Origin of the sequence: Rhizobium sp. BK456 (assembly GCF_014194045.1) — a bacterium.
Taxonomy (GTDB): domain Bacteria; phylum Pseudomonadota; class Alphaproteobacteria; order Rhizobiales; family Rhizobiaceae; genus Rhizobium; species Rhizobium redzepovicii.
In genome coordinates, this window is record NZ_JACIAO010000020.1 from 1 (window position 1) to 49505 (window position 49505).

At 61.9% G+C, this 49505-nt stretch carries 43 protein-coding genes and 2 pseudogenes; 22 read left to right on the plus strand and 23 right to left on the minus strand.

Annotated elements, in window-relative coordinates; all coding sequences use genetic code 11:
- The 13 genes and pseudogenes from FHX03_RS33175 to FHX03_RS33235 all read left to right on the plus strand — a co-directional run.
- Positions 1-141 (plus strand): annotated as a pseudogene (locus FHX03_RS33175) (S-(hydroxymethyl)glutathione dehydrogenase); the annotation flags it as partial.
- 3 nt (positions 142-144) lie between these two features.
- Positions 145-981, plus strand: coding sequence for an S-formylglutathione hydrolase (gene fghA / locus FHX03_RS33180; RefSeq protein WP_097629744.1), 837 nt, complete (start codon positions 145-147; stop codon positions 979-981).
- A 55-nt stretch (positions 982-1036) separates the two neighbouring features.
- Positions 1037-1609 carry an S-(hydroxymethyl)glutathione synthase gene (gene gfa / locus FHX03_RS33185; RefSeq protein ID WP_131711812.1) on the plus strand — a complete coding sequence of 191 codons (573 nt, stop codon included), beginning with the start codon at positions 1037-1039 and terminating at the stop codon, positions 1607-1609.
- Between the two features lie 414 nt (positions 1610-2023).
- A complete protein-coding gene (locus tag FHX03_RS33190; RefSeq protein ID WP_131711813.1) occupies positions 2024-2740 on the plus strand; it encodes a GntR family transcriptional regulator in 717 nt (238 codons plus the stop codon).
- Positions 2737-3648: a dihydrodipicolinate synthase family protein gene (locus tag FHX03_RS33195; RefSeq protein WP_131711814.1), complete on the plus strand. Its 912-nt coding sequence runs from the start codon at positions 2737-2739 to the stop codon at positions 3646-3648. The genes FHX03_RS33190 and FHX03_RS33195 overlap by 4 nt, the downstream gene beginning before the upstream one ends.
- On the plus strand, positions 3641-5158 hold the full coding sequence (locus FHX03_RS33200) for an aldehyde dehydrogenase (RefSeq protein ID WP_183857452.1): 1518 nt from the start codon (positions 3641-3643) through the stop codon (positions 5156-5158). Before FHX03_RS33195 ends, FHX03_RS33200 begins: the two co-directional genes overlap by 8 nt.
- Complete coding sequence (locus tag FHX03_RS33205; protein ID WP_183857454.1) at positions 5155-6501, plus strand: NAD(P)/FAD-dependent oxidoreductase; 1347 nt, start codon at positions 5155-5157, stop codon at positions 6499-6501. Before FHX03_RS33200 ends, FHX03_RS33205 begins: the two co-directional genes overlap by 4 nt.
- A gap of 77 nt (positions 6502-6578) precedes the next feature.
- Positions 6579-7430 carry a glycine betaine ABC transporter substrate-binding protein gene (locus FHX03_RS33210; RefSeq protein ID WP_097629750.1) on the plus strand — a complete coding sequence of 284 codons (852 nt, stop codon included), beginning with the start codon at positions 6579-6581 and terminating at the stop codon, positions 7428-7430.
- An 84-nt stretch (positions 7431-7514) separates the two neighbouring features.
- Entirely contained in the window at positions 7515-8606 is a 1092-nt protein-coding gene (locus tag FHX03_RS33215; protein ID WP_097629751.1) for a glycine betaine/L-proline ABC transporter ATP-binding protein, read from the plus strand.
- A gap of 21 nt (positions 8607-8627) precedes the next feature.
- Positions 8628-9476, plus strand: coding sequence for an ABC transporter permease (locus tag FHX03_RS33220; protein ID WP_183857456.1), 849 nt, complete (start codon positions 8628-8630; stop codon positions 9474-9476).
- A complete protein-coding gene (locus FHX03_RS33225; RefSeq protein WP_183857458.1) occupies positions 9473-10324 on the plus strand; it encodes an ABC transporter permease in 852 nt (283 codons plus the stop codon). Before FHX03_RS33220 ends, FHX03_RS33225 begins: the two co-directional genes overlap by 4 nt.
- Before the next feature lie 13 nt (positions 10325-10337).
- Positions 10338-11336 carry a 4-hydroxyproline epimerase gene (locus FHX03_RS33230; protein ID WP_131711818.1) on the plus strand — a complete coding sequence of 333 codons (999 nt, stop codon included), beginning with the start codon at positions 10338-10340 and terminating at the stop codon, positions 11334-11336.
- Positions 11337-11376: 40 nt separating this feature from the next.
- Positions 11377-12390, plus strand: coding sequence for a GlxA family transcriptional regulator (locus FHX03_RS33235; RefSeq protein WP_097629755.1), 1014 nt, complete (start codon positions 11377-11379; stop codon positions 12388-12390).
- Between the two features lie 7 nt (positions 12391-12397).
- Here FHX03_RS33235 and FHX03_RS33240 read toward each other — a convergent pair whose 3' ends face one another.
- The 3 genes from FHX03_RS33240 to FHX03_RS33250 are packed head-to-tail and all read right to left on the minus strand — an operon-like array spanning position 12398 to position 16053.
- Positions 12398-13678: a M24 family metallopeptidase gene (locus FHX03_RS33240; RefSeq protein WP_131711819.1), complete on the minus strand. Its 1281-nt coding sequence runs from the start codon at positions 13676-13678 to the stop codon at positions 12398-12400.
- 40 nt (positions 13679-13718) lie between these two features.
- On the minus strand, positions 13719-14810 hold the full coding sequence (locus tag FHX03_RS33245; RefSeq protein WP_183782313.1) for a hybrid-cluster NAD(P)-dependent oxidoreductase: 1092 nt from the start codon (positions 14808-14810) through the stop codon (positions 13719-13721).
- Positions 14800-16053: an aromatic ring-hydroxylating oxygenase subunit alpha gene (locus tag FHX03_RS33250; RefSeq protein ID WP_131711821.1), complete on the minus strand. Its 1254-nt coding sequence runs from the start codon at positions 16051-16053 to the stop codon at positions 14800-14802. Before FHX03_RS33250 ends, FHX03_RS33245 begins: the two co-directional genes overlap by 11 nt.
- A gap of 110 nt (positions 16054-16163) precedes the next feature.
- On the opposite strand from FHX03_RS33250, the gene FHX03_RS33255 reads away from it, so the two are divergent.
- Positions 16164-17051, plus strand: a complete 888-nt coding sequence (locus FHX03_RS33255) for a LysR substrate-binding domain-containing protein (protein WP_097629759.1) — start codon at positions 16164-16166, stop codon at positions 17049-17051.
- A 15-nt stretch (positions 17052-17066) separates the two neighbouring features.
- On the opposite strand, the gene FHX03_RS33260 is transcribed toward FHX03_RS33255, so the two are convergent.
- Both FHX03_RS33260 and FHX03_RS33265 read right to left on the minus strand, forming a co-directional pair.
- Positions 17067-18719 (minus strand): acyltransferase, encoded by a 1653-nt coding sequence (locus tag FHX03_RS33260; protein ID WP_183857460.1) that lies wholly within the window; start codon positions 18717-18719, stop codon positions 17067-17069.
- A gap of 68 nt (positions 18720-18787) precedes the next feature.
- Entirely contained in the window at positions 18788-19282 is a 495-nt protein-coding gene (locus tag FHX03_RS33265) for an Lrp/AsnC family transcriptional regulator (protein ID WP_088685734.1), read from the minus strand.
- Between the two features lie 173 nt (positions 19283-19455).
- Here FHX03_RS33265 and FHX03_RS33270 point away from each other — a divergent pair, with 173 nt between their 5' ends.
- The 3 genes from FHX03_RS33270 to FHX03_RS33280 all read left to right on the plus strand — a co-directional run bounded on the left by FHX03_RS33270 (position 19456) and on the right by FHX03_RS33280 (position 26149).
- Entirely contained in the window at positions 19456-19662 is a 207-nt protein-coding gene (locus FHX03_RS33270; protein ID WP_131711823.1) for a hypothetical protein, read from the plus strand.
- Positions 19663-19690: 28 nt separating this feature from the next.
- Entirely contained in the window at positions 19691-23398 is a 3708-nt protein-coding gene (gene putA, locus FHX03_RS33275; RefSeq protein WP_183857462.1) for a trifunctional transcriptional regulator/proline dehydrogenase/L-glutamate gamma-semialdehyde dehydrogenase, read from the plus strand.
- A 219-nt stretch (positions 23399-23617) separates the two neighbouring features.
- A complete protein-coding gene (locus FHX03_RS33280) occupies positions 23618-26149 on the plus strand; it encodes a methyl-accepting chemotaxis protein (protein ID WP_183857464.1) in 2532 nt (843 codons plus the stop codon).
- A gap of 92 nt (positions 26150-26241) precedes the next feature.
- Here FHX03_RS33280 and FHX03_RS33285 read toward each other — a convergent pair whose 3' ends face one another.
- From FHX03_RS33285 to FHX03_RS33350, 14 genes are all read right to left on the minus strand, one after another.
- Positions 26242-26940, minus strand: a complete 699-nt coding sequence (locus FHX03_RS33285; protein WP_183782331.1) for an aspartate/glutamate racemase family protein — start codon at positions 26938-26940, stop codon at positions 26242-26244.
- 177 nt (positions 26941-27117) lie between these two features.
- Positions 27118-28443, minus strand: a complete 1326-nt coding sequence (locus tag FHX03_RS33290; protein ID WP_097629766.1) for an NAD(P)/FAD-dependent oxidoreductase — start codon at positions 28441-28443, stop codon at positions 27118-27120.
- A gap of 149 nt (positions 28444-28592) precedes the next feature.
- Complete coding sequence (locus FHX03_RS33295; RefSeq protein WP_131711827.1) at positions 28593-30017, minus strand: aldehyde dehydrogenase family protein; 1425 nt, start codon at positions 30015-30017, stop codon at positions 28593-28595.
- 26 nt (positions 30018-30043) lie between these two features.
- Entirely contained in the window at positions 30044-31369 is a 1326-nt protein-coding gene (locus FHX03_RS33300) for an NAD(P)/FAD-dependent oxidoreductase (protein WP_183857466.1), read from the minus strand.
- Between the two features lie 127 nt (positions 31370-31496).
- Positions 31497-33152: an ABC transporter ATP-binding protein gene (locus FHX03_RS33305; RefSeq protein WP_183857468.1), complete on the minus strand. Its 1656-nt coding sequence runs from the start codon at positions 33150-33152 to the stop codon at positions 31497-31499.
- A complete protein-coding gene (locus tag FHX03_RS33310; protein WP_097629770.1) occupies positions 33149-34015 on the minus strand; it encodes an ABC transporter permease in 867 nt (288 codons plus the stop codon). Before FHX03_RS33310 ends, FHX03_RS33305 begins: the two co-directional genes overlap by 4 nt.
- Entirely contained in the window at positions 34012-34962 is a 951-nt protein-coding gene (locus tag FHX03_RS33315) for an ABC transporter permease (protein ID WP_183857470.1), read from the minus strand. Before FHX03_RS33315 ends, FHX03_RS33310 begins: the two co-directional genes overlap by 4 nt.
- An 89-nt stretch (positions 34963-35051) precedes the next feature.
- Positions 35052-36662 (minus strand): ABC transporter substrate-binding protein, encoded by a 1611-nt coding sequence (locus tag FHX03_RS33320; RefSeq protein ID WP_183857472.1) that lies wholly within the window; start codon positions 36660-36662, stop codon positions 35052-35054.
- 63 nt (positions 36663-36725) lie between these two features.
- Positions 36726-37439: an HAD-IA family hydrolase gene (locus FHX03_RS33325; RefSeq protein ID WP_183857474.1), complete on the minus strand. Its 714-nt coding sequence runs from the start codon at positions 37437-37439 to the stop codon at positions 36726-36728.
- Between the two features lie 145 nt (positions 37440-37584).
- On the minus strand, positions 37585-37833 hold the full coding sequence (locus FHX03_RS33330; protein ID WP_183857476.1) for a hypothetical protein: 249 nt from the start codon (positions 37831-37833) through the stop codon (positions 37585-37587).
- A 76-nt stretch (positions 37834-37909) separates the two neighbouring features.
- Complete coding sequence (otnK, locus tag FHX03_RS33335) at positions 37910-39190, minus strand: 3-oxo-tetronate kinase (RefSeq protein ID WP_097629775.1); 1281 nt, start codon at positions 39188-39190, stop codon at positions 37910-37912.
- A gap of 3 nt (positions 39191-39193) precedes the next feature.
- Entirely contained in the window at positions 39194-39970 is a 777-nt protein-coding gene (gene otnI, locus FHX03_RS33340) for a 2-oxo-tetronate isomerase (protein ID WP_097629776.1), read from the minus strand.
- A gap of 2 nt (positions 39971-39972) precedes the next feature.
- Positions 39973-40911 carry an L-threonate dehydrogenase gene (gene ltnD / locus FHX03_RS33345; protein WP_097629777.1) on the minus strand — a complete coding sequence of 313 codons (939 nt, stop codon included), beginning with the start codon at positions 40909-40911 and terminating at the stop codon, positions 39973-39975.
- Positions 40912-41080: 169 nt separating this feature from the next.
- Positions 41081-42397 (minus strand): MFS transporter, encoded by a 1317-nt coding sequence (locus tag FHX03_RS33350; protein ID WP_097629778.1) that lies wholly within the window; start codon positions 42395-42397, stop codon positions 41081-41083.
- A gap of 240 nt (positions 42398-42637) precedes the next feature.
- On the opposite strand from FHX03_RS33350, the gene FHX03_RS33355 reads away from it, so the two are divergent.
- Positions 42638-43636 (plus strand): LacI family DNA-binding transcriptional regulator, encoded by a 999-nt coding sequence (locus FHX03_RS33355; protein ID WP_097629779.1) that lies wholly within the window; start codon positions 42638-42640, stop codon positions 43634-43636.
- A 16-nt stretch (positions 43637-43652) separates the two neighbouring features.
- Positions 43653-44321: an aldolase gene (locus tag FHX03_RS33360; RefSeq protein ID WP_183782351.1), complete on the plus strand. Its 669-nt coding sequence runs from the start codon at positions 43653-43655 to the stop codon at positions 44319-44321.
- 60 nt (positions 44322-44381) lie between these two features.
- Here the strand turns inward: FHX03_RS33360 and FHX03_RS33365 are convergent, their stop codons facing one another.
- The 3 genes from FHX03_RS33365 to FHX03_RS33375 all read right to left on the minus strand — a co-directional run bounded on the left by FHX03_RS33365 (position 44382) and on the right by FHX03_RS33375 (position 46699).
- Positions 44382-45425 carry a tartrate dehydrogenase gene (locus FHX03_RS33365; RefSeq protein WP_183782353.1) on the minus strand — a complete coding sequence of 348 codons (1044 nt, stop codon included), beginning with the start codon at positions 45423-45425 and terminating at the stop codon, positions 44382-44384.
- Positions 45426-45637: 212 nt separating this feature from the next.
- Complete coding sequence (locus FHX03_RS33370) at positions 45638-45838, minus strand: hypothetical protein (protein WP_097629788.1); 201 nt, start codon at positions 45836-45838, stop codon at positions 45638-45640.
- 549 nt (positions 45839-46387) lie between these two features.
- Positions 46388-46699, minus strand: coding sequence for a hypothetical protein (locus tag FHX03_RS33375; protein ID WP_131711836.1), 312 nt, complete (start codon positions 46697-46699; stop codon positions 46388-46390).
- Positions 46700-46954: 255 nt separating this feature from the next.
- On the opposite strand from FHX03_RS33375, the gene FHX03_RS33380 reads away from it, so the two are divergent.
- From FHX03_RS33380 to FHX03_RS33390, 3 genes are read left to right on the plus strand one after another with little or no spacing between them, the layout of a single operon-like run.
- Complete coding sequence (locus tag FHX03_RS33380) at positions 46955-47860, plus strand: LysR substrate-binding domain-containing protein (RefSeq protein ID WP_183782356.1); 906 nt, start codon at positions 46955-46957, stop codon at positions 47858-47860.
- Positions 47861-47915: 55 nt separating this feature from the next.
- The gene (locus FHX03_RS33385) at positions 47916-49046 is read left to right on the plus strand and encodes an HPP family protein (RefSeq protein WP_183782359.1); all 1131 of its coding nucleotides are present in this window, start codon (positions 47916-47918) and stop codon (positions 49044-49046) included.
- A 41-nt stretch (positions 49047-49087) separates the two neighbouring features.
- Positions 49088-49366, plus strand: coding sequence for a DUF6522 family protein (locus FHX03_RS33390; RefSeq protein WP_183782361.1), 279 nt, complete (start codon positions 49088-49090; stop codon positions 49364-49366).
- 42 nt (positions 49367-49408) lie between these two features.
- Here the strand turns inward: FHX03_RS33390 and FHX03_RS33395 are convergent.
- Positions 49409-49505: pseudogene (locus FHX03_RS33395) on the minus strand (electron transfer flavoprotein subunit alpha/FixB family protein); the annotation flags it as partial.

A 49505-nucleotide genomic window follows, 5' to 3' on the forward strand; every position in this document is an offset into this window, starting at 1 on the left:
CCGAAGATCGTCGACTGGTACATGCAGGGCAAGATCCAGATCGACCCGATGATCACCCACACCATGCCGCTCGACGACATCAACAAGGGCTTCGAGATGATGCACAAGGGCGAAAGCATTCGCGGCGTGGTGGTCTACTGAGCCATGAAAACCATCTCGACCGAGAAATCTCATGGCGGCACTCAAGGGGTCTATGTCAGTCGCTCCGAGGCCTGCGACTGCGACATGACCTTTGCGGTATACGTGCCGCCGCAGGCGGCCAAGGGCAATTGCCCGGTGCTGTGGTATCTGTCCGGCCTGACCTGCACGCATGCCAATGTCATGGACAAGGGCGAATATCGGCGGCTTGCGGCCGAGCTCGGACTGATCGTCGTCTGCCCGGATACCAGTCCCCGCGGTGACCACGTTCCGGATGAATCGGACAATTGGCAGTTCGGCAAGGGCGCCGGCTTTTACGTTGACGCCACCGAGCCGCCGTTTTCGGCGAATTATCGCATGTACAGCTACATCACCGACGAGCTGCCGCGCCTCCTTGCCGCAGAATTTCCCGTCGATATGGACCGCCAGGGGATATTCGGCCACTCAATGGGCGGACATGGCGCAATCACCATCGCGCTCAAGAACCCGGACCGCTTCCGCAGCTGCTCGGCCTTTGCGCCGATCAGCCATCCCTCGGTGTCCGGCTGGTCGAAACCGGCATTGCGGAAATATCTTGGGCCCGATGAAAAGACCTGGCGGGCTTATGACGCTTTCTCGTTGATCGAAGACGGGCACCGGTTCCCGGAACTCTTCGTCGACCAGGGGACGGCGGACAGCTTCCTGGAGGACGGCTTGCGTCCCGATGAACTCAGGCAAGCCTGCGAGGCGGCGGGCATTCCGCTCAGGCTTCGCATGCAGGAAGGCTACGGCCACTCCTACTTTTTCATTTCGACATTCATGGAGGGGCATCTGCGCTGGCACGCGCAGAGGCTGGCGAATTGATTGCAGAGCTCGGCCGGGCATAACGCAAACGGCCAGGGAGGAAGGGAGAAAAGCAATGAGCAGCATAGCCATTCATCCGGCAGTGGATTCAGGCTTTCGAGCGACTGACGCTGCCTTTTCAGGCGGGACGCTGGTGTGCAAATGCACCAGTAATCCCGTGAAGGTCAGGATCAAGGGCGATATCGCCCACAATCACGCCTGCGGCTGTACGAAGTGCTGGAAGCCCGAGGGTGCGGCCTTTTCGGTCGTGGCGGTCGCGCCGACCGAAAACGTCGAAGTGCTGGAGAACGGCGACAAGCTCGCCGTCGTCGATCCTGCTGCCCTGATCCAGCGGCATGCCTGCAAGGAATGCGGCGTGCATATGTATGGGCCGGTCGAGCGTGAACATCCGTTCCAGGGATTGTCGTTCGTCCATCCCGAACGCTTCCAAGAAACCGGCTGGGCAAAGCCCGGCTTTGCGGCCTTCGTCTCGTCGATCATCGAAAGTGGCTTCGATCCTTCGAAGATGGACGCCGTCAGAGCGCAGTTGAAGGCATCCGGTATCGAGCCGTATGATTGCCTCAACCCCGGCCTGATGGACTATATCGCCACCTGGACCGCCAAGAAGAACGGCGTTCTGGCCTCGTGATTTCATCGGGGGCGCCGACCCCGGCGCCCCCGACATGCCGCCGCTATCGAGAGATAATCCCAGATGGCCGCGCGCCGCCGGTTTGCCGGCGCCCGGGCTTCCGATGCCCGGCCGCAGAGAACTCTCGCGCCCTATTATACGATAACCCGTTTGGCAAGAAGCTCCGCGGTGGCTACCGCCGCGGAGCTGTTCTCACTTGATCTCTGTCATCTCGATTAGTGGCGCCAATTTTCTACCCCTAAACCGTTTTCTCTCCACGCAGGGATCATGCGCTTCGAGAGGCCGTCGGACCGGCCTGTAGGATTGTGTACCCTCCGAATAATAATTGTGTACGCAAAGTACACAATCGTTTGACTCCGTTAAAAAGGCGTGCCATCTTCAGGGCGTAGAGCAACGAATGGCCGGAGATCGACGATGGCGAAGACACCGAAGAGCAATCTCTACGAGGACCTGAAACGCCAGATTCTGACGATGGAACTGGACCCGGACGCCGATCTGGACGAGGCCAGTTTGAGTGAAAAATACGGGCTTTCCCGGACACCGGTGCGCGACATATTCCGCCGCCTTGCCGGCGAGGGCTATATCGACATTCGTGAGAACAGGGGTGCGCGGGTCATCCCGATGAACCACTCCACGCTTCGGAATTTCTTTCTCGTTGCGCCGATGATCTATGCGGCGATCGGCCGTCTTGCCGTCCAGAACTTCAAGCCCGCCCAGCTGTCGGACCTGAAGCAGACGCAGGAGCGGTTCCGCGCCGCCAGCCAGAGCATGGATGCCATGGCGATGGTTCTCGAGAACAATCGCTTTCATGAGATCTTCGGCGAGATGTCGGGCAACGTCTACATGCAGCCGAGCCTCGGCCGGTTGCTCATCGACCATGCGCGCATCGGTCATACGTTTTTCCGGCCGAGAAACGAGGATATGCGGCGGCGGCTGCAATTGGCCGTCGACCATCATGACGGCTTCATCGTGGCGCTCGGCGCTCACGACGAGGATGCCGTCGTCGATCTCGTTTTCGAACACTGGGAATTGTCTCGCGAGAACATGGAGATGTTCATCGCCCCGCAAGGCCTCAAGGCTGATGCCTTCGTGGGCGGTCCAGCCACGCAATTATTGGAGAAGTCGTCGTGAAATTTGAGGGGATCTATACGCCGGCAGTGACGCCGCTCGATAAGAACGGACAGATCGACCGGGCCGGATTTGCCGCCGTGCTCGAGTCGCTGATCGAGGCGGGCGTCCACGGCATCATCGTCGGCGGCTCGACGGGCGAATACTACGCCCAGAGCGGCCAGGAACGTCACGAACTCGCGGCCTATGCGAAGGACGTTATCGGCACGCGGCTACCGCTGATCATCGGCACCGGCGCCACGCGCACCGAAGATTCGGTCGAATATGCCAAGGCGGCGAAAGAAATCGGCGCGGATGCGATCCTGGTGTCGTCGCCGCCATACGCCCTGCCGACCGAACGCGAGAATGCGGTCCATGCGCTGACGGTCGATCGCGCCGCCAATCTGCCGATCATGCTCTACAACTATCCTGCCCGTATGGGTGTGGTGATGGGCGAGGAGTATTTCTCCCGCGTCGGCAAGTCGAAGAACGTGATCGCCATCAAGGAAAGCTCCGGCGACATGGGCAATCTTCACCGGCTCGCCCGGAAGTTTCCGCATATTGCCCTGTCCTGCGGCTGGGATGACCAGGCGCTCGAATTCTTCGCCTGGGGCGCGAAAAGCTGGGTCTGCGCCGGCTCCAATTTCCTGCCGCGCGAGCATGTCGCTCTCTACGAGGCCTGCGTCCTCGAGAAGAACTTCGACAAGGGCCGCGCGATCATGAGCGCGATGCTGCCGCTGATGGATTTCCTCGAATGCGGCAAATTCGTCCAATCGATCAAGCACGGCTGCGAGATCATCGGCCTCAAAGCCGGCCCGGTGCGGGCGCCGCTGCGCGGACTGAACTCCGAAGAGAAAAGAACCCTTGAGACCGTCGTTTCCACGTTGAAGCGCACGGTCGCCCAGATCACGTCGGGAGCCAATCATGCATGAACCCTTGACCGCCGCAGAATATAAGGCGATCGCCGCCGAACTGCAGTTTCCGACGAACGCCTTCATTGACGGCGCATTTCGTCCGGCAAATTCCGGCAAGACTTTCACCACCACGAACCCTGCGACAGGTGAGATCCTTGCCGAAATCGCAGCCTGCGATTCCAGCGACGTCGACTTCGCGGTGCAGAAGGCGAAGGACGCGTTCGACGACGGACGCTGGCGGCTGCGCTCGCCGGGCGAGCGCAAGGAAGTGCTGCTGAAGCTCGCCAAGCTCCTGGAGCGGAACAGACACGAGCTCGCCGTCCTGGAAAGCCTCGACAGCGGCAAGCCGGTGCGCGAATGCCAGACGGTCGATGTTCCCGATACCATTCATACGATCCGCTGGCATGCCGAGCTCATCGACAAAATCTACGACAACACCAACAATGTCGGCGCCAATGCGTTGGCCATGGTGGTGCGCGAGCCGATCGGCGTCGTTGGCTGTGTTTTGCCGTGGAACTTCCCGCTGCTGATGCTGGCCTGGAAGATCGGCCCGGCGCTTGCCGCCGGCTGCTCGGTCATCGTCAAGCCGGCGCAGGAAACGACGCTCACCACGCTGCGCGTCGCCGAGCTTGCCCATGAAGCGGGTATTCCGGCCGGCGTGTTCAACGTCGTCACCGGCTCCGGCCGGGAAGTCGGCGAACCGATCGGCCTGCATAATGATGTCGACATGGTGGCCTTCACCGGATCGACGCCGACCGGCCGTCGCTTCCTGCGTTACGCCGCGGACTCGAACCTCAAGAAGGTCGTGCTCGAATGCGGCGGCAAGAATCCCGCCGTCGTTCTCGACGATGCCGAAGACCTCGATCTCGTCGCCGAGCAGGTCGTCAACGGCGCTTTCTGGAACATGGGCGAGAATTGCTCGGCCACGTCGCGTCTCATCGTTCATTCCAAGATCAAGGATGAACTGATGAAGCGCATCGGCGCCTATATGCGCGAATGGAAGACCGGCGACCCGCTCGATCCCGAAAACCGCATCGGCGCGCTCGTCAGCAAGTCGCATTTCGAGAAGGTGAAATCCTTCCTCGACGACGCCAAGACGGAGAAGCTGTCCGTCACCCAGGGCGGCGAAACCTATAAGGGCATCTTCATCGAGCCGACGTTGGTCGAGGGCGTAACACCAGCTAGCCGCCTGTTCCAGGAGGAGATCTTCGGCCCGATCCTGTCGGTTACGACATTCAACACGCTCGCCGAGGCGACCGCTTTGGCCAACGACACCAATTACGGCCTCACGGCATCCGTCTATACCGGCAGTCTGCGCAACGCGATCCGGCTCTCCCGCGACATCCGCGCCGGCCTCGTCACCGTCAATTGCTTCGGCGAGGGCGATGCCTCGACCCCCTTCGGCGGCTACAAGGAGTCCGGTTTCGGCGGCCGCGACAAGTCGGTCTTCGCCCACGACAATTACTGCGAGCTCAAGACCATCTGGATCGACATCTCCGAACGGTCGGTCGACGAGACGATCCGATGAGCCGCCATGTGATCAAGCACCTGCCGACTGACACCGGCGTTTCGGGATGGGAGGCAACCAGCGAACGCGCCTTTCCCGTAACGGCGCTTGAACACGACATTACCGCCGACTGGCTGATCATCGGCGGCGGCTTTGCCGGTCTGTCGGCGGCTCGCCGCCTCTCACAGTCGCGGCCTCAGGACAAGATCGTCGTCCTCGAGGCCCGCGAACTCGCTAAGGGCCCGGCCGGAAGGAATTCCGGCTTCATGATCGACGTGCCGCACAATCTGTCCTCGGGCGAGTATTCGGTGGCCGACGAGGAAGCGACCAAGGACGAGATCCGGCAGAACCGTCTAGCGATCTCTTTCGCAGCCGATGCCGCGGCCGAATACGGCCTGTCCAGGGATACATTCGATCCCTCTGGCAAGGTGAATGCCGCAGCCTCCGACCGGGGAATGGGTCTCAACGACAATTACAAGAAGTCGCTTGAGAAGATCGGCGAGGAGCATCGCGTTCTCGATGCCGATCAGATGCGGGAGATGACCGGCTCGCACTATTATCGCGGCGGCCTTTACACGCCGGGCGCGGTGATGATCCAGCCTGCCGATTATATCAGGGGCCTCGCGCGCGGGCTCCATTCGAAGGTTGCCATCCACGAGCACTCGCCGGTGCTGGAGCTTTCGCGCGAAGGCTGGACCTGGAAGGCGAAGACCGCCCGCGGCTCCGTTTCGGCGCCCAAGGTCATTCTCGGTGTGAACGGTCATATTCAAAGCTTCGGCCATTTCCGTGGACGGCTGATGCATATCTTTACCTATGCGTCGATGACCTCAGCCTTTTCGCAGAACGAATTCGCAGGCGATGTCACCGGTGTGGATCGCTGGGCGTTGCTGCCGGCCGACCCGATGGGCGCGACGGTGCGCAAGATCACCAAGGACGGGCTTTCGAGGATCGTCGTCAGGACGAGGTTCACTTACGACCCGAGCCTCAAAGTGTCGGAAAAGCGCGTCGCCGGCATCGCCGCCGAGCAGCGACGGTCGTTCGACGCTCGTTTTCCTGGGCTGGAAAGCCTGCCGCTGGAATATAGCTGGGCAGGTGCGCTCTGCCTCAGCAGAAATCATGTGCCGGCGTTCGGCGAGGTCGAAGACGGGCTTTTTTCGGCCTGCTGCGAGAATGGCCTCGGCACCGTCAAGAGCACGCTTGCGGGCATGATGGCCGCGGATCTCGCGACCGGCGCCCGCAGCCCCGAACTCGACCGATACAGCAATCAGCCGGAACCGACCAGGTTGCCGCCCGAGCCCATCGCGTGGCTTGGCGTCAATTCGGTCATCCGCTTTCAGGAATTGCGGGCAGGCCGCGAGGGATGATCCCTCGGCCGCGCAATATGAAGACTGCCGCCTGCAGACTTCGATGAGAATGGGAACGAAAACCAGGAGTAAGAACAATGAAGATTTTGTGGAAGGCGCTTTGCGCCGCTGCAGTAATCGGGATGAGCGTCCTTCCGGCCCGCGCTGAGGAAAAGACGATCAATCTCGGCACGATGTCGTGGGAAGACCTTACGCCCATCACCGGCATTACCAAGAAGGTTCTGGAAGACGCCGGCTACACCGTGAAGGTCACCGAGTTCTCCGAATGGGGCATCGCCTATGCCGCTCTCGCCAAGGGCGATATCCAGGCTCTCACCTCGCAGACCGACTACGTCGCCCAAGACTATTGGGACAAGAACAAGAACCGTCTCGAAAAGATTTCGCCGGTTTCGCACGGCCTCTATCAGGGTGTCGCCGTTCCGAAATACGTTCCGATCGACTCGCTCGAACAGCTCAATGAAAACGCCGACAAGTTTGGCGGCAAGATCATCGGCATCGAACCGGGCGCCGGCCTGATGCGCGATACGTCGAATGCGGTCAAGGATTACGGCCTCAAGCTCCAGCTCGTCGAAGGCAGCACGGCCGCGATGACGGCGGCGCTGAAATCCGCCTACGATCGCAAGGAGTGGATCGCGGTCACGATCTGGGAGCCGTCATGGATGGTCCAAAAGTACGAGGTCAAGTACCTGAAGGATCCGAAGGGCGTCTTCCCGCCGCCGCAGAGCTATTACTGGATCGGCCATAAGGGCTTCTCCGAAGAATACCCGCACGCCCGCGAAGTCATGGCCAGCGTCTACGTGCCGATCGCCGACATCACCACCATCAACGGTGAAGTCAAGGACGGCAAGACTATGGATCAGGCCGTGCAGGATTGGATCGGCGGCCATGCCGACCTGATCAAGCGCTGGGAAAACATCAAGAAGAAGTAAGCATCTCGTGGCCGCCCGACACGTCGGGCGGCCATCTTGGAACGGAATAAAGAAGCCAGCGCCATTGGCTCAAAGGGGATCGCTATGAAAGCTGTCAATATCGAAGCCAAAGATGTCCTGATCGACTGCCAATCCCTCTGGAAGGTCTTCGGAAGCAAGTCAGCTGCCGCGATGAAATCGATCAAGGAACGCGGCCTCGGCAAGAATGAGGTCCTCAAGGAATTCAACTGCGTCGTCGGCGTCTCCGATGCAAGCATCGAGGTCCGGCGCGGCGAAATCTTCTGCATCATGGGGCTGTCGGGAAGCGGAAAATCGACGCTCATCCGCCTTCTCAATAAGCTGATCACACCGAGCTCCGGTAAGGTCCTCGTCAAGGGACGCGACCTTGCCAGCCTGTCGCCGGCTGATCTCAGGCAGATGCGTGCCAAGAACATCGGCATGGTGTTCCAGAGCGTCGCGCTGCTGCCGCACCGGACGGTGCTCGAAAATGCGGCCTTCGGCCTCGAAGTCCAGGGTATTGCGAAGGCGGAGCGAAACAAGACTGCTTCTGCCGCGCTCGAGAAGGTCGGCCTCGCCGACTGGCTGAGCCGCTATCCCAACGAGCTTTCCGGCGGCATGCAGCAACGCGTCGGGCTTGCCCGTGCGCTCGCCTCCGACCCCGAGATCATTCTGATGGACGAGCCGTTCAGCGCGCTCGACCCGCTGATCCGGCGCCAGCTTCAGGATGAATTCCGCCAGCTGACCAAAGCGCTCGGCAAATCCGCCGTCTTCATCACTCATGATCTCGACGAGGCGATCCGCATCGGCGACCGCATCGCGATCATGAAGGACGGCGTCATCATCCAGACCGGCACGGCCGAGGAAATCATCCTTAACCCGGCGGACGCCTATGTCGCCGAATTCGTCGCGGGCATCTCCCGCCTTCACCTGATCAAGGCGCATTCCGTCATGCGCAGCGTCACCGAATTCCAGCAAAGCGCGCCGAACTTCGACATTGCGTCGCTGGCGCGCACGACGCCGGACGCGGATATCGACGAGCTCATCTCTTTGACGATGCAGTCGGAGCGCGACGCCATCGCCGTCGTCGACAATGATCGGGTCGTCGGCGTGGTCACGCCGCGCAGCCTGCTGATGGGCGTCAAGGGTACGTCTGCCCCCGATCTCACGGCGGCGTGACCCCAACTGGAGGTGATTGACATGGATAGTTCAGCCTTCACCGATGTTTTCGACGAATGGACCGACTCGGCGCTCGAATGGGTGAGCGACAACGGGGAGTCCCTCTTCGACTATATCAGACAGGTTCTTGAAGGGCTTTATGACGGCATCCTCTGGCTCTTGCAGCTTCCGCCCTTCTATCTGATCGCCCTGGTCGTGGCGCTTATCGGCTGGCGGCTGGTCAATGTCTGGTTCGCCCTCTTGAGCGGCATCGCGCTGGCGCTTTGTTTTTGGATGGGGCTCTGGCCGGAGACGATGAGCACGCTGGCTCTGGTTCTGACCGCGACTGTGATCGCCTTGGCGATCGGCATCCCGATCGGCATCGCCGCCGGCTTCTTCACCGCCCTCGATCACTTCATGGAGCCGGGCCTCGATCTGATCCAGACGCTTCCGCCTTATATCTACCTGCTGCCGGCGATCGCCCTGCTCGGCTACGGGCCGGCAACTGCGCTGATCGCAACCGTGATCGTCGCGGTGCCGCCGGCAATCCGCCTGACCTCGCTCGGTATCCGCATGACCCCCAAGGAATTCATCGAACTTGGGGAGGCGCTCGGGATGACGCCGGCAAAGATGTTCTTCAAGATCCGTCTTCCCTTTGCCCTGCCGAGCATCATGGCGGGTATCAACCAGAGCCTGATGATGGCCTTCGGCATGGTGGTCATCGCCGGCATCGTCGGCTCCGGCGGGCTCGGAGAGACGATCTACGGCGCGATCAGGACACTCGACATCGCCACTTCAATCAATGGAGCGATCGCCATCGTGGTATTGACCATGGTGATTGACCGGATCACCCAGAGTGCCGCTCGCTTGGGAACAGGGAGGAAAGCATGAATCTTTCGACCTTGCAGTTTTCGCCCGGCGCCTTCCTGGCCCCATCAGTCGATTGGCTCAACACCAATCTTCACCCGCTGTTTGCGGCCATCAGCTATCTGGTGGAAACGGTGCTTTCGGCTATCGAGGCAGCACTGCTCTTCGTGCCGCCCTATGCGCTGATCGCGATCGTCGTCGTCCTGGCATTCTTTGCCGTCGGCCTGCGCGCCGCGATCCTTGCCGGTCTCTGCCTCGGCTTCTGCCTGCTCGTCGGGCTGTGGACGGCATCGATGCAGACCCTTGCGCTGGTCACCGTCGCCGTGATGATCTCGGTGCTCATCGCCTTTCCGATCGGCGTCCTGTGCTCGCGGCACAAGACGCTGGAGGCGGTGGTTCGGCCAATTCTCGACGTGATGCAGACCGTGCCGCCCTGGGTCTATCTCATTCCGGCGGTGATGATCTTCAGCCTTGGGCGCGTGCCGGCGATTATCGCCACCATCGTCTACAGCATTCCGCCGATGCTGCGCCTGACGACGCTGGCCTTCAACCAGGTGCCGAAGGTGTTCATCGAACTCGGCAGCGCGATCGGCGCGCCGCCGCGCTCGATCCTCTGGAAGATCGAAATCCCTCTGGCCAAGCAGACGCTGCTGGTCGGGCTCAACCAGTGCATTCTTCTGTCGCTGGCGATGGTCGTGCTGGCCGGCCTCGTCGGCGCAGGCGGTCTCGGCGCCGAGGTGACGCGCGGCCTGACGCGCATGGAGATGGGGCTTGGCCTGAGAGCCGGCCTGGCAATCGTCGCGGTCGCCGTTCTGCTCGACCGGTTGTCCCGCGGCCTGCTCGACCGCGACAGGCTGCCGAAGGCGAGATGAGGAGGATCCGAGGATGAGAAACAGCTTCTTCTGCATCGATGCGCATACCTGCGGCAACCCCGTCCGCCTTGTTGCCGGCGGCGGTCCGCTGCTTCCGCACGTGCCGATGGGCGAGCGCCGGGAAATCTTCGTCCGCGACCACGACTGGGTCCGCAGGGCGCTGATGTTCGAGCCGAGGGGGCATGACATCATGTCGGGCTCGATCATCTATCCCCCCTATCGAGAGGACTGCGATTTCGCCGTTCTTTTCATCGAGGTCAGCGGCTGCCTGCCGATGTGCGGCGCCGGCACGATCGGTACCGTGACCGCTGCGATCGAGGAGGGGCTGGTCAGACCGCGCAAGCCCGGCAGGGTCGCCATCGAAACGGCAGCGGGCAGGGTTGATGTGACCTATGAGGAGAAGGGCGGCTATGTCGATTCCGTTCGTCTCCACAATGTAGCGAGCTATCTCCATGAGGCGGATGTCGAGGTCGATGTGCCTGGTATGGGCCGTCTGCGCGTCGATATCTCCTATGGCGGCAATTATTATGCGGTCGTCGAGCCGCAAGAGAATTGGAGCGGGCTCGACGGCATGAGCGCCTCCGACATCGTCGGCTGCAGCCAGAAGCTCAGATCAGCGCTTGCCGATGTCTGCGATCCCGTTCATCCCGACGATGCCAGAATCCGCGGCGTACATCATGCGATCTGGTGCGACCGTCCGGTGAACGACGTTTCGGACGGACGCTGCGCGGTCTTTTATGGCGACAAGGCCATCGATCGGTCGCCGGGCGGCACCGGCACTTCGGCGCGCATGGCGCAGCTCCACGCCAAGGGGCGGCTCGATGTCGGGTCGAGATACCGTCATGAAAGCCTGATCGGAACCATTTTCGAGGGCCGGGTCGAAGCCGAGGCGAGGGTCGGACCTTATCGCGGCATCCTTCCAAGCATTGGCGGCTGGGCGCGGGTCATCGGCCACAACACCATTTTTGTTGACGAGCGTGATCCACTGGCACACGGATTTCAAATTCGATGAGCGCATTTTCCGAGTTTTGAGAGGCGGCAAGGAGATGACTATGCGACCGGAGCAGCATCGGCAGGGAGACGGCGCCGCGAAACCCGGTGCTCGGCTTAAAGTGGGATTCGTGCTGTCGCGGTCATTTACGCTGTCGGCCTTCGCACTCTTCATTGATACGCTGCGGCTTGCCAGCGACGAGCAGGATCGCTCCGGGAGGGTGCTTGCAGATTGGCAGGTGATCGGCAGCACGCGGCATCTGATCACCTCGAGCTGCGGAGTTCAGGTTGCCCCGACCTCCGATTTCGTCGATCCGTTGAAATTCGATTACATCGTGGTCGTCGGCGGACTTCTGACTGTGGAGAACCCTGTCGACCAGCAGACCATCAACTTTCTCAGGCAGGCGGATGCCAAGAAGGTCCCGCTGATCGGCGTTTGCACGGGCTCGTTCATTCTTGCGGCCGCTGGCCTGATGAAGCGGCACGAGTCCTGCGTGAGCTGGCTGCATTACAAGGAGTTTCGCGAGCGGTTTCCCGACCTCGGCGTTCGATCCGACCGGCTCTTCAATCTCGATCGCCAGCGCGGATCCTGCGCCGGCGGCAGCAGTTCGGCCGACATGGCCGCGTTGCTGGTCAGGAAATATATCAGCCGGGATGCCGAGCGAAATGCGCTTGAGGTGCTTCAGATCGAGAAGGCCCGGGCGCCGGCGGACATCCAGCCCCGCCGCCCGCTGTATGACGACTATGACGACGCCCGCGTCAAGGCGGCGATGATTACGATGGAACAGTTCGTCGACGGCAGCATATCGATCCAGAAGCTTGCCGGGATGGTTGGGCTGTCACGGCGGCAGTTGGAGAGAATTTTCATCGACAAGACGGGAATGTCTCCCGCCAAGGCCTATAATCGGGTTCGCATGGAGCGGGCAAAATCGATCCTGGTCCAGTCGAAGGCGCCGCTTATCGAGATCGCGCTCGACGTCGGCTTCGAAAATGCCTCCCAGTTCACACGAACCTTCAAGCGGACCTTTGGGCAGACCCCATCACAGCATCGCGCGGCGGCTTTGAGAGCTCACTGAACGCACTTCAGGTCTCTTCCCACGGAAAGGTGTCCAGCCGCTCCGCGCCCTTTGATGTGATCAGGGCCTGGGTCTCCAGTTTGATGCTTTCCGATCCGACTTCGGCGATCAGGCTTTCGACGTTGAGCACCATGTTCTCCTCGATGATGCCGCTGAAATCGGGATCGAAATCCGGATGCAGCATCACGCCCGGCCATTCATCGGCCATGCCGGTGCCGTGCAGGGCCAGCGTATAGCGATAGGGCCGGTATTTTTCCGGGATCCGCCAGGACCGTTCGTTGAACTCCCGGAAGGTCATGCCCGGCCTGATGATGGAAAGATTGTGCTCGATTTGGTCCTTGGCTGCCGCGTAAAGCTCCTTCTGCTTGGCGTTCATCGCCACATGGCCTGATGTCCACGAGCGCGAGAGGTCGGCGCAATAGCCGTAGGGGCCGATCATATCGGTGTCGAAGGAGATCATCTCGCCGCGCTTGATGACGTAGTCCGAACATTCCTGATACCAGGGATTGGTTCGGGGGCCTGCGGTCAGTAGTTTGGTTTCTAGCCATTCGCCGCCGCTGCGCGCATTTTCGAAGTGCAGCTCGGCCCAGATTTCCCGCTCGGTGCGGCCCGGCTCTGACACTTCGTACATCCGCGCCATTCCCGCTTCGCAGACGCGGATCGTCCAGCGCATCAGCTCGATTTCTTCAGCGCTTTTGATCGACCGCGCCCGTTCGGCCAGCTCCTGGCCGTCGAGGAGGGTAAACCCGCGTTCCGTGAGTTCGAAGGCGCCTGATGGTTCGAGCCTGTCGACGGCGATGCGTCTGTTGGCGCCATTCCCCTTGACGATGTCGGTGATCTCGTCCGCCCAGGCCTTCAGGCGGGGTTCCACGAGGTTGCCTGCGGTGAAGAAGATCCAGGATTTCGACGGCCGGATCTCGTCGATGCCGGGCAGCCCGTCATTGACGTGTTCGGCGCCTTCGAATTCGAAAATAATAGCCGGGCCGTCGGCCAGGATCAGCGCGTAGCGCGACGGATTGTGCATCGTCCAGATGCTCATATTCGACGAGTCGAAGGCGTAGCGGATGTTGACGGGATCGTAGAGCAGCAGGGCGCCGCAATCCCATTCGAGCATCTTCATGCGCAGCCGCTCCAGGCGGTAGCGGCGCGCCCGGTCGAGTGTCGTGGCCGGCACAGGACTGATGAGAGGCCGGTCCGCTCCATCGGGATTGAGGTAAGCCTGCTTCCGCTCGTCCTTAAAGACGGTTGAGCCGGCCAGCTCGACGGATTCGTTTTCGTCTCGCAGCATCCGAGTTATCCCCTGTTGTCGGTGAATAGTGCGGTGTCGCTCAGCGTTCGATGACGAGATTGCTGAGCGGCTTCGAGCAGCAGGGCAGGAAAAAGCCGGCGTCGATTTCCCTCTGGCGGATGCCGCCATTGTGGTTCATGTCGACCGTGCCTGATGTCAGCTTCGACTTGCAGGTGCCGCAAACGCCGTTGGCGCAGGAGGATGGAATCCTGACGCCTGACTTCTTCGCACAGGAGAGCACGCTCTGGTCGCCTGTTACCTCGATGCTGCGGGCCTGCTTCGAGAAAGTGACCTGAAAAACCTTGGCGGCCGCCTCCTGAATCGCCGGGATTTCAGGCTCGTCGATGACCGCGGCGTCGAAGCTTTCCTCCAGATAGTGCGCGGCGGGAACGCCGAGCTCCGCGGAAATGCTGCGTGCGGCCGCCATGAACGGGGCGGGACCGCAGCACATCACCATCCGTTCCGCAATATCGGGAACCGCGAGCCTGACATAGTCCGCCGAAATGCGGCCGGTGAGGCCAGGCCATGACGCCTCGCCCGCAACTGTTTCCGGCAGGAAGTGCAGCCGAAGGCCCTTGAGCCTGCGGGCGATGCAGGCGAGTTCGTCGCGGAAGATCAGATCCTGCGGCGTGCGCGCCGCATGCATGAAGACGACGTCGGCAGGCTCGCAGCTGTCGGCGAGTTCCCGCAGAATGGACATGACTGGCGTGATACCGGAACCGCCGGAGAGCAGCAGAAGTTTCGGCTTCGACGCCTCAGGCCGGATGAAATTGCCAAGCGGGCCGTTCGCCTTGACGGACGCTCCCGGAACCAGGGTGTCGTGAAGCCAGTTGGAGATCTTGCCGCCCGGAACGCGTTTTACCGTAACGGAGAAGGCGTTCGTGCGATAAGGCGAAGACGAGATGCTGTAGCATCGGCTTTCCGCCTCTCCGTTATGCTCGAGGTCGAACAGAAAATACTGTCCGGCCTTGAAGGCGAACCGCTTCCCGTCAGGAGATGCGAAGGTGAAAGTCTTGACGTCATGGGATTCCTGCTGGACGTCGAGACAGACGAGCGCATCGTCTTCCTCGGGATTCCAGACGTCGTGACGGGCGGCCCTTGCGAGCAGCGCTTGCGGGGTCCTAGTATCCATGAGCGCGCATCCGGTCGATGTACCAGCTGGCGAACTTGTCGAGGTTCGTCTCGGAAAAGCGGGAATAGGGGCCCGGCTGATAGGCGGGATCGAGAGCGCCGGCATGGGAACGGGCGACGAGATCGGCGTCCTGATCCGTCGTGGCGACCCAGACATCCGTCAGCTTGTCGATGTCGTAATCGACCCCTTCAACGGCGTCCTTGTGCACCAGCCACTTGGTTCTCACCAGCGTCTTGCCGGCCGACAGCGGGATGACGGTTGCCACGACAGCATGGTCGCCCATGAAGTGGTTCCAGCTGTTATGACCCCAGAGATGCGTGTCTCCGAGATCCTTGCGGGTCATCTGGCCGAGGAGCTTGGAGGATGCGGCGGTGGCGTCGTGGGTCTGGGATTCGCCCGCACCTGATATGATCAGCCGCTGCGTGCGGAAGTTCGTGGCGCAGTCGGAAAGCTGCTCAACAGCAGCCGAAGGGAAACCGTCGGCCTCCCATGCCTGCGTGCGCTCCTCGTACATCCGGAAATGCTCCTCGGCCTGCTCACGATCCTCAGGGCTCAGCGTTTCCGGATCGAAGCCGAAGTCGAGATCGACGAAGGAGACGCAGAGTTCCGGGTGGTTGGCGGAGCAGTGATAACACTCGCGATTGTTCTCCATCGTCAGCTTCCAGTTGCCGTCCTCGATGACGTCGGTCTGGTGGGCGATCTTGGCATTGCGGATATCATAGGGAGCAAGGCGCTCGACCATCGCCTGTTCGAGTCCGGCAATGTCCTCGGGCGGATTGTCGGACAGGCAGACGTAGATCAGGCCGCCGATCGATTTGAAGGTGACGGGTTTCAGGCCGTGACAATCCTTGTCAAATTCCTTGCCCATATGGGGGGCGTAGCTGAGCTCGCCCGTGAGCTCATAGGTCCAGGTGTGATAGGGACAGACGAGCTTCGAAACGATCGTCTTGCCCGGATTGAGAAGGCGAGAGCCGCGATGGCGGCAGACATTGTGCAGGACGCGGATTTCACCGTCGTCGTCGCGCAGCAGGATCAGGCTTGTCTTGCCGATATCGACGACCGTGGCGTCGCCGGGCTCCGGAACATCACAGTCGAGGCCGACGCAGATCCAGTGCTTGTGGAAGAAGACCTCGATATCCGCTTCGAATACGTCTTCGCGGATGTAGAGGCCGGCCGGCAGCGAGTGGCCTTCCGAGCGGGAGTCCAGCAGCGCCGAAATGGAAGAAGGAAGCCTGTTTAGCATGAGAACCTCTTATGCGAGAGTTTCCCTAGATTGCACTTGCAGTGCAGGGCTTTCAACGGCATAAAAAATCACGTTCGCATAATCTTTTCTCATGTGAAAAGGTCTCCAAGATGCAATTTCGAAGACGGCTTCCATCACTGACGGCGCTGGTGACGCTGGAAGCGGTGCTGCGCAGGAAAAGCTTCACCCTGGCCGCGACCGAGCTCGGCGTCACCCAGGCGGCGGTCAGCAGGCAGATTGCGTTGCTGGAGGAGGAGTTCGGCCAGTCTCTGTTCGTGCGCAAGCACCGGGCGATCGAACCGACGGCGGCGTGCATCAGCCTTGGCGCGACACTGGCGAAGAGCTTTGCCGATATCGCCGAGAGTGTGGAAGCGCTCCAATCGCGCAGTCAGGACGTGGTGACGATCGGGGCGACTGTCGCATTCTCTTCCTTCTGGTTGCTGCCGCGGCTCGCCGAATTCCGCCGGGCAAATCCCGGCATTCTGGTGCGGGTGATCTCACAAGACAGCCCGATCGCGCTCGACGGCGGAGAGGTCGATGTGGCGATCCGCTACGGTCTGCCGCCCTTCAGCGATGGAACCGTCATCGCCTCGCGCGGCGACGTCATTTCCCCCGTCTGCTCTCCGGATTACCTCAGGCGTCGGGGAGATGGGCCGCTGGGCTCGGCCGACGAATTCATCGAAACGGACGTCGTCGATCGGTCCTGGTACAACTGGTCGCAATGGGTTTCGCTGATTGGCGCCAATATCGAAGTCAAGCCATCGCTTCGGTTCAACCACTATACCGAAACCATCGCCGCCGCCCGCGCCGGGCAGGGGATCGCGCTGGGATGGCGCATGCTGGTCGGCACGTTTCTGGAGGATGGAACCCTGGTGCAGGCCGACAGCAGTGAGCTTGCCGCCGAAGGGCGTTACAATGTCATCGTGCCCGTCAAGACCAAGCGAAGCAATGCGCGCGATCTCGCCGCCGCCTGGCTGACGGCGTCATTGCACGGTTGATCGAGAAGGCCAAAGCTACAAGCCCAATCCCGGAGTCGCCGTCCGGTGCACGCCCTTCGGAACAAAGGTGAAGCGATCCGACAGGCCGACAAAATCGGCCGCCAGGTGGATGACGGAAAGCCACATTTCCGTTCCCTGCAAGCTCGGTTCGCCACCGTCGGCGAAGGGGAATCCTTCGCCATCCCGCCATCTATCCAGCGCTCGTGAAATGAGATTGCGGGCAATCGCTTCGCCATCGGCCCGCCGGTAATCGGTCTGCCGGGCAATCAGCAGCAGCGGATGGATCGTATCGAGCAGGTTGCAGGCATTGTATTTCTGAGCAACGAAGCCCTTGTGATTGCGGTAATTCAGGTGGACCGTTTCGAGCGAGGCGTGCGGGTGCGGGAGCGGCACGCCGAACTGCGCGTAGGTGCCGCGTGTCAGACGGTAAAAACCGTTCACCGGCTGGAGCCATCCTTCGAGCGCCGTCGGTTCGCCCCATAGGCCCGAGACTCTGTTGGCATTGCGGCTCAGCCACTCGAAGAGCGCCTGCCGTGGCCCTTTGATGCCGAAATACCTGGCGTTGAAATACATAGCGGTTCCGATGGCATCGATGACGCTGCCGGCGTGCCACGCCCGGCTCAACCAGGGCAGCGCGCTCAGCCATTGCTCCAGTTCCTGCGCATCGATCTGAACCGCCTGGATCGAGTGTCGCGGCCTGGAGCCGAGCAACTCGAGCGCATAGCCGACCGAAAGCACGTTGTAGAGTGCCTTCGGATCTTCTCTCAACGCCCGGTCCTGCCCATGCGAATGCGCCTCCGGAAAGAGGCCTGTCTCCCGCTCCTGAAGACCCCGGAGACGCTCGACGGTTTGCGAGGCATCGAGCCCGGGCGGCAGCTGATCGAAGCCGGCGGCGATCTCGATAGCATCGCAGAGATGCCGGATCGCCGGCCGCCTGACGCCGTCCGCTTCCAGCGATTCATAGCCCTCAGAGGTCTTCCAGCGCGCAAGGATATCCGGCCATTGTTCCTTCACCTTCTGCCCGAGCCTGACCAGTCGATCTTCGATCTCCGCGATGCCGGATTTCCTGGCCGGTGCGCCCCGGCTCCGCAGCACCTTTGCCGGTACGCCGCCGGCAATCGCAAGCGCAGGAATATCTTGCGTCACCACCGCCCCGGCCGCAATGACGGCGCCGTTGCCGATCGTGACGCCGTCGAGGATCACGCAATTGGCGCCGATCCAGACATCGTCGCCGATGACGATGCCGAGGCTGACGACGCCCTGGCGGTGGATGGGGCGATCCGGATCGTCGAAGCCGTGATTGAATCCGACGATCGATGCGTGCGAGGCAATCCGCACCCCATTGCCGCACGTCACCTTGCCGGAAACGCAGGCATAGGGATTGATCGAGCAATCCTCTCCGAGGATCACATCGCCGCGAACGAGTGCGTGTCCCGCAATCCACGACCGCTCGCCCATCACCAGGCTCTCGGTGAAGATCGCGGCGTTCTCGGCAATATAGGAGGTTTCGGCAAGCTCCGCGCCGCATGCCCGCCGAAGCGCTGCCTTGCGGGCGACGTGAGCCGGATGATCGAGGTCCGCTACAATGCGTTCCCAGGAAAGATATTGTAGTCGGCGCGCTTCACGCTGTTCGTCGGCCGATAATGGGACGCCATTGGCTTGGTCCATCTTGATCCTCGCACTCAGCTTCAGTCGCCGAATATCGGCTTAGCAGGACTGTCGGCAGCCGTCTTCCTTCACGAAAGGCTCGAGCCGAATTTGTCCCAGCCTTCCTTGATCGTCTCCATCGCCACATTGGTCGAGGTGTTGGCAACATGGGGCAGCGTCGAGATGCGCTCGCCCAGCACGCGGCGGTAGCGGCCGATATCGCGGGTTCGGATCTTGAGGAGATAATCGAACCTGCCGGCGATCATGTGGCACTCTTCGACTTCCCGGATCTTCTTGATGGCCTCGTTGAAGCTTTTCAGCGCATCCTCGCGGGTATCGGAAAGCTTCACCTCGACGAAGGCGATGTGGTCGAGCTGCATTTTCGACGGATTGAGGACGGCTTTGAAGCCTTCGATGTAGCCGTCGCTGATCAGCCGTTTGAAGCGGATCTGGCACGGCGTCTTCGACAATCCGACGCGTGCGGCGAGATCGGTGATCGACAGCCTGCCGTCCTCGGCGAGTGCGGCGAGAATTTTCCTGTCGAACTGGTCCAATTCACTAAAGATGTCGGTTTCTGTGGCCATTTGAACTCTCTGTGCTCGATTTATAAGTTCATACAGCTTGAAAACCATTGAAATCAAGTGAGATCGCGATTTGCGACTGTGGTAGATTATGCATCGGCAATGGGAGGAAGGGCGCGGACGCTCGGCGCATTGCCGGAATCCGTAGCTGCGACGCGCAGAAAGGGGGAGCATAGATGCATGAGAGAAAAGCGGATGGCGATCAAAAACTGGATCTGCTCGCTCACTACCGGCCGGTGGCGATAAGAGCGGTCGCAGCCGCCTTCACCCTCAAGCGCGACAAGTCCAATGCGCGTCCGCTTCACGAGACGGAATATTCCGGCCCGATTTTTACGGATCATGACACCTGGGACGATGAGCCCGGTGTTCCATTTATCCGTTAGACGAAACATTCACTGATCAGGGACTCCCATGTTGAACGCAGCGATCGACACCGCTTCCTCCAAAGAACCCGCCGGCGGCGCACCCTTCGCCGCCTTTGCCCCGCCGATCCGGCCGCAATCGGAACTTCGCCAGGCGATCACGGCAGCCTATCGCCGTCCGGAAACCGAATGCCTACCGCCGCTCGTTGCAGCCGCGCGCGTTTCCGAGGCGAAGCGCTACGACATCCGCAGCACCGCCCGCATGCTCATCGAGGCGCTGCGCGCCAAGCATAAGGGCACCGGCGTCGAGGGGCTGGTGCAGGAATATTCGCTCTCCAGCCAGGAAGGCGTCGCGCTCATGTGCCTTGCCGAAGCGCTGCTGCGCATTCCCGATACCGACACCCGCGATGCGCTGATCCGCGACAAGATCGCCGAGGGCAACTGGACCTCGCATATCGGCGGCGGCAAATCCATGTTCGTCAACGCCGCCACCTGGGGCCTCGTCGTCACCGGCAAGCTGACGTCGACGGTCAACGACCGCAGCCTGTCCGCGGCGCTGACGCGGCTGATCGCGCGTGCCGGCGAGCCGGTCATCCGTCGCGGCGTCGATATGGCGATGCGCATGATGGGCGAGCAGTTCGTCACCGGCGAAACGATCGAGGAGGCGCTGAAGCGCGCCCGGCCGCTCGAAGCGCGGGGCTTCCGCTATTCCTACGATATGCTGGGCGAGGCCGCGACGACGGCTGCCGATGCCGAACGTTATTTCAAGGATTACGAAAAGGCGATCCACGCCATCGGCAAAGCCTCGAACGGGCGCGGCATCTATGACGGCCCTGGTATTTCGATCAAGCTTTCGGCCCTGCATCCCCGCTATGTCAGGGCGCAGGCCGGCCGGGTGATGGGAGAGCTGCTGCCGAAGGTCAAGGCGCTCGCCGTTCTCGCCAAGTCCTACGATATCGGCCTGAACATCGACGCCGAGGAAGCCGACCGGCTGGAGCTTTCGCTCGATCTGCTCGAAGAACTCTGCTTTGCTCCTGATCTCGCCGGCTGGAATGGGCTGGGATTCGTCGTGCAGGCCTATGGCAAGCGCTGCCCCTTCGTGCTCGACTATGTCATCGATCTCGCCCGCCGTTCCAGGCGCCGGGTCATGGTGCGTCTGGTCAAGGGCGCCTATTGGGATGCGGAAATCAAGCGCGCCCAGCTGGATGGCCTCGACGACTATCCGGTCTATACCCGCAAAATTTATACCGACGTCGCCTATATCGCCTGCGCGCGCAAGCTGCTGAACGCGCCCGACGCCGTCTTCCCGCAGTTTGCCAGCCATAATGCGCAGACGCTGGCGACGATCTATCATCTCGCCGGTCCCGATTTCGCCGTCGGCAAATACGAGTTCCAGTGCCTGCACGGCATGGGCGAACCTCTCTATGATGAAGTCGTCGGCAAGGAAAAGCTCGATCGGCCCTGCCGCATCTATGCGCCTGTCGGAACGCATGAGACGCTGCTTGCCTATCTGGTGCGGCGTCTGCTGGAAAACGGCGCCAATTCCTCCTTCGTGCACCGCATCTCCGATCCGAATGTCTCGGTCGAGGCGCTGATCGCCGATCCTGCCGAGACGGTCGCCGCCATGCCGGTCGTCGGAGCACCTCACGTGCAGATCGCCGCGCCGAAGGCGCTTTACGGCAGCGCCCGCGCCAATTCCGACGGTCTCGATCTCTCGAACGAGGCGACACTTTTCGACCTGGCCGAGACGCTCGCCGCCTCGGCTGCCAACCCCTGGCACGCACTTCCGATCCTTGCCGATGGCTCCACGGATGGGGTGACGCGTGACGTCCTCAATCCTGCCGATCACCGCGACGTCGTCGGCACGGTCACTGAGTTGAAGGTCGAAGAGGCGGCCCGGATCGTCGCGATGGCGGCCAAGCATGCGCCGCAATGGGCCGCGGTGCCGCCGGCCGAGCGCGCTGCCTGCCTGGAGCGGGCGGCCGACATCATGCAGGCCCGCATCAAGACGCTGATGGGCATCATCATGCGCGAAGCCGGCAAATCCGCCGCCAATGCCGTCGGTGAGGTGCGCGAGGCAATCGACTTCCTGCGCTACTACGCCGAACAGGCGCGCAAGACGCTCGGGCCGTCCCATGCGCCCCTCGGGCCCATCGTCTGCATCAGCCCGTGGAATTTCCCGCTGGCGATCTTCACCGGGCAGGTGGCCGCCGCACTGGTGGCCGGCAATCCCGTGCTTGCCAAACCTGCCGGCGTCACGCCGATCATAGCTTCGGAGAGCGTCAAGATCCTCCATGAGGCCGGCGTGCCTGTCGGCGCCCTGCAATTCGTGCCCGGCAGCGGCCGCCTCGGTGCCGGCATGGTGGGTGCCCCGGAAACGGCAGGCGTCATGTTTACCGGCTCGACCGAAGTCGCCCGAATGATCCAGGCGCAGCTCGCCGAACGGCTGTCTTCATCAGGCAAGCCGATCCCGCTGATTGCCGAAACCGGCGGCCAGAACGGCATGATCGTCGATTCCTCGGCTCTCGCCGAGCAGGTGGTGGCCGATGTCATTGCCTCGGCTTTCGACAGCGCCGGCCAGCGCTGCTCGGCGCTCCGCGTCCTCTGCCTGCAGGATGATGTGGCCGACCGGACCCTCGCCATGCTGAAGGGCGCCTTCCGAGAACTGACGATCGGCCGTACCGATCGGCTGAGCATCGATGTCGGTCCTGTCATCAACGATGGCGCGAAGGCCGAGATCGACCAGCATATCGAGCAGATGCGCGGCGCCGGCCGCAAGGTGGACCAGCTGCCGCTGCCCGAAAGTGCCGCGGTCGGGACCTTCGTTGCGCCGACGATTATCGAGATCAAGGCCTTGTCGGACCTGACGCGGGAGATCTTCGGGCCGGTCCTGCATGTCGTCCGCTTCAAGCGAAACGGCCTCGATCGCCTGATCGACGACATCAACGCATCCGGCTACGGCCTCACCTTCGGGCTTCACACCCGGCTCGACGAAACGATCGCGCATGTGACCAGCCGCATCAAGGCCGGCAACCTCTACGTCAACCGCAACATTATCGGCGCCGTCGTCGGCGTGCAGCCTTTCGGCGGCCGCGGCCTGTCGGGAACGGGTCCGAAGGCCGGTGGTCCGCTCTATATCGGCCGGCTGGTGCAGCGCGCTCCCGTGCCGCCGCAGCAGGATTCCGTCCATACGGACCTTGCCCTTCGCGATTATATCGTCTGGCTCGACAAGAAGGGTTTGCCGGCCGAAGGGGAAGCGGCGCGCAGATATGCAAGCCGTTCGGCGCTCGGGCTCGAACGCGAACTCACCGGTCCGGTCGGCGAGCGAAATCTCTATGCGCTCCATCCCCGCGGCCGCATTCTAGCCGTGCCGCAGACCGAAACCGGGCTCTATCGCCAGATCGCCGCAGCCCTGTCGACCGGCAACCACGTTGTCGTGGATGCGGGTTCCTTCGCGAAATCGGTCCTGGCGGACCTGCCGGCGGCCGTCTCCGGCCGGGTTTCCTGGACGTCGGATTGGGAGAAAGACGGGCCGTTCTCCGGCGCACTTGTCGAAGGCGATCGCGACAGGGTTCTGGTGGTCAATCAGAGGATCGCTGCTCTGCCGGGGCCGCTTCTGTTGGTCCAGGCTGCGACGAGCGAGGAATTGGCTAGCGATCCCGAGGCCTATTGCCTGAACTGGCTGCTGGAGGAGGTGTCCACGTCGATCAACACCGCCGCAGCCGGCGGCAATGCCAGCCTGATGGCGATCGGCTGAGAAGACGAGACGAGGGCGCAGAAATGCGCCCTCGATCGCTATTTCGTATGTTCCAAAAAACTCGACACCATTGACCATTTTTTTAAGAGTTCTGGCTATCGTGACAAGCTGGCGCAACGACTGCTAATTGCGGTCACATCGACATGACCGCTGAAGCTGTATGTCGATGTGATTGGTCGCGCCGGAGAAGCAGGCAATTTCCTGGGCGGGGGCTTCCTTATGGCGTTGATTGACCGACTGTTGCAACGTATGCGGATCGTGACGAAGGTGCTCTTCTTCGTCGTGCCGCTGATCGTTCTCATCGCCGGCATCGGTCTTTTCGGTTATTTCACCGCCGGCACGCTGAACGGGCAGATGACCCTGACCCGGCAGACGATCGATACCCTTTCCAGTTTCCAGCAACTGCGATCCTCGCTGACCGCCTTTACCGATCTTCCGACAGCGGCCACGCGCGATCGATTGATCGCCAGCATCTCCGATCAGCAGAAGGGCGCGGCGACGCTCGATGCCATGCTGATCGATCCTGCACAAAAGCAGCAGATCGCCGCGGTGCGCGAACTCGGGGCTAAGATGCAGGGCGCCGCCGACGCGCTATGGGCTGTGTCGCAGGAGCGCGTCAATACCGAACAGGCGATCGACGACGCGGTGGCCGGGCTGTTTAAGGAAAGCCAGACGGCGCGCAAACAGCTCGACGTTCTCCAGGATCAGGCGAATGGCAAGGAGGCCTTCGTCCGGGCGCTTCTTCTCGACGCCTCGGCCTATAAGAATCTCGCGGGTCGCATTGCCAAACTGCGCAAGGCGACCGCGGCGGCAGCCGACCCTCAGAAGCTCGGCCAGGCCATCGGCAGCCTTCTGCCGCCGCTGGTCAAAGAGGTCGCCGACAGCGGGGCGCTTGCCTCCGACAAGGCTCAAAGCCAGATCGCTGCGCTGAAGCCGGTCCTGGACAAGCTCGCCCCCATGGCCAGCAGCCTGACGCTCGAAGCTTACGCTCCCGTCGATCAGGATCTGCAGGGCCTGCAGGAACAATTTGCAAAACTCGCCTCCGGCAATGCGGACACGGCGATCGAGCGCTTTACCGGCATGGATGCGAGCATTTCAACGCTTCGTTCGATGGTGGCGATCGTCAACACCGCCTTCAAATCGATCGACGATCTGCGCCTGCACCTGAGTGAACTGAACAGGCGGGTCGATGCAGAGTCGCGAGATGAGGTTCTCGCCGATCTCAAGGCATTGCGCGAAAGCGCTGCAAAGCTTGTTCCCTTGAGCGGTAAAAATGCCGCGCTGCAGGATCTTGCCAAGAAGATCGAGCCGTCGCTTGCGACGATCGAGAAGGACACCTCGCTTCTGATCTCGATCGCCGACCGGTGGCGCGCGGACAAGGAGGCGGCGACCGCACTTGTGGCCGACGCAAGCCATACGCTCGAACAGTTCGTCAGCACGGCGCAGGAGAGCGGCAAGGAAATCAGCCAGCGCTCCGCGACGATGTCGCTCGCGGCGATGATCGCGGGCACCGTGCTTGCGATCATCGGCGGCCTCATGCTGATCGAAACTCTGCGCGGGCCGCTGAAGCGGATCACCCAGACGATGATGCGGCTTGCCGCCGGCGATCTGAACGTTGCCATTGGCGACGGCAAGCGTGGCGACGAAATCGGCGACATGATCCGCTCGGTGACCGTTTTCCGCGATCAGGCGCTTGAGAAGACCAGGCTGGAAGAGGTGGCCGAGGCAAACAGGGCGCGGGACGAACGGGAGCAGGCCCGCCGCGCCGCCGAGCAGGCGCGCATCGAGGCGGAACAGAGTGAGGCTCTGACGGCGCTGTCGGACATGCTGGGCAAGCTTGCCAATGGCAATCTCGCGGCCGAGATGAGCGAGGATCTGGCCGCAGACTATGTCGCGATGGCGCAAACCTACAATCACGCCATCGATGCGTTGCGCCTGACGCTCGCCGAGGTCCGCAACACGACCTACGAGATCGCCGAGGGCAGCGCCAATCTTTCAGGCGCCGCCGACGATCTGGCGCGGCGCACGGAACAGCAGGCCGCAGCGCTAGAGGAGAGTTCGCGGGTGCTGGGTGAACTGACCGACAGCGTGCGGACGACCGCTGAAAACGCCCGCCAGACATCACTTTCGGTTGCGGAAGCACACCGCCAGGCCGAGCATTCCGCAGCCGTCGTGGCGAAGGCCGTCGATGCCATGGGCGCCATCAACCGGTCGTCCGAGAAGGTCACCAGCATCATCGGTGTGATCGACGAGATCGCGTTCCAGACCAATCTTCTTGCCCTCAACGCGGGTGTGGAAGCGGCGCGCGCAGGCGAGGCCGGCAGAGGTTTTGCCGTGGTTGCTCAGGAGGTGCGTGAGCTTGCCCAGCGTTGCGCCAAGGCTGCCCGCGAGATCAAGGACCTCATCTCCAACAGCGCATCGCAGGTTGGCGCCGGCGTCACCCTCGTCGAGGAAACCGGCCATGCGCTTTCTGCCATCATGGAGCACTTCACCTCGATTAATGGACTGGTGCAGGTCATTTCTGCTTCCACGACCACGCAATACAAGGGCATCGACGAGGTGAACAACGCCGTTCGCGACGTCGAGCATATCACCCAGCACAACGCAGCAATGGTGGAGGAAAACACCGCGGAAATTCACAGGCTTCGGCAGCAGGTGGAACTGTTGAACGAAAGAATTTCCCACTTTCAGACCGCCGACGGCCGCAGGACTTCGCCTGCCAGCATCGTGCGGATGGCCGCGGTCTCCTAAAGAGATTCCCGGAGTCCTTCCGCATGGTGATCAAGCGTCGTCGACGCTGACCGTCGAGGTGTCATTTTCCGCTCTACCGCACCCCGACCCCGTTAGGTTCCGCCCTGGTCCTTTGGCGCCACCAAACGCCGTTTCACGTTTTCGATCCCAAGTACCGGGCTTGTCAGAACTGGAAGACCGTGGTGCATGCCCTGCACTGCACGAGCCATCGAGGCCTGCGCAAAAACGATCACGTCGACCTTCTGCGACAGCTCTTCCAGCGCTCGGCGGATTTGCGCGTCATGCGCTCCGACGTTCCCATCGGCGAGGAATTGAAACGCCCCGTGAACAAGCACATCGTCGATCACGACATTTTTGCCCGCCTCGCATGCCTGGCGCCTCAGCAGATCTGCTGTCGGCACCAGCGTTGTAGATAATGTCGCTAGGATGCCTATGCGGTTTCCATGCTCGACAGCGGCTTTGGCCATGCCTTCGTCAATACGGAACAGCGGCACAGGACAAAGCGGCGCAATGGCATCGACCGCCGGCCCAAGCGTTGAGCATGTGACGACGATCGCATCTGCCCCGGCGTCGACTGCTGACCATACGTAGGCAGCCAGCCTTCGTTTCGTCAGATGGCATAAAGACCCGCGCTCGATGGTATTTCTCAACAGGCTCTCGTCGAGGATCGCGAACGGCTTCCAGTCGGGCAAATGTTCTTTAGCAAGGGCCCGAAACTCCGAAACAAGATCGGACACCGTGTGGATGAAAGCCAGCTTTCTGACAGAGGCACTGGCAGTTTGAATTGACATATGATTTCCCATCCGGGTGTTGGAAACTGATTGGGGGAAGTGTGCAGCAGTTCATCACGTTAACTCGGTGTGCGAATCCTTCTCTGTTACGGATCGGGCAAGATCGCGCTTTGACCCCATAGAAATGCGCCAGCTCGCAATCGCTCTGTGCCTGTGCTTCCACGCGAATGAATTGCGTCAGATGGCGCCAACCTCAATTTTCGATCTGTCCCTGAAACGCGAGAGGCGGAATGGTGTCGGATCGACGATTGCCGTGTCGCCCCCGACCAGATCCGCCGCCAGATGGCCGATGCCAGGGCCGGCGCCGAAGCCGTGTCCGGAACAACCTGCGGCGACAAACACTCCGCCGATGCTGTCCACCGGTGAAATCGCGGGTATGGCGTCCGGGGTGGAGTCGACATATCCACCCCAAGCAGACGTGACGCCGGCCTCGGCAACGGCGGGGAGCAGGGCTCTTATCCGCGCCATTATGGCAGCCGTCATCCGAATGTCCGGAGCAGGATCGAGTACGCGAATGCGTTCGAAGGGGGTCGGCCTATCGAGACGCCAGCGACCGAGTGTTTCCGGACCCTCGAAAAACGAGCGGCCTATGCCGATCTCGACGGCCTTCCGTCGTTTCAGGAACATCGGCAGAAACGGGCGAGCATAGCGGATGCTCTGCGGCGTGAGCTCGAGCGTCGCTCTGCCGCTGACGGCTATGGTGTAGCTGCCATCGATCCGGCGCGTCAGGGCGCAATCAGAAGTATAGATTGCGCCTCCAAAATCGGGTGCAGGACCGGTCCGCAAGGCGGTCTGACGGACACTGGCCTGCGGCAGGCAAACCGCATGCACGCGCAGAAAAGCAGAAGCCCAGGCGCCGGCGGCACATAGCACCCTATTGGTGCGGATAAGGCCTTTCTCGGTGACGACGCCGCTTACTTGGCGATTGGTGATATCCAGGCCGCGCGCCGCGCAGTTCTGATGAATGGTCGCGCCATGTTTGCGCGCGCCCTCGGCTATCCGAGGAGCGGCGAGCCAGGGCTCAGCCTTGCCGTCGTCCACCGCGTGGACACCGCCCAGCCATTTGCGGCCGTCGGCCGCTGGAACAGCGGCGGCGGCCTCGCTGGCGGTCAGCATTCGGGTATTGACGTCAAACCTTCGGGCAACCTCGCGCCAACGTTCCCATTCACCGAGCTGCTTTGGATCAGCGGTTGCATAGAGGAGCCCGCAACGGCGAAAGCCAAGGTCATGCCCGATCTCTACGGTCAGCTCTTCCCATAGGCGCAACGCCAGATTGGCAAGCGGCAATTCACGTTCATCCCGGTTCTGCCGACGGCACCAGCCCCAGTTCCGGCTCGACTGTTCGCAGCCGACATATCCCTTTTCGACAAGCGCTACCGATAGACCGCGCCGTGCCAAGAAATAGGCCGCGCTGGCGCCGACAATCCCGCCCCCGATGATGACGACATCTGATGACGTGGGTAGAGTTTCATCGCTGCTGATGTGGTGGATTAAAGGGGACATGGCGGCCTCAACGTGAATGATAGCCGGCAGTATCAAGAAAAGGGTGCGGCAGAATGCACTGGTTGCAGCGGATTCGCCGTATTTTGCATCGAATATCGTCGGTCGGAAAGTGACGGCGACTTTGAGCCGGCAGGCGCGTCAGAGCATGCCTAATCTGCGTGCCCGACAATACCCTTGATCTCGGTGAATTCCTGCAATCCGAACTTCCCGTATTCGCGGCCGTTGCCGGACTGCTTATAGCCGCCGAACGGAGCTGCGCTATCCCATGCGGATTGATTGAGGCGCACGATGCCGGTGCGAAGCCGACGGGCGAGCGTCCGCGCCTCCTGCGGGTCGCCTTGGATATAGGCGGCGAGACCGTAGGGTGTGTCGTTGGCGATCGCGACAGCATCGTCCTCGGTGTCGTAGCCGATGATCGACAGTACGGGGCCAAAAATCTCCTCCCGTGCGATGGTCATCGAATTCTTCACGCACGCAAATACCGTCGGACGCACGTAATAGCCCGCGTTCAGATTGGATGGGCGCCCGGGACCGCCGGCCACCAATTCGGCTCCCTCGGCAATGCCTTTCTCGATCAGCGCCTGGATCTTGGCGAATTGGGCAGCGCTCGCCACCGGACCAAGATCAGTGTCCGGGTCATGAGGCGGTCCGACCGTCAGCGATGCTGCCGCCCTTGCCGCGATGGCACTCGCTTCATCCATGCGCTCGGCCGGCACCAGCATCCGGGTCGGCGCATTGCATGACTGTCCGGAATTGGCGAAGCACCGGCGCAGGCCGGCTGCGACCGCCGAACCAAGATCGGCGCTTCGCAATAGAATGTTCGGCGACTTTCCGCCGAGTTCCTGATGCACCCGCTTGACGGTCGGCGCCGCTGCCTGCGCGACGGCGATCCCGGCCCGCGTCGATCCGGTAAACGAGACCATATCGACATCGGAATGGCCGGCGAGCGCCGCTCCGGCAGTCGGTCCGTCACCCTGAACCAGGTTGAAGACGCCTTTCGGGACACCCGCCTCATGCATGACTTCGGCAAAGACGAGAGCGTTGAAGGGCGCGATCTCAGACGGTTTGAGCACCATCGTGCAGCCTGTCGCCAGCGCCGGAGCTACCTTGCAGGCAATCTGATTGATCGGCCAGTTCCATGGCGTGATCATGCTCACGACGCCAACCGGTTCGTGAACGATCCGGGTCGAGCCCTGCAGATATTCGAAGTCGAACTCATCGAAAGCCCGGATTGTCTCTTCGAAATGCGCCGCACCCAGCCCCGCTTGGTCCGCCCGTGCCATGGCCAGCGGGGCACCCATTTCGCGGGAGATGATGTCGCCGATCTCGTGCTGACGGCGCTTCAGGATCATCAGAACTCGCTCAAGGAGCGCCCGCCGCTCCGCCTTCGTCGACTGTGAGAAGATCGGAAAGGCCGCGCGGGCGGCTTCGATCGCCCGCTCTGCATCGGCCATGCTGCCGATCGCTATCGTTCCGATGGATTGTTCGGTCGACGGATCGATCACGTGAAGCTCTCTCAGCCTTTCGGGATCGACCCACTCACCGCCGATATAGAATTTGTGGGCGTTTTTCATGCAATGTCCCTCCGGCCGAGCCGAAATCAAAAGTCGGCCACTTTGCCCCAGGCGGATGTCCCGAAACGGTCCGGATGATAGGGCAGGGGATCGACGATCGGCTCATCGCCTGTGGCGATATCGGCAATCAGATGACCGGCGCCCGGCCCGATGCCGAAGCCGTGGCCGCTGAAGCCCGCAGCAAGGATGAAGCCGGGAAGGGAGGCGATCTCGCCGATCCCCGGCACGCCGTCGGGTGTGCTGTCGATATAGCCCGCCCAGGCCGCGCTGATGCCGGTTTTCTTCAAGGCGGGTAGAAGCTCGAGCGCGCGCGCATGCGTCAGGCGGATGGTCGCCTGATTGATCGCGGGGTCGAGGATGCGCATGCGCTCCATCGGCGTCGGCCTGTCAAGCCGCCAGCGTACAAGAGACTCGTGGCCGGAACGAAACCCCTCCAAGCCGCCGGGCGCGAGACTGCGCCATCGCCGGGCGAACATCGGCAGAAACTCTCGGGCGAAGCGGAACTGCTGCGCGGTCGGATCGACGCGGCCGCGGCCGCTGATCGCCAGCGTGTAGCCGCCATCGCTGCGCCGCGTAACTGAGACCGCGGACGTGTGGAGTGCGTCCGGCAGCCCGCTTGCCCCAGGCGAAACGGAAAGGATCGACGAACGGATCGATGCCTGCGGAAATCGAATGCCGAGCTGGCGGCAGAAGGTAGAGGCCCAGGCGCCGCCGGCCAGGATCGCGATTTTTGTCCGGATCGTGCCGTGCTCGGTGACGACGCCGGCGATCCTGCCGCCTTCGATGTCGATGCCGCGGGCCGCACAGGATTGATGCACCGTGCCGCCGACCTTCAGGATCGCCCGCGCGACGGCGGGCGCGGCGCGTGCCGGATCGGCGGTGCCGTCGGTCGGCGAAAACACCCCGCCCTTCCACGACGCGCCGGTGGCGCGCCCGCGTTCGGTTGCCTCTGCACCGCTCAGCATATGCGTCGTGACGCCGACCGAACGCGCGAAGTCGCGCCAGCGTGCCCAGCCGGCCAGTTCCTCGTCGCTATTGCTGAGATAGAAGAGGCCGCAGCGGCGAAAACCGGTATCCTCCCCAGTCTCGGCAGCGAAGCGCTCCCACAGATCGAGGCTCTTCGTCGACATCGGCAGTTCCCGGGCGTCGCGGTTCTGCTGCCGGCACCAGCCCCAGTTGCGGCTCGATTGCTCCGCCCCGACAAGGCCTTTCTCGACGAGCGCAACCTTCAATCCGCGCCGGGCAAGATAATAGGCCGCGAAAATGCCGACGATACCGCCGCCGATCACCACAGCATCGGCGGCAACGGGCAGCTCCGCTATGGTATCGACGCGATCGAGCGGTGCAGGCATGGTGTCGTCTCCGTTTCATACTCTAGAGCGGTTCAGCCTTTCGCCGAAGCGCAGAACCTCTCTAACATTTTGTTTTTACCTGATTTCCGGTGGAACGTTGCCGGACAAACGATCGCGACGGCGACCCTCATTGCCGACAATACGCCCGCACCAGTTCAGGATCCTGCTGGAGACCGTCGAGCCAGGCCGGATCAAGCGTCGGTACTGAGGAGAAGAGCAGCTGCGAATAGGGATGGGTCGGCGCCTTCACCGTCGAGGGCGTGATTTCCTCGACCTTCCGGCCGCCATACATCACCACGATCTCGTCGCAGATCGCCTCTACCACAGAGAGGTCATGGCTGATGAAGATGTAGGAGAGACCGAGTTCCCGCTGCAATTCCTTGAGCAGGTCGATGACCGCGGCGGCAACCACCGTGTCGAGCGCCGAGGTAATCTCGTCGCAGAGGATCAGCTTCGGATCGGCGGCGAGCGCCCGGGCGAAATTGACGCGCTGCTTCTGCCCGCCCGAGAGTTCTCCCGGCCGGCGATGGCGCAGGCTGCGGGGCAGGCGCACCATGTCTAGAAGTTGATCAATCCGGGCATTTCGCGCCTGCCGATCCATACGATGGTAGAAAACCAGGGGCCTGGCGAGAATGTCCTCGACCGATTTTGCTGGGTTGAGAGCGGTATCGGCATATTGAAAGACGATCTGCATCTCGCGCAACTGGTCGCGCGAACGCTCGCGAGCGCTGCGGCGCAGCTCCGTGCCGTCGAAGACGATCTTGCCGATTGCCGCCGGCAGGATGCCGGCGATGGTGCGGGCGAGTGTTGACTTGCCGCACCCGGATTCGCCGATGATGCCGAGATTTCGCCCTTTCTCCACCTTCAGGCTGACGTGCTCGACCGCGCGAACGAGGGGCAGGCCGTCGGCCTGGCGCTGTCCATAACCCGCGACAAGATCTTCGATCTTCAGAAGCGGCGCGGTCGCACTTGCTGCCAGTGCTGCCGCGCCGCGCGATTTCGGTTCATAGGCCGCGAGCAGCTCTTTGGTATAGGGATGCTTCGCATTGTTGAGGATTTCATTGGTGGTGCCGGTTTCCTGGGCCTCCCCGCCTTTCAACACGACGATGCGGTCGGCGATCTGCGCGACGACGGCGAGGTCGTGCGAGACATAGACGCCTGATATGCCGCCCTTCTTCATGACCGATTTGAAAGCGCGCAGCACTTCGATCTGGGTCGTCACGTCGAGCGCCGTCGTCGGCTCGTCGAAGATGACGAGGGTGGGGTCGCCGATCAGCGCCATGGCCGCGGCCAGGCGCTGCAGCTGGCCGCCGGAAACCTGGTGCGGGTAACGGCTGCCGATCGTTTCGGGCTCCGGCAGCGACAGCGCCCGGAAGAGCTCGACTGCCCGGGCGCGCGCAGCCTCCGGCGACATCAGCTGATGGATACGGGTGACTTCGATCACCTGGTCCATGATCGTTGTGGCCGGGTTGAAGGCGGCGGCGGCTGATTGCGGGACATAGGCGACTTCGGTGCCGCGCACCTTGGCGCGCTGCTTCTCGCTGAGCGTGACCATGTCCTTGCCGCCGACCGAAACACTGCCGCCGGTGATGCGGCAGCCCGCACGGGTATGGCCCATCAGGGTCAGGGCGATGGTCGTCTTGCCCGAACCGCTCTCGCCGATCAGCGCGATGATCTCGCCTTCGGCAACGTCGAGGCTGACACCCTTGATGATTTCGACACGTCGGCCGGAATCGGTGGTGGCCTCGATTTTCAGGTCGCGGATTTCAATGAAATTGCTCATGACACGCTCCGGTCGCGAATCTTCTGCGGCAGGTTGTCTATCAGCAGGTTGACGCTGATCGTCAGGCTGGCGATCGCAAGTGAGGGAAACATCACCGCCGGCGCGCCGAACGGCAGCCCGCCGATATTCTCGCGCACCAGCGCACCCCAGTCGGCATAGGGGGGCTGAACGCCAAGGCCCAGGAAGGAAAGCCCGGAAAGGAGCAGAACGATGAAGACGAAGCGGATCCCGAGGTCGGCGAGCACCGGCCCGACGATGTTGGGCAGAATTTCCGAGCGAATGAGATAGAGGGTGCTTTCGCCGCGGATGCGCGCGACCGTGATGAAATCCATCGCATTGATGTTGACGGCCAGCGCCCGGGCGAAGCGGTAGGCGCCGGGAATGTAGATCACCGACAGTGTCAGGACCAGAACCGGGATCGAGGAGCCGACGGCGGCGACCACGACCAGACCGAACAGCTTGCTCGGGATGGAATTGAGGGCGTCGAGGAAGCGGCTGAGGATCGTGTCCAGCCAGCCGCCGGCGACCGCTGCGATCATGCCGAGCACGACGCCGCTGAAGCAGGCGATCGTTACCGCCGCCAGCGAGATGCCGACCGTGTACCGCGCGCCCATCAGAATCCGCGAGAGCATGTCGCGGCCGAGATAATCGGAGCCGAGCCAGAGTTCCCGGCTCATCGGGCCGAAATAGTCGAGATCGACAATTTCGCCGACGGGATAGGGGATGATCAACGGCGCGAAGATCGCGACGAGCGCCCAGGAGAGGATCACAGTGAAGCCGATCGCGCCGACGATGTTGAAGCGATAGCCAAACCGGGTCCCGGACAGCCGGCCGGAGGTGGTTTCGGAACTGGTCATGGTCATCGGAGCCTCGGATTGGAAAGGATGGCGATGATATCCGCGATGGTGATCAGCAGCAGGTAGCCCAGGCAGAAGATCATCGCGCAGCTCTGGATTAGCGGCAGATCGCGGGTGGCGACGGCATCCAGCATCAGCTTGGCGATACCGGGATAGTTGAAAATGGTCTCGACGATGATCACGCCTCCGAGCAGATAGGACAGCGAAAGCGCAACGGCATTGACGATCGGGCCAAGCGCATTCGGCAGTGCATGGCGAAACACGATGCGCGGCCGGGAGGCGCCTTTGAGCAATGCCATCTCGACATAGGGTGTGTTGAGCGTCTCGATAACAGCTGCGCGCGTCATGCGGATCATCTGGGCCGAGACAACAAAGGTGAGGGTGATCACCGGCATGGCATAGACGCGCAACAGGTCGGTCATACTATGGACCTCATTGGCGAAAGACAGCGCCGGCAGCCATTTCAGATAGACGGCGAAGATGAGCGCGGCGGAGGTCGCGACCATGAACTCCGGCACGGAGATGACGCCGATCGTGATCACCGTGACAATCCGATCGTAAAGGGTGCCGCGCAACATCGCCGCAGTGATCCCGAGCGTGAGCGCGATCGGCACTGAGAAAAGCGCGGTGACGCCGGCAAGTTTCAGCGTGTTGACGAAGCGCCCGGCGATGAGAGCGGCGATCGGCATGTTGTTGGCATAGGACGTGCCGAGGTCGCCCTGCAGCAGCCCGACTAACCAGCGCAGGAAACGAAAGAGCGCCGGCTCGTCGAGATGCATGGCCTTGCGCAGGCCCTCGACGGCTTCTGGCGTGGCGGCTTGGCCGAGCAGGATCGTCGCCGTATCTCCAGGCAACAGCGTTGTCGCGAAGAAGACGGCGAAGGAGACGATCACCAGAGTTATCACGGCGACGAACAATCTGCTCAGTACAAGGGATAAGACCTGGCGGTTCACGGGCGTCTTCCCTTTGCGTTCGAGTTGAGTTCCATCAATGCAGATGGAGGAACTGGGGCGCGGCTGCTGCCCCAGTCTCCTTTGCTTAATCAGGCTTCAAGCCAGACATATTCCGCGAAAGCGTATCCCATCTGGCCGCCGAGCGGGTTGGCTTCCAGGCCCTTGAGCTTGGCAGTCGTGGCATCGACGTTCGAGATATAGGCCGGAATGATAGTGCCGGCTTCCTGGGCGACCATGCCCTGCATCTCGTTGTAGATTGTCTTGCGCTTGTCTTGATCGAGAGAGCCACGCGCCTCGATCAGCATCTTGTCGAACTTCTCCGACTTGTAGTGGCTTTCGTTCCACGGAGCGTCCGAGGTGTAGAGCAGGGAGAAGAGGATATCCGGGGTCGGCCGCGGGTTGATATTGCCGAAATGGATCGGCGCCTTGAGCCAGTAATTGTCCCAATAACCATCGGATGGCACTCGCTGCACATCGAGCTTCATGCCGATTTCGGCGCCGGCCGCCTGGATGATCATGGCCATGTCGATCGACGAGCTCGCCGCATCGGAAGCGATGATCGGGATGGATTGGCCAAGCACGCCGGCCTTGTCGAAGTGGAACTTCGCCTTCTCAGGATCGAAGGCTCGCGCTTTCAGCTCTGCGTCATGATAGAAGTTCGCCGGTGAAACGGGTTGATCGTTGCCGACTTCACCGAGACCGCGTAGCGCCGATTTGACGATCTGTTCGCGGTTGACGAGATACTTCATGCCCTCGATGAAGTCCCGCTTATTGCCGGGCTCCATATCCAGTCGCATGTTGAGATTGGTATAGTTGCCGGACGTCGTCTTAGACAAGGTGAAGCCGTCGCCCTGGGCCTCGACGAGGCGCATAGAGCGCGGATTGATCGTGGCTGCAAGATGGATGTCGCCCGCAAGCAGTGCGTTTACACGGGCATTGTCGTCGCTGATCGCGAAATATTCGAAGGAATCGACGTTCGGGCCGGATTTCCAATAATTCTTGTTCTTGATCCCGACCGAGCGAACGCCCGGCTCGAAGACTTCCTTGACGAATGCGCCGGTGCCGTTGGCCTTGGTGAAATCGGTCGTGCCGTCGGAAACGATCATGAAGTGATGCATCGACAGGATGGTCGGCAGGTCGGCGTTCGGGCTGGCGAGCGTGATCTCGACGGTCTGTTTGTCGACCGCCTTGAAGCCGGTCATCTGGGCGGCGATTTTTGCGACCTTCGAGCCGACGGACGGGTCGAGATGGCGCTTCAGCGAGAAGACCACGTCGTCTGATGTCAGCGGCTTGCCGTCATGGAAGGTAACGCCGTTCTTCAGCTTGACCGTCCAGGTCTTCGCATCCTTGGACTCGATCACTTCGGCAAGCTCCATCTGCGGCGTGCCTGATTTGTCGAGGAAGGTGAGGCGGTTATAGAAGGAGCAGCACCGGACATAGTCGGTGGACAGCGACGCCTTGGCGGGGTCGAGCGTATCGGCCGTGGAGGACGACCAGCCGGCCGCCTTGAGCGAGCCGCCGGAAACGGGCGTGACGGCGAGCGCCTTGCCGGCGCGGCCAAGCACGAGCCCGCCGGCCGACATGGCCACGCCGCCCGCAAGCATCATATGCAGCAACTCGCGACGGGTGGCGCCACGGCGGATGGCGCTTTCGACCATGGCGTCGTCGGATCTGGTCCAATTGGTGATTTTGTCGTTCATCTCATTCCCCTTTTCTTGTGTGGCGGGCTGCCCGTTCCGGGCAGGTCCGATCTGCTTTCAAAGTCAGGCGCGCGCGGCGGCCACGGCATCGGCAAGGCCGGCCATGGAGGTGAAATGGTAATCGGGTTTGGTGAACTCGGCCGGTTCGATCGTGCCGCCGTAACCCTTCTCAGCATGTCGCCGCTCGATCCAGCAATTGGTCAGCCCGAGTTTCCTGGAAATGCCGATATCGTGGTATTGGCTCTGGGCGACATGCAGGATGTCGTCCTTCGAATGTCCTTGCGAGACGACGTAGGCGAATACCTTCTCGAAGAATGCGGGATCGGGTTTCTCGGTGCCCGTATCATCCGCCGTGAAGGCGGCATAAAAGGGATTGCCGAGCTCTTTCTCGAAGAAATCGAATGCCCAGCGGCGGGCGTTGGTCATCGCAACGAGGCGGTAATCCTTCGCAAGACTGGCCAGCGCTGCGGCGCTGTCTGCAAAACCCTTCCAGCCCTTGGCCGAATCCCGCAGCTGTTCGCCATATTTTTGCTCAGTGGGCAGGCCGAGCTTCGGCGCGATCGCCAGGTAGACGCGCACGAGGTCGTCGGGAAAGAGATCGGCATCCTCGGCATAGCGGGCTGCACGGTAGAGGGTCAGCGCCTGCTCGCCGTCGACGGTCGTTCCCGCCTCGGCGGCGATATCGCCGATGCAGGTCTTGAGGCCGCTCTCGAAGTCGATGAGCGTGCCGACGACATCGAATGTCATATATTTGAATTCCGGAAGGCTCTTGCTCACGTGAATTCCCCAGTGTTCGGCTCCCAGTGGGAGCATGGTGTCTCGAAGAAGAATATTCTGTTCCCGCGGGCGAGATCGTTGTCCCGCTCTTCTGTGCAAGGCCTCGCATTTGCCGGGATCCGAGCCCTTCAGTGATCGTAGTGTGTCACCTGCACCGCGCCGGATTCTCCTGAAAGGCGTCATATGGCGGCACAAAATACCGAATCTGACCGTTTCGCGATATTCTGAGGCTTGCATCGCCCACGCGCCGGTCGTCGTAGTTCATGGTTTGTTCTTGGCCGGCGCCCGTGCGCTCGATGATCATGTCTGCCGTTTCGGGCTGCGCGCGGCAGCGCATGGCAAGGACGCCATCGTCGAAGGCGGGGAATGACGAGGCCAAAGGCAGCGTGTTCAAGCGCCGTGCTGGCGGGGGAATCGGCGGTGCCGGCGGGTGCCGTTTCCGCCGGTACTTCCGCCAGACCGGAGATAGGTCAGTGCATCATCGCCAGCGCTGCCGCAAAGAAATCCTCACCTCCGAAGTTGCCTGACTTCAAAGCCAGAAGCATGTCGCCCTGGGCATTGCCGACCGTGCGCAGCACCGGCACGCCGGCCGCAATCTCGGGCCCGATCAGAAATGCTGGAATGGCAAGCCTGTCGACCGCTGCGCCCGACGTTTCTCCGCCTGCAACCACGAGGCGCCGGACGCCTCTTGCCACCAGTTCGGCTGCGATGATCGAGGTTGCGGTCTCGATCGCATGGCCGGATGCGTCCCGTCCGTAAAGGGATTGCAGCCGGGCCACGGTTTCGGGTGCGGCGCTTGCGGCGACCACGATGGGGCCGGCGGCGATGCGGTCTCCAGCCCAGGAAATCGCCGCGGCGATCTCATCCGGGCCGGCAAGCAGCCGTTCCGGATCGAGCCGCAGGACCGGCATCGACCGTTCGGCGACCTCGAGTTGGCGCAACGTTGCCTTGGAGCAACTGCCGGCAACGATCGCGGAAAGCCCGCCGACCGGGCGAATGACGTCTGCCGGCGCCGCTCCGCCGGACGATATCCGACCGGAGCGGACCAACGCGCGGGCAAGGCCGAGACCGAGCCCGGATGCGCCGGTGGATACCGGTGTTTCCAATGCGATCTCGCCGAGCGTTTCAAGATCCCGCTCGAAAATCGCATCGGCGATGGCAGCGGTAACGCCGGCCGCGCGCAGGGCCTCGAGCCTCGCTTTGACGGCGCAAGGTCCGGCCGCGATGGCGGTGAGATCGATCAGCCCGACAGCACCATGCGATTGCCGGGTGAGAACCCGCACGAGATCGGCGTCGTGCATCGGGTTGAGGGGGTGGTCCTTGAGCGGGCTTTCGTTCAACGGCTGTCCGCCGACGAAAAGATGGCCAAGATAGACGGTGCGACCTGCTTCCGGGAAGGCTGGCGTGACCAGCACGATGCCGCCGCCCGCAGCGTGTCTCAATGCCTCGGTGACGGGTCCGATATTGCCGGCATCGGTGGAATCGAAGGTCGAACAGATCTTGTAGAGCACGTGGCTCGCGCCGCGCCGGCGCAGCCATCGTTCGGCGCTGGTTGCGGCAGTCACCGCGTCCGAAGCCGGGACGGAGCGGATCTTCAGGGAAACGACGACGGCGTCGACGTCAGGCAGAGCGAGCGACGGATCGGGGATGCCGACCGTCTGCACCGTGCGCAGCCCGTTCTTCGTCAGCGTATTGGCGAGGTCGGACGCGCCCGTATAGTCGTCGGCGATTGATCCGAGCAAAATGGCCATTGTCTAGCTCCGTGCAAAAGATCTGAACCAGCCGAGGCCGTCCAGTGTATGGCCGCGCGGGATGTATTCGCAGCCGATGAACCCGTCGTAACCCAGGCGGTCGATTTCGCCGAAAAGGTAGGGGTAGTTCAGTTCTTCCCCGTCCGGCTCGTTGCGGGAGGGCACGCTGGCGATCTGGATATGGCCGGTAATCGGCAGCAGGCGCCGCAACGCTATTGTGACGTCGCCATGGATGATCTGGCGATGATAGATGTCGAACTGGAGTTTCAGGTTGGGCAGGCCGGATTCGGCAATCAGCGTTTCGGCGGCGCCGAAGTCCTTGAGGAAATAGCCTGGCATGTTTCGGCCGTTGATCGGCTCGAGCACGAGATCGATGTCTTTGTCCGCAAGCCGCCCGGCAGCATAAGTAACGGAGCGCCGATAAGAGGCGGCGGCGGCTTCATCATGAGGGTCGGCGATGCCCGCCATCAGGTGCAACCGCTTGACGCCGGTCGCCGCCGCATAGTCGAGTGCCCGTTCGACATCGGCCTTCAGCGCATCGAACCGTCCGGGAAGGGCTGCGATGCCGCGCTCGCCTGCCGCCCAGTCGCCCGGCGGCAGGTTGAACAAGGCCTGCTGCAGATTGTTGCGGGCAAGCCGTTCGGCGATTGCCTCCGGCGCAGCTTCGTAGGGAAAGAGGTATTCGACGGCGGCAAAGCCGGCATCGGCTGCGGCGTCGAAGCGGTCGAGGAATGCCCATTCGTTGAACATCATCGTCAGGTTGGCGGCGAAAACCGGCATGGCTAGCGTTCCCCTTTGTTGGAACCGGGCAATTCCGCCCCGGAAAGCTGGGCATAGAGCCGTGCGAGCGAGGAATCGTCATCACGGCCCATGCCGGCGCCGGCGGCGGCCAGATACATTTGCAGCGCCGCCGCCGCGAGCGGCACCGGATAACGCTCGGATCGGGCCATGTCCTGGACGATACCGAGATCCTTGACGAAAATCTCGATGCTGCTGAGCGGCGTATAGTCTCCGGCCAGCACATGCGGCACGCGGTTTTCGAACATCCACGAATTGCCGGCTGAGGCGGTGATCACCTCATAGACTTTGTCGAGGTCGAGGCCCTGCTTGGCAGCAAATGTTATGGCCTCGCAGGCGGCGGCGATGTGCACGCCGGCGAGAAGCTGGTTGATCATCTTGAAGGCCGCGCCTGCCCCGGCGGCGTCGCCGAGCTCGTAGACCTTGCCGGCCATGGCGTCGAGACCCGGACGGGCGGCGTCGAAAGCCTGTCTGGAGCCGGACGCCATGATCGTCAGCTCGCCCAGCGCAGCCTTGGCTGCGCCACCTGAAATCGGCGCGTCGAGATAATGCAGGCCGAGAGCTTGTACCCTTCGTGCCAGATCGCGGGCAACGGCGGGATCCATGGTGGCCGAGGAGATGAAGACGGCCCCGGGCTTCATCGTGTTCGCGACGCCTTTCGGCCCGAACAACACGGCTTCGGTCTGGGCGCCGTTGACGACGACGGAGACGACGATGTCGGCGTCCTTCGCGGCGCCGACTGGGGTCGCCGCCCCACGTCCGCCGTCGGCGATGAAGCGATCCACCGCCGCCGGCGTGATGTCATATCCGACGACATCGAGCCCGGCGCGCTTCATCGACCGGGCCATCCCCAGCCCCATGGAACCGAGACCGATGACGGCCGCGACGACGACAGGGCCTGGATTTTCAGCAAGTGGTGACATCAGGAGGTTCTCCGGTCTCGTGAGAAAAACTCTGTGCCCTCCGGGTGCAGTCCCGGAGGGGCCTTAGAGCGCCGTGCGTCCATAAGACACGCTAAGGACGCTCTAACATTTTGAATTTGCGCATAATCCTTTGCGAAAATCGATTCCGATTTTCGGGGGATGCGCGCGTTCAGCGATTGACGGTTTTGGCGGGAACCGTCAACACGGCGAGCGAGCCGATGATCAACGCAGCCGCCAGCAGATACATGCCGGCGCTGTTGGTGCCGGTGAAGTCCTTCAGATAGCCTACCAGAAATGGCCCTAGGAAGCCGGCAAGGTTGCCGACCGAGTTGATCCAGGCGATGCCGGCCGCTGCACCCGTGCCGGCAAGAAAAGCTGTCGGGAGCGACCAGAAGAGCGGGGCGCAACTGATGGCGCCTGCGGCGGCGAGCGAAAGGCAGACAATCGAGATCGTCGTGCTGGTCGCTATCGTCGCCGCGACAAAACCACCGGCGGCGACGACGGCCGGGACGACTAGGTGCCACCGGCGTTCGCGCAGCCTGTCGGCCGAGCGCCCGAGGGCCAGCATGACGACGAATGTGCAGATATAGGGAATCGCGGAAATCAGGCCGATATTGAGGTTTCCGCTGACGCCTGAGGCTTTCACGATTGAAGGCATCCAGAAATTCAGGCCGTATTGCCCGAGCACGAAGCAGAAATAGATCAGGCACATCAGCCAGACGCGGCGGTCGGTCAGCGTTGCGGCAATGCTGTGCGGGCTGGTTGTCTTGACCCGGTTCTCCGCTTCGATGTTGGCCGTCAGCACGCGCTTTTCCTCATCGTTCAGCCATTTCGCGTCATGGATCGTATCATCAAGATAGAAGAAGGTCGCGACGCCGAAAAGAATGGCCGGAACGGCTTCGATCAGGAACATCCATTGCCAGCCGGAAAGGCCGTGCGTGCCATGGAAACTGTCCATCAGGAGACCCGAAAGCGGATTGCCGAAAATGGCGGATATCGGGATCGCGGACATGAAGGTCGTGATGATCCTGGCGCGGCGATCGGCCGGATACCACGCTGTGAGATAGAGAATGATGCCGGGAAAAAATCCGGCTTCGGCAACGCCCAGTAGGAAGCGCAGCACATAGAAGACCGTTTCCGATGAGGTGAACATGAAGGCGGCGGAAATGATGCCCCAGGTGACCATGATGCGGGCAATCCACATCCGGGCGCCAACCCTGTTCATGATGACGTTGCTCGGCACCTCGAACAGAAAATAGCCGATGAAGAAAATGCCGGCGCCGATGCCATAGGCAGCTTCCGAGAGGCCGAGTTCGCTCGACATCTGCAGTTTGGCGAAGCCGACATTGACGCGGTCGAGATAGGCAACCACGTAGCACAACATTAAAAACGGCACGATGCGCCAGAACACCTTGGCATAGGCGCGGTCTTCCGCCGTCCGTGCGGGAAGTGCGCCAACGGGCGGCGCCTGTGTCTGCAGAGTCATGATTTTCTCCTCCTGTTGTTGCCGCGGTCTCCTGTCGGTCCTCCCGCAGCACGCCAAGCCATTTTTGGCAGCGCTGCCATTCTTACTAATCCATTTTGGCAGCGCTGCCAACAGCAAATTGGTAGCGCTGCCAAAAAATCCTTGCTTCTTTATGGGAGCGGTGAAAAATGGTGGCAGCGCGGCGGTTGCCGGCGGACATACCGGCAGACCATTCCAATAGAGCTTGGGTTCGGACATACGATGGAATTCAAACCGCAGGTGACGGTGACGCTTGCCGAGGTTGCGGAGGCAGCCGGTGTTGGCGAGAGCACGGTGTCGCGCGTGCTGCGCAATCACGGCTCGTTTTCCGGCAAGACGCGGGAGCGGGTGATGGCTGCGGTTGAGCGGCTGGGCTATGTGCCGAACCGGATCGCCGGGACGCTGGCCTCCACCGGCTCGCGCCTGGTCGCCTTTGTCATCCCCTCGCTGTCCAACATCGTCTTCCCCGATGTGCTGCGCGGCGCCAGCGCCGTCCTGGAGGAGAACCGGTACCAGGCGGTATTCTCCGTCACCGACTATGATCCGGGTAAGGAGGAGGCGCTTGCCGCTGCGATGCTCGCCTGGCGGCCGGCGGCGGTCATGCTGGCGGGATACGAACATACCGACGGGACAGTGAAGATGCTGCGCGCCAGCGGATGCCGGGTCGTGGAACTGCTCGATCTCGACGGAGATGCACTCGATATCGCGGTCGGCTTCTCGAACCGCGCGGCCGGGCGGGAGAGCGCTGGCTTTCTGCTGAAGCGGGGCTATCGCCGGATCGGCTATGTCGGTCACGATCTCAATCGTGACACCCGCGCCGGCAAGCGGTTTTCAAGCTTTTGCGAAACGCTGGAGGCCGGCGGCGTGCCTCTCGTCGCGCGCGAAATACTCGCCGGCGCTTCGTCGGTGGAAAACGGCAGGCTGGGGCTGGAGCGGCTGCTTGCCCGGACGAGGGATCTCGATGCGGTTTATTTCTCCAATGACGATATGGCGCTCGGCGGCTATTTTCACTGTCTGGCCGAGGGGATCGCTATCCCTTCGAAGCTTGCCATTTTCGGCTATAACGGCCTCGATATCGGCCGGGCGATGCCGCAGCCCTTGTCGACCATCCGAACGCCGCGTGTGTCGACCGGACAGATCGCCGCGCAGCTGGTCGTCGCCAACGCGCCGCCCCAGGCCGTCGATCTCGGTTTTGAGCTGATCGAAGGCGCAACCGCGTAATCTTGGAGGAAATGTCATGTCCGACGCGCGCCAGCGTGAAGAAATTTGCCGATACGGCCGCTCGCTGTTTGAGCGCGGGCTGACGCCCGGTTCGTCGGGCAACATATCGTTGCGGCTCGATGATGGCGGCTGGCTGGTGACGCCGACCAACGCCTCGCTCGGTTTTCTCGATCCGGCACGGCTCTCCAGGCTCGATGCCGAAGGCCGGCTGCTCTCCGGCGACAAGCCGACCAAGGAAATTCCGCTGCATACCGCCCTCTACGACACACGCGGCAGCGCCCGCGCCATCGTCCACCTTCACTCCACGCACGCGGTGGCGCTGACCATGCTGCCGGAGATCGATCCGCGCGCCGCCTTGCCGCCGATGACCCCCTATTATCTCATGCGCGCCGGCGAAACCGCTCTGGTGCCCTATTATCGTCCCGGCGATCCGGCGGTGGCCGACGCCATCCGCGGGCTGGCAGGCAAGTATTCGTCGGTGCTTCTGGCCAATCACGGACCCGTCGTTGCCGGCGATAGCCTGGAAGCGGCGGTCTTTGCGACCGAGGAACTGGAGGAAACGGCAAAGCTCTATCTGCTGCTGCGCAACCTCAATCCCCGTTATCTCAGCCCGGGACAGGTGGCAGATTTGGTCGACACGTTCGGCCTCGACCTTCCTTCGCATCACGATCACGACGACCATTGAACGGCCCAAACCGGATTCAGGTCGGGCGACCCAATCCGCTCACTTCGTCCGCATCTTGTCCTAATCGAGCGCCGAAATCACCGATGCCGTGATTGCGTCCGTCTTGTCCCTGCCGGGACTTGCACCGATGCCGCGTGCAGTCGTTGCCTCGATTGCGGCCATCACCTTGCCGGCGGCGCCCGTTTCTCCCAGGTGCTCCAGCATCATCGCGCCCGACCAGATGGCGGCGATCGGATTGGCGATGCCGAGATGGGCGATATCCGGCGCGGAACCGTGGACGGGCTCGAACATCGACGGCGCCGAGCGATCGGGATTGATGTTGGCGGAGGCTGCAAAGCCGAGCCCGCCCTGGATGGCGGCGCCAAGGTCTGTCAGGATGTCGCCGAACAGGTTGGAAGCGACGACCACATCGAGGCTCTCAGGCGCCATGACCATGCGGGCGGCCATGGCGTCGATATGATAGCTGCTCACCTCGACATCGGGATATTCAGCGGAAAGCCTTTCGGTGGTCTCGTCCCAGAAAACCATCGAATATCTCTGCGCGTTGGACTTTGTGACCGAGGCAAGCTTGCCGCCCCGCGCCCGCGCTTGTTCGAAGCCGAAACGCAGGATACGCTCGACGCCCTTGCGGGTGAAGATCGAGGTCTCCACGGCCACCTCGCTGTCGGTCCCCTGATGGACGCGGCCGCCGGCGCCGGAATATTCGCCTTCGGTATTTTCACGAATGCAGAGGATGTCGAAGTTCTCCGACCGCAACGGTCCCTGCACACCCGGCAGCAGCCGGTGCGGGCGGATATTGGCATATTGCACGAAAGCCTTGCGGATCGGCAGCAGAAGCCCGTGCAGCGACACGGAATCGGGCACTTTGCGAGGCCACCCGACGGCGCCGAGCAGAATGGCATCGAACGAGCGCAGCGTTTCGATGCCATTGCCAGGCATCATGCTGCCGTTCTCCAGATAGTAGTCGCAGGACCAGGGATAGCTTGTCGTCACAAGCGAGAATCCGTTCCGCGCAGCCGCCTTTTCGAGCACGGCCTTGGCTGCCTCAGTGACGTCGCGGCCGATACCGTCTCCTGGGAGAAGGGCGATCTTGTAAGTCTTCATGGCAGGTCCTCTCACCGGCTGATCAGCACATTCTTGCTCTGCGGGTTGCGCCGTGCCGGAATGACTGTAGAGGAAGGCTCCGACTTTATTTGCCGAAAGCGGCCGGGATTTGGTCGATTGTTGGGTTTGCGCCGGCATCGCCAGTGCATTCTCTCGAGCGATCTGGATCGACGGAAATCGATTGAGCGGGATTCATCGGCGGTCGGTCGGATTCAAGCGCCGGGATAGACGGGCGTGGAGGCCTGAGCCTGCCGGCGTTCGGATTCGGGGCGGAACGAGCGGTATTGCCAAAGACCGTCCGGGGATTGCCGCCGGTAGACGGTCTCGAGCCAGAACACGGTGTCGTCGATCGGCAAGACCGGATGCCAGGCGTACCATTCAGACCAGATCTTGCCGGCCTGTTTGCTCTCCATGGTCATTGTTCAACTCCGCATGCTTGGAGGCGTTCATGAGATCGAAAAGCAGGCCGTGAAAGTTGCTGCTGTCGCCGCTCACGGAACGTTTCTTCTCGTTAGATGGGCCCCTGATCCCATCAGCGGATTTATTCCTCAGTGAAGAATAACAATGAAATATCATTCTTCAATAGAGATTGTTTTCCCGCGCTGGGTGAAAATTGCTTGACTGTATCGCGGCGCGTTCATGGCTGTCAATGTATATCGTAATACGATATATTCAAAGAGCGCCGATCGTTGAGGAGTGAGCTTCATGGAAATCCGATGGCATCCCGTATTGCACCGCCCTGCTTTATCCCGCCGATGAGGCGTTTGAAAATCTCAGGCAGAGGGTTCATGCCTTGCTTGATAGTGGAGACGCAGGCCGCTGGGAGCTTTTGCGGGCGGAGTGGCGGTATGATGTGGCGCTGCTCACGAATGATTTTCGTCTTTGGATGCAGCATCTCGACAGAGGCTTCGATATCGCCAAATAGGCGAGTATTCGATCGTCGCCTGGAAAAACCGAATGGCTCAGTTGATCGAACGAAAGCCGAGATAGACCGCCAGGCTGATGGCGGAGAGGGCGATCGTCAGTTTGGGTCGGGCATCGTCGAACATGGCTGCCAGCAGCAGGCCGAGCGACAGGATGGCGGATGTCGCCCAGAGATTCTGATCGGAGACGGTAAAGGCCAGCGCCCCCAGAAAAACGGCGCTTGCGACGATCGTCACGGGCGCGGACTTCTCGGCGAGATCGCCTCCCGGGAGATAGGGCAGGAGAAAGCGTCGCATGCTCAGGCCGGAAGCGATGCTGAGAAGAAGACAGGTCAAGACAAGATGCGCCATGGGGTCGTCGCCGATCGATCTGCAGATGGAATTGCCGATGCAAACCCCGTGCCAGCTGCAAACACCGCAATTCCCGCCAAGTGGCGGCAATATCGGCCGCCCGTGGCTATTTCCTCGGCGCCGCGTTGTTTTTTTCGGCAACTGTTCCCTCTTCGCTTGCGCCGGCAAATTATATCGCAATACGACTTGAGTGGCGGCGATGATTTTTGTATGGAGAATTATCTTTCTCCATAATTCTGGAAACGAGATCTTTCATTGGACCTTTCGTCGCTCGAAATATTCCGCGCGGTCGCCGGCGATCGCAGCGTTACCAAGGCTGCCAAGGCGGTCGGTCGGGTGCCGTCGAATGTGACGACGCGCATCCGGCAGCTGGAGGACGATCTCGGTGTTTCCCTGTTCAGCCGTGACGGCAAGAAGATGACGTTGACGCGGGAGGGGCAGACGTTCCTGGCCTACGCCAACCGGCTGATGGCGCTTGCACTCGAAGCGCGCCAGGCCGTGCGGCCTCTCGCCCCGTCGGGAACATTGCGCGTCGGCACCATGGAAAGCACGGCGGCGAGCCGGCTGCCCGCGGTGCTGACGCAATTCAACCGGATGTGGCCTGATGTGTCGCTTCATCTGACGATGGGCGCATCCCGCGATCTCGCCCGCGCCGTCGTGGCCGATGCACTGGATTGTGCGCTGATTGCCCGCCCGCCGAAGGCGATGCGCGGGGAAGAGTTGAGTTTCGAGGCCGAGCTCAAGGCGCTGGCGATGGAACCGGTCTTTGTCGAGGACCTGTTGATCGTGCTGCCATCAGGGCATCCCGCCGTCAAATCCGCTGCCGACCTGCGTGTCGGGTCGATTGCCGCTTTGGAGCCTGGCTGCACCTATCGCCGGATCGCCGAAAACTGGGCGCGCAAATCGACCGCCATGCCGACGAGCGAGCATGGCTCCTACCATGCGATACTGGCGAGCGTCGCGACCGGCAACACCGCCGGCGTCATACCGAGATCCGTTCTCGACCTCATGCCCTGGCCGACATCCGTCCAGACCCATCAACTGGGACCTGTCGAGACGCTGCTGGTCTACCGCAAGAACGATCGCCCCAGCGCCTTTAACGCCTTCCACGAAGTCCTCAGCGCGACAAAAGGCAGGGATATCAGGCTTGCCACAAACTAGCCTTCATGCCTTCCCTCAGTCCGCCAGATAATCCTCGCTCAACATTGGTCTTGTCATGCAGCACCCCGTTTCCCCGAAGGTGGGACCGAGCCGCTTCCGTCGCTTCCGTCTGTTTTCACCGATTCTGGCCGGCGCGACCTTACGCGAGCGGCTGATCGCATGTCTCGGCGCTTTGCTGGCCATCGGCCTTACCGGCGTCATCAGCGGCTATCTCTTCGGGCAGGGGCCGCACCTTCCCCTGATCGTCGCGCCGATGGGGGCATCGGCGGTGCTTCTTTTCGCGGTGCCCGCGAGCCCGCTTGCGCAGCCGTGGTCGATCATCGGCGGCAATACCATTTCCGCCCTGATGGGAATCATTGCCGCCTATTTCATCCGCGATCCGATCATCGCGACCGGCGTCGGCGTGTCGCTTGCTATCGGCGCCATGTCTTTCACGCGCTGCCTTCATCCGCCGGGAGGTGCTGCGGCGCTGACCGCCGTTCTCGGCGGCCCCGTCGTCGCCGGCTGGGGTTTCCTCTTTCCCTTCGTGCCGGTCGCCCTGAATTCCTGCCTTCTTGTCGGTCTCGGCCTGCTGTTCCACAAGCTTTCCCGGCGGAACTATCCGCATGTCGTTCCAAAACCCGCTGAGAACACCCATCGCACGATCGACCTGCCGTCCGCCGTGCGGGTGGGTTTTCGTGAGGAGGATGTCGATGCGGCCCTTGCAGCGCTCGACGAAACCTTCGATATCGATCGCGCCGATCTCGGCCGGCTGCTGCAGCAGGTCGAGCTGCAGGCGGCAATCCGCTCAAACGGCAAGATCAGCTGCGCCGATATCATGTCGCGCGACGTGATCGCCGTCGGCGAAGCTGCGGAACCGGATGCCGCACGGCACCTGCTTTTGAAGCACAATATCCGCACGCTGCCGGTAAAGGACCCGGAGGGCCGCCTGATCGGCAGCGTCGGCTTGCGGGAATTGTCGACCAGCATCGATACGATCGCCGGCGCAATTTCAAAACCGGCGGTGGCAAGGCCTTCGGACCCGGCCCTGTCGCTGCTTCCCATTCTGACGGACGGGCGCACGCATGCCGTCATCATTGTCGATGACGATTACCGGATTCTCGGCCTGATATCGCAGACCGATCTCCTCAGCGCAGTGGCGCGGCTGCTGCCGAACGACAGCGCTCCGATCTCGGCGGTGGCCTGAACTTTGGTCGTGGATTGTCAAGCAGAGGGAGGAATGAGCCGGTGTTGATCGAGCGCGATCCGAATGGGGATTTTATCCTGGACTCATCCGAACTCGCGGAACGGTTCGGGCTGTCCCTGGCCGATCTCCGCCGTCACATGCGACATGGCTCACTCATCAGCACCGTGGAAATCGGCACGGCTGAACACGAGGGTACCAAACGGGTGTCGCTTCGGCTCGGCAACAGGCTTTGGCGCGCGGTACTGAATGATGCGAACGAGGTGCAGCACGAACAGATGACCGTGCTTCGGGGAAAATCATCCGAGCGAAACCCGGGCTGACCCCATCCATCATGAGGAGCGGCTCTAATGCCGCCGCTCTATTCAGAGCGCCTTTTCCAGTTCCGGCAGGGCTTCGAACAGATCGGCGACGAGGCCGTAGTCGGCGACCTGGAAGATCGGCGCCTCCTCGTCCTTGTTG

Excerpts from the sequence above, each read along its gene's own strand:
- FHX03_RS33355 (WP_097629779.1), top strand. The coding sequence starts at position 42,638 with ATGGAATTCAAACCGCAGGTGACGGTGACGCTTGCCGAGGTTGCGGAG.
- FHX03_RS33235 (WP_097629755.1), top strand. The coding sequence starts at position 11,377 with ATGCGACCGGAGCAGCATCGGCAGGGAGACGGCGCCGCGAAACCCGGT.
- FHX03_RS33365 (WP_183782353.1), bottom strand. The coding sequence starts at position 45,425 with ATGAAGACTTACAAGATCGCCCTTCTCCCAGGAGACGGTATCGGCCGC.
- FHX03_RS33210 (WP_097629750.1), top strand. The coding sequence starts at position 6,579 with ATGAAGATTTTGTGGAAGGCGCTTTGCGCCGCTGCAGTAATCGGGATG.
- FHX03_RS33200 (WP_183857452.1), top strand. The coding sequence starts at position 3,641 with ATGCATGAACCCTTGACCGCCGCAGAATATAAGGCGATCGCCGCCGAA.
- FHX03_RS33225 (WP_183857458.1), top strand. The coding sequence starts at position 9,473 with ATGAATCTTTCGACCTTGCAGTTTTCGCCCGGCGCCTTCCTGGCCCCA.
- FHX03_RS33370 (WP_097629788.1), bottom strand. The coding sequence starts at position 45,838 with ATGGAGAGCAAACAGGCCGGCAAGATCTGGTCTGAATGGTACGCCTGG.
- FHX03_RS33280 (WP_183857464.1), top strand. The coding sequence starts at position 23,618 with ATGGCGTTGATTGACCGACTGTTGCAACGTATGCGGATCGTGACGAAG.
- FHX03_RS33250 (WP_131711821.1), bottom strand. The coding sequence starts at position 16,053 with ATGCTAAACAGGCTTCCTTCTTCCATTTCGGCGCTGCTGGACTCCCGC.
- otnK (WP_097629775.1), bottom strand. The coding sequence starts at position 39,190 with ATGGCCATTTTGCTCGGATCAATCGCCGACGACTATACGGGCGCGTCC.
- FHX03_RS33300 (WP_183857466.1), bottom strand. The coding sequence starts at position 31,369 with ATGCCTGCACCGCTCGATCGCGTCGATACCATAGCGGAGCTGCCCGTT.
- FHX03_RS33310 (WP_097629770.1), bottom strand. The coding sequence starts at position 34,015 with ATGACCATGACCAGTTCCGAAACCACCTCCGGCCGGCTGTCCGGGACC.
- FHX03_RS33260 (WP_183857460.1), bottom strand. The coding sequence starts at position 18,719 with ATGGACCAAGCCAATGGCGTCCCATTATCGGCCGACGAACAGCGTGAA.
- gfa (WP_131711812.1), top strand. The coding sequence starts at position 1,037 with ATGAGCAGCATAGCCATTCATCCGGCAGTGGATTCAGGCTTTCGAGCG.
- putA (WP_183857462.1), top strand. The coding sequence starts at position 19,691 with ATGTTGAACGCAGCGATCGACACCGCTTCCTCCAAAGAACCCGCCGGC.
- FHX03_RS33320 (WP_183857472.1), bottom strand. The coding sequence starts at position 36,662 with ATGAACGACAAAATCACCAATTGGACCAGATCCGACGACGCCATGGTC.
- FHX03_RS33360 (WP_183782351.1), top strand. The coding sequence starts at position 43,653 with ATGTCCGACGCGCGCCAGCGTGAAGAAATTTGCCGATACGGCCGCTCG.
- FHX03_RS33295 (WP_131711827.1), bottom strand. The coding sequence starts at position 30,017 with ATGAAAAACGCCCACAAATTCTATATCGGCGGTGAGTGGGTCGATCCC.
- FHX03_RS33285 (WP_183782331.1), bottom strand. The coding sequence starts at position 26,940 with ATGTCAATTCAAACTGCCAGTGCCTCTGTCAGAAAGCTGGCTTTCATC.
- ltnD (WP_097629777.1), bottom strand. The coding sequence starts at position 40,911 with ATGTCACCACTTGCTGAAAATCCAGGCCCTGTCGTCGTCGCGGCCGTC.
- FHX03_RS33270 (WP_131711823.1), top strand. The coding sequence starts at position 19,456 with ATGCATGAGAGAAAAGCGGATGGCGATCAAAAACTGGATCTGCTCGCT.
- FHX03_RS33255 (WP_097629759.1), top strand. The coding sequence starts at position 16,164 with ATGCAATTTCGAAGACGGCTTCCATCACTGACGGCGCTGGTGACGCTG.
- FHX03_RS33375 (WP_131711836.1), bottom strand. The coding sequence starts at position 46,699 with ATGGCGCATCTTGTCTTGACCTGTCTTCTTCTCAGCATCGCTTCCGGC.
- FHX03_RS33240 (WP_131711819.1), bottom strand. The coding sequence starts at position 13,678 with ATGCTGCGAGACGAAAACGAATCCGTCGAGCTGGCCGGCTCAACCGTC.
- otnI (WP_097629776.1), bottom strand. The coding sequence starts at position 39,970 with ATGCCGGTTTTCGCCGCCAACCTGACGATGATGTTCAACGAATGGGCA.
- FHX03_RS33230 (WP_131711818.1), top strand. The coding sequence starts at position 10,338 with ATGAGAAACAGCTTCTTCTGCATCGATGCGCATACCTGCGGCAACCCC.
- FHX03_RS33190 (WP_131711813.1), top strand. The coding sequence starts at position 2,024 with ATGGCGAAGACACCGAAGAGCAATCTCTACGAGGACCTGAAACGCCAG.
- FHX03_RS33385 (WP_183782359.1), top strand. The coding sequence starts at position 47,916 with ATGCAGCACCCCGTTTCCCCGAAGGTGGGACCGAGCCGCTTCCGTCGC.
- FHX03_RS33205 (WP_183857454.1), top strand. The coding sequence starts at position 5,155 with ATGAGCCGCCATGTGATCAAGCACCTGCCGACTGACACCGGCGTTTCG.
- FHX03_RS33265 (WP_088685734.1), bottom strand. The coding sequence starts at position 19,282 with ATGGCCACAGAAACCGACATCTTTAGTGAATTGGACCAGTTCGACAGG.
- FHX03_RS33245 (WP_183782313.1), bottom strand. The coding sequence starts at position 14,810 with ATGGATACTAGGACCCCGCAAGCGCTGCTCGCAAGGGCCGCCCGTCAC.
- FHX03_RS33305 (WP_183857468.1), bottom strand. The coding sequence starts at position 33,152 with ATGAGCAATTTCATTGAAATCCGCGACCTGAAAATCGAGGCCACCACC.
- FHX03_RS33350 (WP_097629778.1), bottom strand. The coding sequence starts at position 42,397 with ATGACTCTGCAGACACAGGCGCCGCCCGTTGGCGCACTTCCCGCACGG.
- FHX03_RS33220 (WP_183857456.1), top strand. The coding sequence starts at position 8,628 with ATGGATAGTTCAGCCTTCACCGATGTTTTCGACGAATGGACCGACTCG.
- FHX03_RS33290 (WP_097629766.1), bottom strand. The coding sequence starts at position 28,443 with ATGTCCCCTTTAATCCACCACATCAGCAGCGATGAAACTCTACCCACG.
- FHX03_RS33215 (WP_097629751.1), top strand. The coding sequence starts at position 7,515 with ATGAAAGCTGTCAATATCGAAGCCAAAGATGTCCTGATCGACTGCCAA.
- fghA (WP_097629744.1), top strand. The coding sequence starts at position 145 with ATGAAAACCATCTCGACCGAGAAATCTCATGGCGGCACTCAAGGGGTC.